This is a genomic window from Caballeronia sp. SEWSISQ10-4 2, from assembly GCF_030464885.1.
Taxonomy (GTDB): domain Bacteria; phylum Pseudomonadota; class Gammaproteobacteria; order Burkholderiales; family Burkholderiaceae; genus Caballeronia.
In genome coordinates, this window is sequence record NZ_JALPRJ010000039.1 from 1 (window position 1) to 56,903 (window position 56,903).

Annotated in this window: 53 protein-coding genes (1 of these 53 running past the window's edge); 32 read left to right on the forward strand and 21 right to left on the reverse strand. The window is 60.6% G+C overall.

What is annotated here, in order from left to right; translation table 11 throughout:
* On the reverse strand, positions 1-184 hold a 184-nt coding region (locus M0D69_RS24825), incomplete at its 3' end, for a hypothetical protein (RefSeq protein ID WP_301784517.1).
* Between the two features lie 34 nt (positions 185-218).
* On the opposite strand from M0D69_RS24825, the gene M0D69_RS24830 reads away from it, so the two are divergent.
* The 4 genes from M0D69_RS24830 (at position 219) to M0D69_RS24845 (ending at position 3,769) form a co-directional block, all read left to right on the forward strand.
* Positions 219-731 (forward strand): DUF6622 family protein, encoded by a 513-nt coding sequence (locus M0D69_RS24830; RefSeq protein ID WP_301784518.1) that lies wholly within the window; start codon positions 219-221, stop codon positions 729-731.
* Positions 732-793: 62 nt separating this feature from the next.
* Positions 794-1,678, forward strand: a complete 885-nt coding sequence (locus tag M0D69_RS24835; RefSeq protein ID WP_301784519.1) for a sterol desaturase family protein — start codon at positions 794-796, stop codon at positions 1,676-1,678.
* Between the two features lie 64 nt (positions 1,679-1,742).
* Entirely contained in the window at positions 1,743-2,846 is a 1,104-nt protein-coding gene (locus M0D69_RS24840) for a sensor histidine kinase (RefSeq protein ID WP_301784520.1), read from the forward strand.
* A gap of 101 nt (positions 2,847-2,947) precedes the next feature.
* The gene (locus M0D69_RS24845; protein ID WP_301784521.1) at positions 2,948-3,769 is read left to right on the forward strand and encodes a LytTR family DNA-binding domain-containing protein; all 822 of its coding nucleotides are present in this window, start codon (positions 2,948-2,950) and stop codon (positions 3,767-3,769) included.
* Between the two features lie 96 nt (positions 3,770-3,865).
* Here the strand turns inward: M0D69_RS24845 and serC are convergent, their stop codons facing one another.
* The 3 genes from serC to M0D69_RS24860 form a co-directional block, all read right to left on the reverse strand.
* Positions 3,866-4,957: a 3-phosphoserine/phosphohydroxythreonine transaminase gene (serC, locus tag M0D69_RS24850; RefSeq protein WP_301784522.1), complete on the reverse strand. Its 1,092-nt coding sequence runs from the start codon at positions 4,955-4,957 to the stop codon at positions 3,866-3,868.
* Entirely contained in the window at positions 4,957-6,303 is a 1,347-nt protein-coding gene (locus tag M0D69_RS24855; protein ID WP_301784523.1) for a hypothetical protein, read from the reverse strand. The genes serC and M0D69_RS24855 overlap by 1 nt, the downstream gene beginning before the upstream one ends.
* 132 nt (positions 6,304-6,435) lie before the next feature.
* Positions 6,436-8,244: a DUF3857 and transglutaminase domain-containing protein gene (locus M0D69_RS24860; protein WP_301784580.1), complete on the reverse strand. Its 1,809-nt coding sequence runs from the start codon at positions 8,242-8,244 to the stop codon at positions 6,436-6,438.
* Between the two features lie 267 nt (positions 8,245-8,511).
* On the opposite strand from M0D69_RS24860, the gene M0D69_RS24865 reads away from it, so the two are divergent.
* Together M0D69_RS24865 and M0D69_RS24870 are read left to right on the forward strand one after the other, a co-directional pair.
* Positions 8,512-10,020 (forward strand): ATPase domain-containing protein, encoded by a 1,509-nt coding sequence (locus M0D69_RS24865; RefSeq protein WP_301784524.1) that lies wholly within the window; start codon positions 8,512-8,514, stop codon positions 10,018-10,020.
* 2 nt (positions 10,021-10,022) lie between these two features.
* Positions 10,023-12,080 (forward strand): PAS domain-containing hybrid sensor histidine kinase/response regulator, encoded by a 2,058-nt coding sequence (locus M0D69_RS24870; RefSeq protein ID WP_301784525.1) that lies wholly within the window; start codon positions 10,023-10,025, stop codon positions 12,078-12,080.
* A 13-nt stretch (positions 12,081-12,093) separates the two neighbouring features.
* Here M0D69_RS24870 and M0D69_RS24875 read toward each other — a convergent pair whose 3' ends face one another.
* Together M0D69_RS24875 and mdtD are read right to left on the reverse strand one after the other, a co-directional pair.
* Positions 12,094-13,368 (reverse strand): EAL domain-containing protein, encoded by a 1,275-nt coding sequence (locus M0D69_RS24875; protein ID WP_301784526.1) that lies wholly within the window; start codon positions 13,366-13,368, stop codon positions 12,094-12,096.
* Positions 13,369-13,640: 272 nt separating this feature from the next.
* Positions 13,641-15,089 (reverse strand): multidrug transporter subunit MdtD, encoded by a 1,449-nt coding sequence (gene mdtD / locus M0D69_RS24880; RefSeq protein WP_301784527.1) that lies wholly within the window; start codon positions 15,087-15,089, stop codon positions 13,641-13,643.
* Between the two features lie 176 nt (positions 15,090-15,265).
* On the opposite strand from mdtD, the gene M0D69_RS24885 reads away from it, so the two are divergent.
* Positions 15,266-16,648, forward strand: coding sequence for a CoA transferase (locus M0D69_RS24885; protein ID WP_301784528.1), 1,383 nt, complete (start codon positions 15,266-15,268; stop codon positions 16,646-16,648).
* 13 nt (positions 16,649-16,661) lie between these two features.
* Here M0D69_RS24885 and M0D69_RS24890 read toward each other — a convergent pair whose 3' ends face one another.
* From M0D69_RS24890 to M0D69_RS24915, 6 genes are all read right to left on the reverse strand, one after another.
* Entirely contained in the window at positions 16,662-17,408 is a 747-nt protein-coding gene (locus tag M0D69_RS24890; RefSeq protein WP_047845087.1) for a GntR family transcriptional regulator, read from the reverse strand.
* A gap of 139 nt (positions 17,409-17,547) precedes the next feature.
* Positions 17,548-18,129: a DinB family protein gene (locus tag M0D69_RS24895; RefSeq protein WP_301784529.1), complete on the reverse strand. Its 582-nt coding sequence runs from the start codon at positions 18,127-18,129 to the stop codon at positions 17,548-17,550.
* A 180-nt stretch (positions 18,130-18,309) separates the two neighbouring features.
* Positions 18,310-19,524: an MFS transporter gene (locus M0D69_RS24900; protein ID WP_301784530.1), complete on the reverse strand. Its 1,215-nt coding sequence runs from the start codon at positions 19,522-19,524 to the stop codon at positions 18,310-18,312.
* Between the two features lie 193 nt (positions 19,525-19,717).
* Positions 19,718-20,704 carry a LysR family transcriptional regulator gene (locus M0D69_RS24905; protein ID WP_301784531.1) on the reverse strand — a complete coding sequence of 329 codons (987 nt, stop codon included), beginning with the start codon at positions 20,702-20,704 and terminating at the stop codon, positions 19,718-19,720.
* A gap of 210 nt (positions 20,705-20,914) precedes the next feature.
* Positions 20,915-21,565 carry a 2-hydroxychromene-2-carboxylate isomerase gene (locus M0D69_RS24910; RefSeq protein WP_301784532.1) on the reverse strand — a complete coding sequence of 217 codons (651 nt, stop codon included), beginning with the start codon at positions 21,563-21,565 and terminating at the stop codon, positions 20,915-20,917.
* 70 nt (positions 21,566-21,635) lie between these two features.
* On the reverse strand, positions 21,636-22,991 hold the full coding sequence (locus tag M0D69_RS24915) for a TAXI family TRAP transporter solute-binding subunit (protein ID WP_301784581.1): 1,356 nt from the start codon (positions 22,989-22,991) through the stop codon (positions 21,636-21,638).
* Positions 22,992-23,835: 844 nt separating this feature from the next.
* Between M0D69_RS24915 and M0D69_RS24920 the strand changes: the two genes are divergently transcribed.
* Together M0D69_RS24920 and M0D69_RS24925 are read left to right on the forward strand one after the other, a co-directional pair.
* A complete protein-coding gene (locus tag M0D69_RS24920; RefSeq protein WP_301784533.1) occupies positions 23,836-24,201 on the forward strand; it encodes a BON domain-containing protein in 366 nt (121 codons plus the stop codon).
* A gap of 195 nt (positions 24,202-24,396) precedes the next feature.
* Positions 24,397-26,493: a D-(-)-3-hydroxybutyrate oligomer hydrolase gene (locus M0D69_RS24925; RefSeq protein WP_301784534.1), complete on the forward strand. Its 2,097-nt coding sequence runs from the start codon at positions 24,397-24,399 to the stop codon at positions 26,491-26,493.
* A gap of 58 nt (positions 26,494-26,551) precedes the next feature.
* Here the strand turns inward: M0D69_RS24925 and M0D69_RS24930 are convergent, their stop codons facing one another.
* Both M0D69_RS24930 and M0D69_RS24935 read right to left on the reverse strand, forming a co-directional pair.
* Positions 26,552-27,400, reverse strand: a complete 849-nt coding sequence (locus tag M0D69_RS24930) for a DUF2242 domain-containing protein (protein WP_301784535.1) — start codon at positions 27,398-27,400, stop codon at positions 26,552-26,554.
* A 111-nt stretch (positions 27,401-27,511) separates the two neighbouring features.
* The gene (locus M0D69_RS24935; protein ID WP_301784536.1) at positions 27,512-27,754 is read right to left on the reverse strand and encodes a hypothetical protein; all 243 of its coding nucleotides are present in this window, start codon (positions 27,752-27,754) and stop codon (positions 27,512-27,514) included.
* A 22-nt stretch (positions 27,755-27,776) separates the two neighbouring features.
* On the opposite strand from M0D69_RS24935, the gene vapB reads away from it, so the two are divergent.
* Positions 27,777-28,040 (forward strand): type II toxin-antitoxin system VapB family antitoxin, encoded by a 264-nt coding sequence (gene vapB / locus M0D69_RS24940; RefSeq protein WP_301784537.1) that lies wholly within the window; start codon positions 27,777-27,779, stop codon positions 28,038-28,040.
* Positions 28,037-28,462 carry a type II toxin-antitoxin system VapC family toxin gene (locus M0D69_RS24945; protein WP_301784538.1) on the forward strand — a complete coding sequence of 142 codons (426 nt, stop codon included), beginning with the start codon at positions 28,037-28,039 and terminating at the stop codon, positions 28,460-28,462. Before vapB ends, M0D69_RS24945 begins: the two co-directional genes overlap by 4 nt.
* 366 nt (positions 28,463-28,828) lie before the next feature.
* Here the strand turns inward: M0D69_RS24945 and M0D69_RS24950 are convergent, their stop codons facing one another.
* Positions 28,829-29,467, reverse strand: a complete 639-nt coding sequence (locus tag M0D69_RS24950) for a helix-turn-helix domain-containing protein (RefSeq protein WP_367619760.1) — start codon at positions 29,465-29,467, stop codon at positions 28,829-28,831.
* Between the two features lie 681 nt (positions 29,468-30,148).
* Between M0D69_RS24950 and M0D69_RS24955 the strand changes: the two genes are divergently transcribed.
* Both M0D69_RS24955 and M0D69_RS24960 read left to right on the forward strand, forming a co-directional pair.
* A complete protein-coding gene (locus M0D69_RS24955) occupies positions 30,149-30,421 on the forward strand; it encodes a hypothetical protein (protein WP_301784539.1) in 273 nt (90 codons plus the stop codon).
* Positions 30,422-30,836: 415 nt separating this feature from the next.
* Complete coding sequence (locus M0D69_RS24960; RefSeq protein ID WP_301784584.1) at positions 30,837-31,142, forward strand: hypothetical protein; 306 nt, start codon at positions 30,837-30,839, stop codon at positions 31,140-31,142.
* Here the strand turns inward: M0D69_RS24960 and M0D69_RS24965 are convergent.
* Positions 31,059-31,292, reverse strand: a complete 234-nt coding sequence (locus M0D69_RS24965) for an antitoxin MazE family protein (protein ID WP_367619758.1) — start codon at positions 31,290-31,292, stop codon at positions 31,059-31,061. The genes M0D69_RS24960 and M0D69_RS24965 overlap by 84 nt on opposite strands.
* Positions 31,293-32,463: 1,171 nt before the next feature.
* Here M0D69_RS24965 and M0D69_RS24970 point away from each other — a divergent pair.
* From M0D69_RS24970 to groL, 3 genes are all read left to right on the forward strand, one after another.
* Positions 32,464-33,891: a protein kinase gene (locus M0D69_RS24970; RefSeq protein ID WP_301784540.1), complete on the forward strand. Its 1,428-nt coding sequence runs from the start codon at positions 32,464-32,466 to the stop codon at positions 33,889-33,891.
* A gap of 829 nt (positions 33,892-34,720) precedes the next feature.
* Positions 34,721-35,011 (forward strand): co-chaperone GroES, encoded by a 291-nt coding sequence (locus M0D69_RS24975; protein WP_031362728.1) that lies wholly within the window; start codon positions 34,721-34,723, stop codon positions 35,009-35,011.
* Between the two features lie 124 nt (positions 35,012-35,135).
* Complete coding sequence (gene groL / locus M0D69_RS24980) at positions 35,136-36,776, forward strand: chaperonin GroEL (RefSeq protein ID WP_301784541.1); 1,641 nt, start codon at positions 35,136-35,138, stop codon at positions 36,774-36,776.
* A gap of 115 nt (positions 36,777-36,891) precedes the next feature.
* Here the strand turns inward: groL and M0D69_RS24985 are convergent, their stop codons facing one another.
* The 3 genes from M0D69_RS24985 to M0D69_RS24995 are packed head-to-tail and all read right to left on the reverse strand — an operon-like array spanning position 36,892 to position 39,032.
* The gene (locus tag M0D69_RS24985; protein WP_301784542.1) at positions 36,892-37,329 is read right to left on the reverse strand and encodes a hypothetical protein; all 438 of its coding nucleotides are present in this window, start codon (positions 37,327-37,329) and stop codon (positions 36,892-36,894) included.
* Complete coding sequence (locus tag M0D69_RS24990; protein ID WP_301784543.1) at positions 37,322-38,137, reverse strand: DUF72 domain-containing protein; 816 nt, start codon at positions 38,135-38,137, stop codon at positions 37,322-37,324. The genes M0D69_RS24985 and M0D69_RS24990 overlap by 8 nt, the downstream gene beginning before the upstream one ends.
* A gap of 25 nt (positions 38,138-38,162) precedes the next feature.
* The gene (locus M0D69_RS24995; protein ID WP_047845055.1) at positions 38,163-39,032 is read right to left on the reverse strand and encodes a hydroxymethylpyrimidine/phosphomethylpyrimidine kinase; all 870 of its coding nucleotides are present in this window, start codon (positions 39,030-39,032) and stop codon (positions 38,163-38,165) included.
* A gap of 377 nt (positions 39,033-39,409) precedes the next feature.
* On the opposite strand from M0D69_RS24995, the gene M0D69_RS25000 reads away from it, so the two are divergent.
* Positions 39,410-39,580, forward strand: a complete 171-nt coding sequence (locus M0D69_RS25000) for a rubredoxin (protein WP_025527884.1) — start codon at positions 39,410-39,412, stop codon at positions 39,578-39,580.
* Positions 39,581-39,886: 306 nt separating this feature from the next.
* A complete protein-coding gene (locus M0D69_RS25005; protein ID WP_301784544.1) occupies positions 39,887-41,245 on the forward strand; it encodes a hypothetical protein in 1,359 nt (452 codons plus the stop codon).
* 38 nt (positions 41,246-41,283) lie between these two features.
* Here the strand turns inward: M0D69_RS25005 and M0D69_RS25010 are convergent, their stop codons facing one another.
* Positions 41,284-42,735, reverse strand: coding sequence for a deoxyribodipyrimidine photo-lyase (locus M0D69_RS25010; RefSeq protein WP_301784545.1), 1,452 nt, complete (start codon positions 42,733-42,735; stop codon positions 41,284-41,286).
* 30 nt (positions 42,736-42,765) lie between these two features.
* Between M0D69_RS25010 and M0D69_RS25015 the strand changes: the two genes are divergently transcribed.
* The 10 genes from M0D69_RS25015 (at position 42,766) to rfbD (ending at position 51,205) form a co-directional block, all read left to right on the forward strand.
* Positions 42,766-43,344 carry a YqgE/AlgH family protein gene (locus M0D69_RS25015; RefSeq protein ID WP_047845053.1) on the forward strand — a complete coding sequence of 193 codons (579 nt, stop codon included), beginning with the start codon at positions 42,766-42,768 and terminating at the stop codon, positions 43,342-43,344.
* Positions 43,341-43,799: a Holliday junction resolvase RuvX gene (gene ruvX / locus M0D69_RS25020; protein ID WP_301784546.1), complete on the forward strand. Its 459-nt coding sequence runs from the start codon at positions 43,341-43,343 to the stop codon at positions 43,797-43,799. The genes M0D69_RS25015 and ruvX overlap by 4 nt, the downstream gene beginning before the upstream one ends.
* Positions 43,786-44,301 (forward strand): bifunctional pyr operon transcriptional regulator/uracil phosphoribosyltransferase PyrR, encoded by a 516-nt coding sequence (gene pyrR, locus M0D69_RS25025; RefSeq protein ID WP_301784547.1) that lies wholly within the window; start codon positions 43,786-43,788, stop codon positions 44,299-44,301. The genes ruvX and pyrR overlap by 14 nt, the downstream gene beginning before the upstream one ends.
* A gap of 61 nt (positions 44,302-44,362) precedes the next feature.
* Entirely contained in the window at positions 44,363-45,394 is a 1,032-nt protein-coding gene (locus M0D69_RS25030; protein ID WP_301784548.1) for an aspartate carbamoyltransferase catalytic subunit, read from the forward strand.
* Positions 45,395-45,409: 15 nt separating this feature from the next.
* Positions 45,410-46,687 (forward strand): dihydroorotase, encoded by a 1,278-nt coding sequence (locus M0D69_RS25035; RefSeq protein ID WP_301784549.1) that lies wholly within the window; start codon positions 45,410-45,412, stop codon positions 46,685-46,687.
* Positions 46,688-46,699: 12 nt separating this feature from the next.
* On the forward strand, positions 46,700-47,509 hold the full coding sequence (locus M0D69_RS25040; RefSeq protein WP_301784550.1) for a 1-acyl-sn-glycerol-3-phosphate acyltransferase: 810 nt from the start codon (positions 46,700-46,702) through the stop codon (positions 47,507-47,509).
* Between the two features lie 252 nt (positions 47,510-47,761).
* A complete protein-coding gene (rfbB, locus tag M0D69_RS25045; RefSeq protein WP_301784551.1) occupies positions 47,762-48,841 on the forward strand; it encodes a dTDP-glucose 4,6-dehydratase in 1,080 nt (359 codons plus the stop codon).
* An 18-nt stretch (positions 48,842-48,859) separates the two neighbouring features.
* Positions 48,860-49,753 (forward strand): glucose-1-phosphate thymidylyltransferase RfbA, encoded by an 894-nt coding sequence (rfbA, locus tag M0D69_RS25050; protein ID WP_301784552.1) that lies wholly within the window; start codon positions 48,860-48,862, stop codon positions 49,751-49,753.
* A complete protein-coding gene (rfbC, locus tag M0D69_RS25055) occupies positions 49,738-50,289 on the forward strand; it encodes a dTDP-4-dehydrorhamnose 3,5-epimerase (RefSeq protein WP_301784553.1) in 552 nt (183 codons plus the stop codon). The genes rfbA and rfbC overlap by 16 nt, the downstream gene beginning before the upstream one ends.
* Before the next feature lie 13 nt (positions 50,290-50,302).
* Positions 50,303-51,205: a dTDP-4-dehydrorhamnose reductase gene (gene rfbD / locus M0D69_RS25060; protein WP_301784554.1), complete on the forward strand. Its 903-nt coding sequence runs from the start codon at positions 50,303-50,305 to the stop codon at positions 51,203-51,205.
* 38 nt (positions 51,206-51,243) lie between these two features.
* Here rfbD and M0D69_RS25065 read toward each other — a convergent pair whose 3' ends face one another.
* Complete coding sequence (locus M0D69_RS25065) at positions 51,244-52,098, reverse strand: symmetrical bis(5'-nucleosyl)-tetraphosphatase (RefSeq protein WP_301784555.1); 855 nt, start codon at positions 52,096-52,098, stop codon at positions 51,244-51,246.
* 591 nt (positions 52,099-52,689) lie between these two features.
* Between M0D69_RS25065 and M0D69_RS25070 the strand changes: the two genes are divergently transcribed.
* From M0D69_RS25070 to M0D69_RS25085, 4 genes are all read left to right on the forward strand, one after another.
* Positions 52,690-53,484 carry an ABC transporter permease gene (locus M0D69_RS25070; protein WP_301784556.1) on the forward strand — a complete coding sequence of 265 codons (795 nt, stop codon included), beginning with the start codon at positions 52,690-52,692 and terminating at the stop codon, positions 53,482-53,484.
* A 196-nt stretch (positions 53,485-53,680) separates the two neighbouring features.
* Entirely contained in the window at positions 53,681-54,721 is a 1,041-nt protein-coding gene (gmd, locus tag M0D69_RS25075) for a GDP-mannose 4,6-dehydratase (protein ID WP_301784557.1), read from the forward strand.
* 281 nt (positions 54,722-55,002) lie between these two features.
* Positions 55,003-56,226: an ABC transporter ATP-binding protein gene (locus M0D69_RS25080; RefSeq protein WP_301784558.1), complete on the forward strand. Its 1,224-nt coding sequence runs from the start codon at positions 55,003-55,005 to the stop codon at positions 56,224-56,226.
* Between the two features lie 82 nt (positions 56,227-56,308).
* Positions 56,309-56,903: the 5' portion of a bifunctional 2-polyprenyl-6-hydroxyphenol methylase/3-demethylubiquinol 3-O-methyltransferase UbiG gene (locus M0D69_RS25085; RefSeq protein WP_301784559.1), read on the forward strand. 779 nt of this gene lie beyond the right edge of the window; the window shows 595 of its 1,374 coding nt (coding positions 1-595); its start codon is at positions 56,309-56,311; the stop codon falls past the right edge of the window.

The window sequence follows — 56,903 nt, forward strand, 5'->3', positions numbered from 1 at the left end:
ACCCATGCTGCGGCCGGACGTGGCCGTCTTGCAGAAGGAATCCCGGTCCTTTAGGGCCGCGAGGACGTCGAGCTGTCTGCACACCGACCACTCGCGCCGCACCAAGCGCGTTTCGCGGCGCAATGTGTCGTCCCGTCGCAAACCGCTCGCGACGCGTGAGGCTGACGCCGACCATGAGCATCATCGAAATCTCCTCCCTACGGATAAGGACGATCATCATGCTCATTGGCATTGTTCAGCACACACCGCACTGGGTCTGGTGGCTGCTCGCAGCCTTGGTTTCCCTCGGCGTCTCGCAAACGCAACCACGGCAAAGGACGCTGCGCGCCGCCACGGCGATGCCCATCGGGATGGCTGCACTCTCCTTTTATGGCGTCGTGTCCATCTTCACCCAGGAGTCCATCGCGCTGGTCGCGTGGGCAGCGGCGATGCTCGCGGCGCTTGCGATATTCCATGCTGTCGGCATTGGCAGCAAGGCCCGCTGGCTTGCCGCCGAGCAGCGTCTGCTCGTGCCCGGAAGCTGGCTTCCGCTCGTGCTGATCCTTGGCCTGTTCATCATCAAATTCGGCGCCAACGTCATGCTGGCGATGCATCCCGATCTGAGAGTCGACGGGCTGTTCGCGGTATCGGTGAGTTTTGCGTATGGCGCTTTCAGCGGCATCTTCCTCGCACGCGGCCTCGCGATGTGGCGCGTCGCCCGCCAAGCCGAGCCGTCCAGCATGGCTTATTGAGCGGCTTAAGCGCACGATATTCCCTACGCCAGCTTCTTCGCACAATCCACGAACATGCGACCATGATCTCGCTCGACAAATTCATGCTGTTCATTGCGCCGCCCGCGGTGGCGGCGTTTGCGCTGATCGAGGCAGCAGTTCTGTCGCGTCGTCAGCGCTACGACTGGAAGGCTTTTGGTGTCTCGGTGATCGACATGATTGCGCGTATCGCGATCGGCATTGGATTCCCGCTCTCCATCGCCACGCCGTTTCTGCAGCTTGCACACCACTATCGCCTGATGACCCTCCAGCCCTCCGGCTGGATCGCGTTGCTCGTGTTGTTCGTGGGGCAGGAGTTTTGTTACTACTGGTATCACCGGGCAGCGCACGAGATGCGCTGGTTTTGGGTCAATCACGCGGTGCATCACTCGCCGAACGAGCTGAATCTCTCGGCCGCGTTTCGCATTGGTGTGTTCGGCAAGCTCACCGGCACTATGCTGTTCTTCGTGCCCATGGTCTGGCTCGGCTTCGATCCGGGTATTGTGTACGCCGTCCTGTCGCTGAATCTCCTGTATCAGTTCTGGCTTCATGCGACCTGGATTCCGCGCCTCGGCTGGCTCGAAGGGATTCTCAACACGCCGTCGTCGCACCGCGTGCATCATGCTGCGAATATCGAGTATCTGGATGCGAATTACGGCGGTGTGCTGATCATCTTCGACCGGCTCTTTGGCACCTATGTCAGGGAGTGCGGCGATCTGCCTTGCCGCTACGGCCTCGTGCATCCGATCACCAGCTACAACCCGCTACGCGTAGAATCCGCGCAATGGGTCGATCTGCTGCGTGATCTGGCGGGCGCACGCAGCGTGTCCGCGATCCTCGGATACCTGTTCAAGCCTCCCGGCTGGGCGCCACACGGCGAAGGCAATACGACCGCCGACTTGCGCGCGCGGACGCGGGCCGCCGAATAAGCAGCCGAACAACCGGACGGCTCCAGCCGCGCCAGAATCACTGCATACCACCCACGTCGACTGCATGCGTCACGCTCATGACATCCTGAACCGGCTATGGCTCGAACTGCGGATATTTGTCCCGGTATCGGCGGCGAGCACCTTGTTCTACTACGCGATGTATCGCGATTCGTTCGCGAGCAACCTGATCTATTCGCTTTGCAGCACGCTGTTCATCCAGGGTTTGATCGAGGTGGGCCGCTATGGCCTCGCCTACCGGATTCGCAAGCGTTCCCCCGATAACTTCGACGCGCAGCGCAACTGGCCCGGCTGGGGGCTGATGGCCCCCTGGATCGTTGTGTCGGGCGTAGTGGGTTACGCCGCCGGGCACATGCTCGGCGATGCGCTGACGGGGGTGCCGCGCGCACCGGCCACGCTGACTGACAACCCCCGGGCGATATTGCTGAGCATGACCGGTGTGTTCGTATTGTCGCTGGGCATCACGTATTTCTTTTATGCCCGAGGCCGCATGGCTGCGATGGAAACGCGCACCGAGGCCGCGCTGCGAAGCGCCGCGGAGAGTCAGCTCAAGCTGCTGGAGTCGCAGCTCGAACCGCACATGCTGTTCAACACGCTGGCCAATCTGCGGGTGCTGATCGCGCAAGACCCGCCGCGTGCCCAGGCCATGCTCGACCGGCTGATTGCGTTTCTGCGCGCAACGCTTGACGCCTCTCGCTCGGGATTGGGATCACATTCGCTGTCGGCGGAGTTTGCGCGTATCGGCGATTATCTCGAGTTGATGCAGACCCGGATGGGAAACCGCTTGAGCCGGCGGCTCGATTTGCCCGACGACCTTGGCGGGTTGTCCGTGCCGCCGCTGCTGCTGCAACCCCTGGTCGAAAATGCCATCAAGCATGGACTCGAACCCACGGTTGCCGGCGGCTGGATCAGGGTGAGTGCGCAGCGTGAAGGCGGCACGCTCGTGCTCAGCGTGCGCGATACGGGGGCGGGGATTGGCGGTGGCGGTGCGGGTCTTGGTGGTTTGCCGCCCGGTGGCAGCCGCTTTGGCATCCAGCAGGTTCGTGAACGGCTTGCTGCGCTGTACGGTAAAACCGCGTCGCTTGAACTCATTGCCGCAAGCGACGACGAGGGCGGTACCCTCGCTATCGTGCGCCTTCCTGTATCTTGATTCCGTCCGCTGAGTTGATTCCGTCCGCTGAGTTAATTGCGACCGCTGAGTTAATTGCGACCGCTGAGTTAATTGCGACCGCCGAACATTCTGTGCCGATCATGAAAGCCACCGTACTGATTGCCGAAGACGAAGCTTTGCTGGCCGCGGACCTGCAGGCCCAGTTGACCCGGTTATGGCCAGAGCTGCATTGCGTCGCGAGTGTGGCCGATGGTGAGACCGCAGTCGAGCAAGCCCTGGCACTGCAACCCGACGTGCTTTTCCTCGACATTCGCATGCCCGGCATGACGGGCCTCGAGGTCGCGCAGGCGCTGGCCGAAGACTGGCCGGAGCTTGCCAAACCGTTCCCGTTGCTGGTGTTTGTGACCGCCTACGATCAATACGCACTGCACGCATTCGAGCACGCGGCGGTCGACTATGTGCTGAAACCCGTGCAGCCCGACCGGCTTGAAAAAACCTGCGCGCGTCTGCAAGCCGCGTTACGGCAGAGGGCGCAATCGCAGGCGGCGGAGCCATCGTGGGAAGCTGCCATTCATACGTTGCGCGAGCTCTTGCATGTCGATGCCGCAAGGCCGCAAGGCAGACCGCCGGTCGCAAGCCCGCTGCGGATGATCCAGGCGAGTGTCGGCAATACGATAACCATGGTGCCCATAGCGGACGTGCTGTACTTCGAGGCCGCCGACAAATACGTGCGGCTGGTCACGGTCGAGCGCGAGCACCTGATCAGGATCTCGCTGCGTGAACTGCAACTGCAGCTTGATCCGGAGTGTTTCTGGCAGGTTCATCGCAGCACGATCGTACGTTGCGATGCCATTGCCAGCGCGTTGCGCGACGACACCGGCAAACTCACGCTGGCGTTGCGCGGCCACCCCGACAAGCTGAGCGTGAGCCGCCTCTACGCCGACCGGTTCAGGGGCCTTTAGCCGAGCGGGCCCTCGCTGTCTTTCCCGAGGGGCTGTTCGCCGCCGCATGATGAGGGCGAACGCCGTGAGCAACCCGCGCAATCCAACCTGCGCCGCTTAACCCCGCAGCCGACGAAACTCCCCCAGCCAGTCCGACAACACCGCCACCGCTTCGGGCGTTACCGCGTTGTATAGCGAAGCCCGCAGACCACCAATCGATCGATGTCCTTCCAGGCCATGCAAGCCTTCGCGACGGGCGTCATCGATGAACTGTGCTTCCATGGCTGGATCGGGCAGACGGAAGGCGACGTTCATGGTCGAGCGGCAAGCGCGCTCGCCATGCACGCGATAGAAATCCGGCTCGGCATCCAGCGCGCGATACAGCCGTTCCGATTTGGCCCGGTTGATCGCCGCCATGTTTTCGACGCCGCCTATTTCATCGCGCAGCCAGCGTGTCACCAGCATCAATACATAGATGGCGAACACCGGCGGCGTGTTGTAAAGCGAACGCGATCGAATGTGCGTCCGATAATCAAGCAGGGTCGGCAACGCATGCGTCGCCCGTTGAGCGAATTCATCGCGCAGGATTACCACGGTGACACCGGCCGGCCCGAGGTTCTTCTGCGCGTGCGCATAGATCATCGCGTAACGGTTGATGTCGAGCGGAGCCGCCAGCAGATTGGATGACATGTCGCAGACCAGCGGCACCTCATGCAGTCCCGGAATGTCCGTAAATTCCAGCCCTTCGACCGTCTCGTTGGACACGTAATGCAGGTAGGCCGCATCTGGCGCGAGGTGCAGTTCATTCGGCGCAGGCAAATGGCGATACCCCTCGGCGCTGCCATCCCACACCACACTCGTTATCCCTTCATGCCGCGCTTCGACCGGCGCCTTGGCGCTCCAGTAACCCGACACAATGTATTCGGCATGCTTGCCGCTGGCGCGCAGGAAGTTCATCGGCAGCATGGAGAACTGCAGGCTGCTGCCGCCTTGCATGAACAGCACGTGGTAGTTGCCGGGAATATCGAGCAGAACACGCAGGTTGCGCTCGGCTTCGTCGAGTACGCCGCGAAACCAGTCCGATCGATGGCTCATTCCCAGCACCGACAGACCCGTCTCGGGCAACGCATCGATGGCAAGGCTCGTTTCTCGCAGCACCGACGCCGGTAACGCACCCGGTCCGCCCGAGAAGTTCATGGTCTTGCTCATCAGCCCGCCGTCCGGTGCGCCAGCATGCGCTCGAACGCATCGACGATATGTTGCACATGTTGATTCTTATGAGCCAGCACGCCGTTACCGCGCTCGTAATGCACCAGCATGGTCGCGTTCGCTTCGAACACGAAGACCTGACCGTCAGGCAGAAGGGTGAAGTCGATTCCACCGTAGTCCAGATCAAGCCGTCGGCCGATAGTCGTAACGGCATTCATCGCACGCTCGCCGAGCGCGGTGCGTGGGTCTTGCAGGAAGCGCAACTCCTCGTCGAGTTTCCATGCGTGGCTTTCCATATCGGCGGAAAAATAATGCGCGATCCAGTGCGGCGAGATCACCAGATGATAGGGAAACGGCTCACGGTCCACATAGATCACGCGGTACTTGCGGTAGAAACCATCGGCTGAACGGCAATCGCGAAACGCCGTCAGGTACTGCGCGCCTTCTTGCGTCGATAACCGGCTTTCGAGCGTATCCATGTTGTCGCATAGAACCAGGCCGTCGCCACCGTGGGCGGCGACGGGCCGGGCCAACAGCGGAAATGTGACGGCGTTATCGGTAAGTAGCGCGTGAAGCGAGGCAGGCGGCGCTTCGTACCGCACGCACGGCGCGGTCGACACATCGTCGAGGCCGTCAAGCAGGACGGGCAGCAGATGCCGCGAAGTCCTGGCAATGGCGGCGGACGAGTTGAGCAAAGGCCGCGAGCAGCGCGACTCGAAACGCGCGAGCCTCGCCCCAAGCGGCGCTGCAATATCCGGATCGCCGATCGCGTTGAAGACGACATCGAAGGCGGGAAGCTGCGTGTCTTCGTCGTCAGTGGCGTAGTCGATCGCATACTTGATACGGCGGTTTCTCGTGCCTGGCAACAAGGCCTCGAAGGGCACGTTGCCCGTGCTTCGGGCCGCGCACAAGATTAAGACAGAGCGCGTCCAGCCCGCTGTTTCCTCAACAAAAACCCGCTGGATCCGATACGCGCGTTCGCGATAAACATCGGCGAGTGCTGCGCGTCCTTCGCTCGCATGGATCGCGGCCAGGTTCTGGCATGCAACGGCAACGTCCGGATCGAGCGTCAGCACGAGCTCGTACCAGCGTGCGGCGGCCTCGTGATCGCCCTTCATGAAATAACCGGTGGCGACGTCGCACAAGCCAGCGACGCGGGCGTCCGGTGAGCCCGAGGCGTACGCGTCGAGCGTGTGGGCGGCGATCAGATGGGCCAGCGCGCCGAGTTCATCGCCGGCGTTGCGGCTGGCATCGGCGAGCGTGCGATGAACCGATGGATCCGGTGAGGCGCTCGCCTCCACTCGATCATTCAGCGCAGCGGGGTTGTTGCCGGATTCTCGAGTCATGGGCTGGCCGTGCGCATCGGGGCGCTCCGTCAATGCGAATTCGCAGCTTAGCGGCCGCGCCCGACATTCCGGTTACAGCCGGGGGATGTAGACGTTACGAAAACTTACGCGCTGTGGATTAAACGGAGCCCGTCACGGCTCCATCGCCTTGACGACGATCTGTGCCTGCGCGTCCCGTTCGATGCGCTTCAACACCGGCTGCATGACGGCAAAGTCCGCGGGCGAACATACCTGCTTGCCGAAGGTTGCCTTCAGGTGGCGCTCTGCCTGAAGCAGGTTCGTGGCGGGATCGAAGACATAACGCGATGAATAATCGAAAAACGCATTCGTGAAGCTCGCGTCGGCCGGCACATCGGTCACTCGAATCGTTTTTGGCAACGCGATTTGCGCGACTTCATCGAAAGTGCCGCTGGTGCACATGAACGGTTGGGTCCGCACGCGTTCAGACAGCAGGTTTTCAACCTGTGAAGCGATCCCGCCGGACAAGCTCGTGAGCGCGGGCAGGGCGGTCGTGCCCGTTGGCCAGACGACATCGTCCAGGGTTCCGGTGATCGTGGTGCTCAGGGGGCCGCTGGTAGCGTCCAGATCGCTGGCGGTGAGCGTCGCGATACCGCGCAGGCCTGTTGCCCGAAGGCGGTTATCGGCGATCTGCTTGCGGCGCTCTGCGGTTGCGTGCTGCAGATTCGCACGCTCGGGGCCGACGCTCCACCCGCCGTCTTCCACTTGATCGGCGAAAGCGGCCGAGCCATCGGGCGCAACATCGATCTGCAAGCGCGACGCCCGCGACCGCGGTTCGGTGGCGGGCGTTCGTGCAAGCGTGCCGTCGCCGACGAGCAGCGTCGGACGATCCATGTCCGCGAGCGGCAGATAGCCGAACTCGATACTCAATGCCGTCGAGTCGGCATACATGCCCAGGCCCGGCAGCCACGTGATGACGTGATTGATCGCACTGCCGCCATAGCCGGGCACCGATGGCAGCGTGTAGACCGCTCCAAGGCCGATCAACGCCGGCTCGTTCTCGATGCCGAGCGCCGCAAGCAGCGCCCCGTAGAGCGCGACATAGTCCTTGCAGTCGCCGTAGCGGTTGGCGAGGATATCTGTCGCCCGGTGGGGAATCGCGGGACTCTGGCCGAGGAACAGCGACACATAGCGGATGTTGTGCCGGACCCAGTCGTACAGCGTGGCCGCTTTCGCGCGTGCATCGGTCTCGTCGCGCGTGAGCGACTGCGCGAGGGTGCGCACGGCCGGATCATTTGCGCTTGGATCGACGGTTCCGTCCCGATAGCTCGCGGCAAAGCTGCGGTAGTCCGGAAACGTCGACACCATCAGCCGGTCGCCGTACTGCGCATAACCCACCGCGCCAGCTTCCACACGATCGTAATGGGTACGGCTGTAGTCGAATTCGTAGCGCGTGCGGCCGTCTTGCGTCACCGGCGACACGGCCACATAACCGCGTGCATCGGCGTAGAGCGGTTTGTCGGCGGGCAAGTCGAAGATCAGCCGCTGGTTTTCCACCGGGCCACGGCTGGGCTCGACAAAATAATCGAACTGCCCGGCGATAACCGGCTTCGACTGAGTCTTGTGAAACCGCAGATGCACGATCGATCCCACGCCCACGCCCGGAAACACCACCGCTTTCAGGCGTGAGTCCGAGAAGGTGGGCGCACCGGCCGAACGCGGCTCCTGGATCTCGCGAATCTGATCGGGCGCGACGATGTGCTTGATGCCATCGGGGCCGAGCGAGTAGGCATCGATTATGTCGATGATTGAGGTGGATTTATCGAACCAGATATAACGCTGCGCAATGTCGCCGACACCTGCGGGCGTGTTCGCGCGCAAGGTCGTTTCATCGTCCTCCGTCTGCGAGCCGTCTTCCGCCACCACGAAGGTATGGACATCGCTCACGAGCGTTGATGGCTGCGCGGTTTCGATGTTGTCCATGGCAAATGCAGGCGATCCGATCCACGCCAGCAGCGCAGCGAGCAGCAAACAACGTTTTACATCCAGCGATCTCGAACTCATGGAAAGCGGTTTTTACCTGCTGGGTCAACGGCCTATCGTATCGCACGGACGCCGGTCGCAGCGGCTTGCGCCGCACAGGCCTGCTCTTTGCTTTTGCCTAACAATACGACGGCGGTTCGGGAATCAGAGCTGACCTTAGCCGCGCTTTCCGCGAGATCGCTACGCCTATTGAATGCTATTACTACCATGAGCACTAAACGCCAACCATCCCTTCCCGCACCGCGCATGTCCACGGGTGTTACCGGGCTCGACAACATCCTCGGCGGCGGCCTGACGCCCAATCGCGTGTACCTCATCGAAGGTTCGCCGGGGGCTGGAAAAACAACTCTTGCCCTGCAATTTTTACTGAAAGGCGCGGAGCTGGGCGAAGCGGGTTTGTACATCACCTTGTCGGAAACGCGCTCCGAACTGCTTGCGGTCGCCGACTCCCACGGCTGGGATGTCGATGCGTTGTCCATCATCGAGTTGCTCTCCGACGAAGGGCTGGACCCCGAGTACGAGCAGTCCATCCTGCACCCGGCGGAAGTGGAGCTTGGCGAGACAGTCGAAAACGTGATGCGCCAGGTCGAGACGCTCAGGCCCGTGCGCATCGTACTGGACAGCTTGTCCGAACTGCGGTTGCTATCGCAGAACCCGTTGCGTTACCGGCGCCAGATCCTTGCGCTGAAGCGCTATTTCGCTACACGCGAATGCACGGTGTACCTGCTCGATGACAACACCTCCGACCCCGGCGACTTGCAGCTTCACAGCATCGCGCATGGCGTGATCAGCCTCGACCAGCTGGTCCACGATTACGGCGGCGCGCGCCGGCGCGTGCGCGTGGCAAAAATGCGCGGCATCAAGTTTCGCGAAGGATTCCACGATTTCACGCTGGAGACGGGCGGTATCGATGTCTATCCGCGCCTGGTTGCCGCCGAACATCACGCGACGTTTTCAAGCGAGCCGGTGTCGACCGGAGCGCATGGCCTTGACGCCATGCTCGGCGGAGGCCTGATTCCCGGCACGAACGCGCTGTTGATCGGACCGTCCGGCGTCGGCAAGACCACGACAGTGGTGTGTTGCCTGATAGCGGCGCTCAAGCGTGGTGAGCGCTGCGTCTACTATCTCTTCGATGAAACGATGGGCACGCTGATGATGCGTTCGAAGTCGCTCGGCATGGATCTCTCGATCTATCTCGACAACGGTTTGCTGACCTTGCACCAGATCGATCCCGCCGAAATGTCGCCCGGCCAGTTTACGAGCGATGTGCGTCAGGCAGTGGAAGACGAAGGCGCGACCTATGTGGCTATCGACAGCCTGAACGCTTATCTCCAGGCCATGCCGGGCGAGCGTTACCTGCTGTTGCAAATGCATGAACTACTCGGATATCTCAACCAGCGCGGCATCGTGACGATGCTCGTACTCGGGCAGCACGGCATTGTGGGTGAGGTGGAGACGGACATCGACATCAGCTATCTCAGCGACGTGATGATCCTGTTCCGCTACTTCGAACATCAGGGCGAAGTGCTCACGGCGCTCGCGGCGGTCAAGAGCCGCGGCAGCGCGCACGAGCGCACTATCCGCCAGTTCCGGCTGGCGCAGGGCGGGCTGGAAGTAAGCGAAGCGCTGCGTGACTTCGACGGTGTTCTCGCCGGCTTGCCGGCGTATCGCGGCGGCTCGACCATGCTGGGAACCCTCGACGCAAGGGATGGTTAAACGTGGAGAACCGCGTCCTGATCCTCGCCCCGCGCGGCCGCGACGCGGACGTGGTCGGTGAAGTGCTGAGCAAGGACGGGCGCAACTGTCTCGCCTGCCTCAACGCCGCGATGCTGAACGCCGAGTTGCGCGGCGGCGCGGGCACGGCGCTGATCGCGGAAGAAGCGCTCTTAGACGACGATATGCCGCAGCTCTTCCAGTGGCTCGAGCAGCAGCCGACATGGTCCGATTTTCCGCTGATCCTGCTCGCGACAAAACGCACTGAACGACGCCCGAAACACGCGCTCGATCTGCTCGAGCGGCTGGGTAATGTCGTCGTGCTGGAGCGGCCGCTGAATGCCGAGACGTTGCGGCGCGCGGCGTCGTCGGCATTGCGCGCGAGGTTGCGGCAGTACGAGGCGCGGCGCCAGCTTGCCGAGCGCGTGGAAGCGCAGGAGCGGCTGCATCTGGCGCTTGCGGCGGGCCGCCTGGGATCGTGGGAGCTAGATGTCGAGACCCGTGAGCTGCGCTCCACCGAGGCGTTTCGCAAGATCTATGGGCACAAGGGGTCGACGCTGGATTATGCGCAGATCGAGCAGCTGGTGCATCCCGATGACCGCGAGCTGCGCCAGCAGACGCTGGAGCGTTGCATCGATAACAACACGAACCTGACGATCGAATATCGCGTGATCTGGCCGGACGGCACGACCCGCTGGGTGGAGTCGCGCGGCCACCCGATGCGCGCATCCGGCAGCGTTGCCGGGACAACGACCACGCGCATCATCGGCGTGTCGCTGGATGTCACCGATCGTCATGAAGTCAACGAGAAGATCCTCGCGAGCCAGCTGGTGGTCGAGCGGTTGAACGACACGCTGGAAAGCCGCATCGCCGAACGGACGCAGGAACTGGCGTCGGCGAACGACCGGCTGATGAAGGAGATCCACGAGCGCGCAAAAGTCCAGGCTGTGCTCGTGCAGGCGCAAAAGATGGAAGCGCTCGGGCAACTGACCGGCGGTATCGCGCATGACTTTAACAATCTGCTGAACGTGATCATGGGCAATGCCGAGCTGATCACGCGCGTGAGCAGCGATGAACGCGTGCAAACCATGGCCCAGACCGTCAAGCGGGCAACCGAACGCGGCGCGAAGCTCACGGGTCAGTTACTAACGTTTTCACGCAGCAGCAATCTGGACCTGAAGGCCATCGACGTTATTTCGATGCTGCATGGCATGCGCGACATGCTGACGTTATCGCTGGGAACGGGCATTCATTTCGGCACCCGCTTCGACGTGCAGGAAGCGTGGACCGACGCCGATGCCAATCAGCTCGAACTGGCCGTGCTGAACCTTGCCATTAACGCTCGCGACGCGATGCCCGAGGGCGGTCTGCTCTCCATTCGCGTGAGCCAGCGTACTGCACCGGACGAAGCCGTGCCGTCGGGCCAGTACGTGGTGATCGGCGTGAGCGATACGGGCACGGGCATCGCGCCGGAGTTGCTGTCGCGGGTCTTCGATCCGTTCTTTACGACCAAGCCGGTCGGCAAGGGCACGGGTCTTGGCTTGAGCCAGGTCTACGGCATTGTGCGCCAGGCCGGCGGCACGGCGCGGATTCACAGCGAACCGGGCAAGGGCACGACCGTCGAGTTGTGGCTGCCGTTACGCGAACGCGTGGCGCCCGAGGCGAAGGTTGTGGAGCCGGGCGAAGAGCGCTCGGACGGGCACCAGCGCATTCTTGTGATCGAAGACGACGTGGACGTGCGGACCTTTCTCGTCGATTGCCTGAAGATGCTGGGTTATACCGTCACCGAAGCGTCGCACGGCCGCGCCGGGGTGGAGCGGCTGGACGCCGACAATCCCGACTTGCTGATGGTCGACTTCGCGATGCCCGGCATGAACGGGCTGGAGGTCATTGCCGAAGTGAAACGCACGCACCCGCGACTGCCTGTGATTCTCGCTACGGGATACGCGGAGGTGGATGTATCGAAGGACCGCGTGGACGGATACGCGGTCCTCAGGAAGCCGTTTCAGATCGGCGATCTCGCGCGCACCGTGAAGGCTGCCTTGATGCGCTCGCATGCTTGAAGCAGTGCGGCTCTCAGCGCCGTTGCGAGGTCACGTCCCAGTTGATGTCGACGCATAGCACTTGCAGGCCGCGCGGCGTGTGCGCGGCTATCGACGCCGTCACGCACAAGTGCGCCTCGTTGATCGACAGATACGGCGCGGTCAGATGCACGCGGTCCGGCGTGCGCAACGCTTCGATGAAATATGGCCGCCGTTCCCAGCTCGCGCCTTCCGAATGCAACAGCGGACGGAAACGCTTGGCGCGCTGCGATGCACGCACGACGGGCAACACGTTGTCGCCGATCTGCCGGCCGGATGCATCGAGCAGAAAGCAGCGCGCCGTTTCGTGAAGCTGCAACAGCGTGCGGGTGGCATCGGCGAGCGTCTCGCCTTCGATCAGACGCGCCGCTGCCGTTTCCAGTGCGCCGACATAGGGCGCGAGCCGTGCCGACTGCGTGCGTTCACGCGCGGCCACACGTTCGCGCGATGCCGCGGACAGCGCGTCCAGCACGCCTTGCGCGGCTTGCGGTTTCACGGCTTCCACGCTCGGCCCCGCGAAATACGCGCCCTGCACGAAATCGACGTTGCATTCGAGCGCGATCAGCGCGTCGCGCTCCGTGCTCAGGCCGCCCATCAATACCAGCTGACCGGACTCGTGCAGCAGCGAAACGAGCCCCGGCAACACCCGTTCGATATGCGAATGTTCGCTCGCCTGTTGCAGGATGCAGCGATCGAGCGTCACGATATCCGGGCGCAGATGCCACACACGGTCGATGTTCGAATGCTTCACGCCAAAGCCGTCCAGCGCGATGAGAAAGCCCGACTTGCGCAATGAATCGATGATTTCGGCAAAGCGCGTTGTCTCGCCGCCGGCTTGCTCGGGCACTTCGAGCACCACGCGCTGCGGCGGCAGACCGATATTTTTCAGCGATGCCAGCAGGGCGTCGCCGTAGCTTGTGTCCATCAATGCGGCTGGATGGAGGCTGAGGAACAGCCATTCGTCGTCGCTATCGAAGGAGAAGAAGTTGCCCAGATGCAGCGATTCAGCCAGCCGGCCGAGTTCGAGCAGATCGCCGCGCCGCGCTGCCTGCGTGAAGACTTCATGCGATGGAACCTGGCGGCCAGAATCGTCGCGCGCGCGCAGCGAGGCGTGATAACCAATTGCGCGACGGTGAGACACCGAGAACACCGGCTGGAACACGCTGAACACCGTGTATTCGCCATACAGGACAGTGCGCCGCGAGCCGTCATCGCCCGCGACGGGACGGGGGGGCTGAAAGCGGGGAGGGTCGAGATCAACCATGCTCATGGTCATATTGGCAGGCGTTCGAACGCGGCTCGAGTGGGAGTAAACATCGGGAAAGAACTAGTTTACAGGATAGGGCCACTCCGGGAGGAGCAAGAAATATGCGCATTTGTCAGTATTTCGAGATATTCCCGCCGGAACCGCGCCCGACTGGGGCGGGGCTGCGGGCCCGGCTTTCATCGTCACGAAGCCGCAGCGCCACGTGCACTTCCGTAGTGCAGCGCGCACGGCGTTGAGACTCGTCACGGGCTGACGTGGACGTTAATGGCGAACCTTCAATGCGCTTCCGACGGATCGGTTTTCGTGCTCTTCACGGCTCGAATCTCAGGCGCGAGTTGCGCGAAGATCCACGCTGATGCAGCCGTAATGATGCCGACACAGAGGAAAGTCGCGTGAAAGGCGGGCAGCGAATTCGTCTCGGTGACACGAGGCAGGATGCCGGTGAAAGTCGCGAGTACCGCGCCGGCGATCGTGACGCCCAGACTCATCGAGAGCATCTGCACGAGCGAGAACAAGCTGTTGCCGCTGCTGGCGCCGCCGGTTCCGAGGTCTTTCAGCGTGAGCGTGTTCATGGCGGTGAACTGGATGGAGTTGACGCCGCCGAAGAATGCCAGTTGCACGAGCCGCAGCCAGAGGGGCTGATCGGCGCTGGTCAGCGAGAAACTTGCCATCGTGAGCCCGACAAGCACGGTGTTGACCATCAGTACCCTTCGATACCCGCGCTTCATGATCAGGCTCGTCACGATGCGCTTCGACACCATCCCCGCGGCGGCCACGGGCAGCATCATGAGACCGGCTTCAAACGCCGAATAACCGAGACTGATCTGCAGCAGCAGCGGCAGCAGATACGGCATCGCGCCGCTGCCGATGCGCGCGAACAGGTTCCCGAGCAAGCCGACGCTGAACGTATGAATCTTGAAGAGATCGAGCGAAAAGATGGGTTGGGGCACGCGCACGGCGTGCAGCCCGTAGGCGACGAAACACCCGAAGCTCAGCACGAGCAACACCAGCACGATGGCGTGTTGAAGGCCGAGATCGGCGAGGCCGTCCAGTGAGATGGTGAGCGCGACCATGCCGACCGCGAGCAGCAGATAACCGGCGAGATCGAAGGGAGCGGTAGCGGGGTTGCGGCTATCGGTCATGAAAAGCCGCGTGGCAATACACCCGATCACTCCCACCGGCACGTTGATCAAAAAGATCCAGTGCCACGAGGCGATCTGCACGATCCAGCCGCCAAGCGTCGGTCCGATAAGCGGCCCGATCAGCCCCGGAATGGCGACAAACGACATGGCGCTGAGATAACGCTCGGCGGGCACCACGCGCAGCAACGAGAGGCGCCCGACAGGCAGCAGCATGGCGCCCCCCACGCCTTGCACCACGCGATAAATCACGAGCTGCATGAGCGAGTGGGCATTCGCGCAAAGCAACGAGCCGATGGTGAAGATCAGGATCGCGCTGAAGAAGACATGGCGCGTGCCGAGTTTGTCGGCGAGCCATCCGGAGAACGGGATGACCGTTGCCATGGTCAGCGAATACGCGATCACAACGCCTTGCATGCGCAGCGGCGCTTCGCCGAGGCTTCGGGCCATGGCGGGCAGGGCGGTGTTGACGATGGTCGAATCGAGCGTCTGCATGAAGAAGCCGGTGGCGACAAGCCACAGCATGATCGTGAGCGCTTGCGGGGAGGGAGTGGGTGTAACGTTTGAGCGGATTGTGTCGGGCATGAAGGTCGCCGGCGGGAGGAGTGGGGTGATTTTACGTGGATGTGCCGGCGGCTTGCGCGTCGATATTGGCGGCGGAAACTGATCGCAGCGGCGGCGGTCCATACAATCGGTGGTGAACCTGCGGATAACGATTGATTCAAGCAGAGCCCGAACAAGCATCGAGAAGGAGCATCGCCGTGAAACCTGTCGAAGAACTTTGGCGCCTGGCGCAAGGAAGCCCTGAGGCGCTTAATCACCTCACGATGACCGGTGATGAACGGCAACTGCCGTCGGTATATCGGGTGAGTGCGTTAGCGGTGGCGAGCGTGGGGGCGTCGGCGCTGGCGGCGGCCGAGTGTTTCAGGCATCGCACCGGCCGGATGCAGCAAGTCGATCTCGACACCCGGCGCGCCACGATCGCATTTCGCAGCGAGCGCTATTTGCGCATCGATGCCGACAAGGCGCCCGAGCTGCGCGATCCGCTGATGGGTTTCTACGAGACCCGCGACGGCCGGTGGATCCAGCTTCATACGAACTTCAAGCATCATCGCGATGGCGTGATCAAGCTGCTTGGCTGCGCGAACGATCACGCCGGCGTCACCCAGGCCATCCGCAGCTGGAACGGCGCAACGCTCGACGAGGCGCTCGCCGATGCCGGCCTGTGCGCTGCGCTGATCCGCACGCCGCAGCAATGGGCGCTCTTGCCTCAGGCCCAGGCAATCGCGGAAACGCCGCTGCTGGAAATCGTAAAACTCGACGATGCCCCGCTGGAACCGATCGGCCAAGGCGACACGCCGCGGCCTTTGTCAAACGTGCGCGTGCTCGAGCTGAGCCGCATCATCGCCGGTCCGGTGGCCGGGCGCACGCTTGCCCAGCACGGCGCCGATGTCCTCTTGATCAACGGCGCGCACCTGCCGAACATTCCGCCGCTGGTCATCGACAACGGCCGCGGCAAACGCTCGGCCACGCTCGATCTTCGCGAGGAAAACGGCCGCGACTCACTGCGCGCGCTGTTAAAAGACGCCGATGTATTCCTGCAGGGCTATCGCCCCGGCGCACTGGCAGCGCGCGGATTCGGCCCCGAAGAAGTGGCACGCCTGAGCCCGGGTATCGTGTATGTGTCGATATCGGCCTATGGCCACAAAGGTCCCTGGTCGCAGCGGCGGGGCTTCGACAGCCTGGTGCAATCGGCGAGTGGTATCGCGTGGACCGAGGCGCAGGCGGCGGGAACCAAGCAACCGCGCCACTTACCTTGCCAGGCACTCGACCACGCCACGGGTTACCTCGCCGCATTCGGCGCGATGATCGCGTTGCAACGCCGCGCCACAGAAGGCGGAAGCTGGCATGTGCGCGTCGCGCTGGCGCGCACGGGGCACTGGCTGCAATCGATGGGTCTGATCGAGGACGGTCAGCAAGTGCGCGATCCGCAACTCGACGATGTGCGCGACATGCTGCAAACCATCGACTCGCCGTTCGGTTCGCTGACCTGCACGCAGCCGCCTGAGCAGATGTCGCTTACGCCGCCGTTCTGGGGCTCGCCGCCGGTGCCTATCGGGGCGGATCAGCCGGTGTGGCGGTGACTTCTTGCCCGATTCACTTGCGCAATTCCGCCACGAAATCGTAGTAGTCGTTGCGGCAATAGGTATCGGTGAGTTCGATCGGGCGCTGGTCGGCCGTATAACCCACACGCGTGATCAGCAGCAGCGCGTCGTGCGGCGCGATGCCCATTTGCGCCGCGATCTCATCGCTCGCGTTCACTGCGCGGAAATGCTGCAGGGCTCGCACGATGGACAGATTGCGCTGTTCCAGGAAGCTATAAAGCGAATCACCGACCGCTTGCGGGTCCGGAATCAGCGCTGCCGGAAAGGTCGAGTTCTCAACGGCCATCACGATGCCATCGGCCGTGCGCAGGCGCCGCAAGCGTGTCACGGCAGCCGCGGGCGACAACCCGAGTTGAATCACTTCATCGCGATTCGCGGGCTCGATCACGCGGGAGAGCCACTTCGATCCGGGGGTAAAACCGCGTCGACGCAGCATTTCGCTGAAGCTCGACAGCCGCGAGAGCGGATCTTCATAGCGTGGTGTGATGAATGAACCGGCGCCTTGTGTGCGGCGAATGAGCCCTTGTTCGACGAGCAACGCGATTGCTTTGCGCGACGTGATCCGCGATACCCCGAGCGCCTCCGACAACACCCGTTCCGAGGGCAGCGCTTCGCCTGCGGCCCACCGGTTGTCGTGGATCGCGTTGCCGAGCTTGCGGGCGAGCTGAAGATAAAGCGGGGTGTCACTGTCCGGGTCCGGGCGCAAGTCGCGCCAGCGGTCTTCCGATGTGGAGTTCATAGAGCGCAGGAAGTTAGGACCAAGCGCCGATTCTAAGACAAGCAGCGCGACGACGGTTTGGATTCGTTCGCGACGACGGTTTGGATTCGTTCGCGGCGGGGTTTGGATTCGTTCGCGCAGGGATATGGCGGCGCGTTGTTCAGCCCCGGACAGCCGCTTCGCTCAGGCCCATTTCGGCGAGGTCTGCCGCGCGCAGTTCTGCATCGATATCACAGAAAAATTCGTCGAGCTGGGGCGGTGCGACCGGTGTTCCGGCAAGCATGGCATGCACTTGCCCACGATGATGGATCTGATGCTGGAACACATGTTCGAGCAGCCGCGTACGGGTTTCCTGCTGTTTTGCGCGCGCACGCAGAATAGTCACCTGGCGCGCGAGCGTGTCGTCGGTGAGCTGAGCGCAGTAATCGATGAGCCGCTGATCCGCGAGCCTTTGCTCGCGCTGCAGCTCGGCGCAGGTCTCGAAGGGTTCTTCCGGATCGAAGAAAGACATGATCTCGGGATGGGGCGGCTCGTTGCGCTGCTCGCGTTCGAGCGCATCGATATAAAACCAGTCGACGGTCAGATTGTGATTGAGCGTTGCTTTGATCGAAGGAAAGAAGCTCGTCCGATGTGCGGCGAAATCCGGCTGGCTCAGCAATGCGCAAGCCTTCAGCAAGCGATGATTCGACCACGCGCTGTTATAGGCCATGCTGAGAAAATGGCGGGAGAGCAGATTGGACATGGTCGACGGGCTTATGAACGGGACGATTTCAATCGCGGGACGCGATGCAAAATTATGGCATGGGCTGAGTGCCCGCTAACGCCTCGCCGTTCCTCGTCTCGTTTCTCATCTATCAGCGCGCACAAAGCAAAACGCCCGATGAATTCATCGGGCATTTTGCATCGACTTGGCGCAAAAGCCTCAAGCCGTAGCCGCACCACCCAGCCCGCGCCCGGTGCGCATGTACAGGGCGACAGTCAGCGCCACGCCCGCCGCCGAGGCGATCGCCGCGAACAGATACACCGAGCTGAATCCAAACTCGCCCGCGACATAGCCGGCGAGCGGCCCCGTCACGCCAAGCGACAAATCGAGGAACACCGAATACGCCGACAACGCCGCGCCGCGGCTGGCCGGCGGCACGAGCCCGACCGCTTCCACGCCAAGCGCCGGGAAGATCAGCGCAAAGCCAAACCCGGTCAGCGCCGCACCGGCGAGCGCAAACGCGGGATCGGCGGCAAGCCAGAGCATCAGCAAGCCCACGCACTCGAACGCAAACGACACAATCGCCACGCGAAAGCCGCCGAACACCTTGATGGTGTTCGCAAACAAGAGCCGCGAGCCGACGAACATCGTGCCGAACACGGTCAGCGAAAGCGCTGCGTCGGGCCAGTTATGCGCGGCATAGAAAAGCGTGATGAACGTGGCGATCGACCCAAATCCCGCCGATCCGAGCGCCAGGCCCATGCCGTGCGGCAGCACGCGAAAGAACACGCTGCGATAGGACATGCGCTCGCCATGCACAATCGGAACCGCCGCCATGCGCGTAGCGAGCCAGTACCCAAGGCCGCCGAGCGCAATCACGAACGCCCCGAGCGAGGCAAATCCCAGCGAGCGTTCCATCGCCACGCCAAGCGGTGCGCCGATCGCGAGCGCGCCATACGTGGCAATGCCATTCCACGAGATCACGCGGCCGCTGCTGCTGGGTCCGACCCGGCCGATACCCCAGGTGATCGCGCCGGTTCCGACCCAGCTTTCGCCGAAGCCGAGCACAAGACGGCCGACGATCAGCAGCCCAAGACTCACCGAATGCCATTGCGACGCGAGCGCCGCGCTAAGCAGCAGCACGCCGCTGATCGCGCAGGCGGTGAGGCCATACAGCACGGTCTGTTTCGGTCCGAGGCTGTCCGCGGTACGCCCGGCGAGCGGCCGCGAGACAAGTGTCGCGAAGTACTGGACGCTGATTGCGACGCCCGCCATCACCGATCCGTAGGCGAGATCCGTATGCACAAAACCAGGCAGCACCGCGAGCGGAATGCCGATGGTCAGGTAGCAAATGAACGTGAACGCGACGACCGCGACAATCCGCCCGGTGATGGCTAGATCGGCACGTCGGGACAACGGGGCTTCGGTGGACATTGGGGTTAGTGCGGGGTTGATATCTCGGAAGAAGCGTGATTCTCCCATAGGTTGAGGCCAGCTGCGGCCAGCCGGACACGTTTTCAGGACATGCAGAATAGCGCCGAGGCTTATCGGGGAAGGGTTGGCGGGATTTTGCAGTGCGGCGAAGAATATGTGGCTTGTCCGCGTCAGGTTGTCCGGCGAGAAGTTCTTACCGGTTTTTCTCGGCCGCTGGCTGCCCGGTCAATTCCCTGGAGACATCGGCCATCAGTGTTTGCAGCCACGCCAGATCGGTGGGGCGGCTGACGTCCGGCAAGGACATCAGGTAGCTCTCGATGGGCGGAAACTCGATCGGCGACTCCATCACGACGAGCGGCAGCAACTCGGCGTAATGCAGCGCGAAGCGCCGCGTGGCGGTGAAGATCAGGTCCGATTGCAGCAGCACTTGCGGCACGAGCCCGAAGTACGGAATGGTCGCGACAATACGCCGCCGGATGCCCGCGCCCGCCAGGCCGACATCGATGGGATGACGCTTCGCGCCGCTATACGTGGTGGGCGCGAGATGCGCGGCGAGCGCATAGCGTGCCGGCGTCAGCGGTTCGCGGGCAAGCGGATGGCCGCGGCGCATGAGGCACACGAAGCTGTCGACGAAGAGATCGCGGCGCGCAAAACGCGGCTCGGGATTCTCCCAGTTGCCGATGACCAGATCGAGATCGCCTTCATCGAGCGCGCGTTCGTGGTCGAGCGTCGGCGTCAGCGACTCGATCTCCAGCCGAGCGTTCGGCGCGGCGACGCGAAACGCGCGAATCAGCGTCGGCATGAAAAAGTCGTTCAGATAATCGGGTGCGGCGACCCGGAACGTGCGCCGCGACGTAGCGGGATCGAAGGCGCCGTGCGGCGTGGAGACGAATTCGACTTCGCGCAACGCTCGCTGCACGGCCGGCAGCAGCGACGCGCCGTACTCGGTGGGCACCATGCCTTGCTTGCCGCGCACGAGAATGGGGTCGCGCAGCAGCTCGCGCAGCCGCCGCAGCGCAGTGCTGATGGCGGGCTGGGTCTGGCCGAGGCGCAGCGCGGCTTGCGTGACGCTGCGCTCGGTGAGCAGCGTTTGCAGCACGCGGATCAGCCAGATGTCGAGAGAATCGGTGGCGGAGCCCGTGGAGTCGGCGGAATCGGCTGAATCGGCTGAATCGGTCATTGAGCGAGGCCTTCGGACGGGCCCTGGGCGTGGTGTTGCATAGCAATTCGCGGCGCGACGCAGATGCGTTGTGCACGCCGGATCGAAGATGCACTACGTTAAGCCCGGCCGCATCCGTGCGCCATAGCGTGTGGGCTATGCATGGGATAGGAGCCCGGCCGCCAGCCGGCGCGGGCGAGCACCCCGGTCACCCCGATCGCCCGGGCGGCTTTACATTTCCGACACGGTTCTCGGTAGGTTGCTGATTCGCTGCACTTCCTTGCCCTCCAGCCAGTTCGGCGAACGGGCGACGTACAACACCATCGGCAGCGTGTCTTCGCCCCAGAACAACTGCTCGTTCACCACGAAGGTCGGCACGCCGAACACGCCGAGTTCGATCGCACGCTCGACATTTGCCCGCAGCGTCGCCTTGACGTCTTCGCTTTCGATCATTTTCGCGCCGTCGGGCAGACCCACGTGCCGGCAGAGATCGTCAAAACCCTGTTCGCTCGACGGATCGCGGCCTTCCTTCCAGATGAACCGGAAAATCTCGCGGATACAGCCAATCTCCCCGCCCGCCGCCACGGCCAGACGCAGCGCCTTGCTGGAATCGAAGGGATGCGACGGCGGCATTTTGAACGGGATGCCCAGCTGTTCGGAGCGAAAGAGCGCGTATCGGTACAAAAACACGCGCTTTGACGGAATGTTGCCCGGTATCGGCTGGCCCCAGTGCTTCAGGAGCTTCAGATAGTCGATGGGCAGCACTTCGAACGGCATGTTCGGCCACTTATCATGCTGTTCGAGCAGCAGATACGAAAAGGGAGAATTGAAGTCGAAGAAAAAGTACGGCTGATGCGGATCGATGGAAGGCGAGGCGCTCATACGAATCTCCCTGGTGCGTTGCTCGTCGCGGCATCCGTAATTCGGGCTACCGTCGTTTCTTCTTTCGATATTACGTGGTGTGCTGAACGCTGTCTGCCTGAGCATCGAGTGCGGCGGCCTGCGCGATGGTCAGCCGCTGCCGCACAAAGCCGATATGTTCGCGCAGCACATAGAACTGGTCGGCATAGGCGAGCGGCATCTTCATCTGATTGACCGCGTTCTCGATGTTGTCCACGCGCTCGATGAGCGCCTCGCGCTGGGCCGGCTCGGGATCGGACATCGCTTCGCGTTCAACACCGATGAGCGAGCCGTAGATCTTGTAGATTCGTGATTTCACGCGCCACCGGTACAGGCTCGGCACGAGCCGCAAGCCCGGAATCAGCACCACGATGATCGGCACCAGCAGCACGATCACGCGATCGGCGAGGCTCGCGATCCAGAACGGCAGCGTCCGGTACAGGAAGCCTTTGCCCGATTTGTAATAGCGCTCGGCATCCGCGCTGATGGGAAACTCATGCTGCAGCGGCGCGGGAAATTCGTTGGCCGACTGCATCAGGTTCGCGCGGCCATGGACCTCCTTCGCCGCTTCGATCAACAGGTCGGAGAGCGCCGGATGCAGCCCGTCGCGCGCGATCAGCTCGGCCGTCGGCGCGATTAGCCGGATGGTATGGGGCGGCACGTTCTTCGCGAGATCGAAGGCGCCCATCGGGAATTCGATCACTTTCAGATACGGAAAGCGGCGCGCGTAGGCGTCGGCCTGGGTGAAATCGAAGAAACGAATGCCGGGCGTGCGAAACAGCTTGCCCATGGTCGGCGGCTGTGCGGAGTCCCCGGTGAGAAACGCCGCGTCAATACTGCCGCTCGTCAGCGCCTCGGCCGCGGCGTCGCCTCCCAGCGGCAGCAATTCGGTGTCTCCTCCCGGCTCGATGCCATTCGCCTTCAGCACAGCCAGCGCGAGCGCGCGCGTGCCGCTGCCTTCGCTGCTGATGGCGAGCCGCTTGCCCTTCATTTCCGAGAGCCGGGTGAGCGCCGGTCCACGATAAAACACCGCCAGCGGCACGTACGCGACGCTACCGAGCGAGATTAGGTCTTCATGCTTGTCGGCCGCGCCTGGCGCCGTCATTCCGCCCTGCACGAAACCGACATCGACGTTCACATTCGGGTTCTCGAGCTTTTGCAGGTTGTCGAGCGAACCTTGCGACTCCTGCACGTTGAGCGTCACGCCGTTGCGCGCAAGAATCTTCTTGTACTGTTGCGCGTTGTTCCAGAATGAACTGCCCCTGGTTCCCGCCGACATCGTCAGCGTATTGGGCGGCGCGGGCTGGATCAGGCGCACGGCGAGATAGATCGCAGCCGCGCTGATCAGCAGGATCGGCCCGAAGGAGACGGCGAGGTCACGCCACGAAATCGCGACGAAACGCGCCATTGACGGAGCGATGCGCCGGGTGCGGGGTTTCTTCGGAGTGTCTGGAGCGGGAGGCTGTTCGCCGGGAGGCTGGGTCATTGTCGGGTTCGATGGAGCGGGACCTGCGTTGACGCAAACCCATTAAATCGGTAGATTTTCTTAACAGGAAACTGCAAAGGGAAAACCCTCATAGCTGCTAAATCACTAAACAAAATCACGATACGTGAAAACGCGCCGGGTTCTACGCCCGGGTTCTACGCATTAAGCCTGTTGCCACGCGTTAAGCCTTTTATTCAGTACCGGCGGTAAAAATAACTCTGCGCTTCTACGCCGAAACGTTCACCATTACAAACGCTGCCCACGCCGTGTTTCATTTTTCGCCGATGGTACATGATCGCCAACGCCGTTGGATCATGGGCAGGCCTTAATCCCGTATGACAATACGGAGAAGTACGGGCAAGTGCGCGCTTCATCGTGTTAAATGCTTTGCGCTTCTCGCGAGGCTGGATTAAATTGACGTTCGCCGCTGTAGAACCAGCATCCGCGCCGCCTAACTGGCATTCGGAGAAATGCTCCGAGCAGAACCGGCCGCGTCGCGCGATGTGCAGCAGCTTATGTCGTGAGCCAACGGAATGACACCCGTACTAAAACGGCCGGACATTCGTTTTTTTCGCCAGTCTCTCGCAACACCGTGTCGCCAGCATCGTCGGTCTGTTTATGTGTGTCGTGCATGTGTCGATCGTCAGATCTTCGTTTGTCCGCCAGATCGCAAGATGTCGTAGCCAAGCCGCTGGGTTGATGCGGTCCAAAAGAAGCACAAGAAGTAACACTTTGCGAAGTCCAAAGCGAAACAAAAGGAGAAGTCATGAAAGTAGTCGATATGTTGAAGGCGCTGAGCGTTGTGGTGTGCGTCGCAGTGGCGTCGAGCGCCTATGCTCAATCAAGTGATGCCATGGCCACGACGGACGCAGCGTCGGCGAAGGCCACGGCCAAGACCACCAAGCAGGTCAACCGCAAGCTCGGCCTCGATGTGCGGCGTGCATTGAGTAAGGCACAGGGCATCGACGTGTCGAACATCTTCGTGCGCGCACGCGGCGGTGCAGTCACGCTGACGGGCTCGGTGCCGGACGGCGCGCAGATTCCGAAGGCCGAAGAAGTGGCGAAGGGCGTGCCCGGTGTGACGTCGGTGACGAACAAGATTGGTCTGGCTGCACCGAACGGTGGAGGCTGATGCGTTTTTGAGCCTTGGGCTGCGGCGCGTCGTTGCAGCGTTTGAGCAGCGTACGACGCGGTTTGGTCCAGTGGTTTAAATAACGGGTTCCGGTGCTTCGCACCGGAACCCGTTTTAGCTTGTGGTCCTGGCCCGGGCTTTGCCACGTGCATCGGATGAAACACATCGAATAAAAACAAAGGGTGGAGACCGACGATGAAACGACTCTCAGGAGGCGTGGCGCTTGGCCTGGCCGCGGCGGCGTTCGGCCTCGCGGCCTGTCACGGCAACGGTGACAACAACGGTTCGCAGACCAACTCGCTGCCAAGCTTCGTCTCGGGCAGCGTACGCACGCAAAGCTATGACGGTTCGAGCGACGACCTGCTGACAGCGGGGCTGGGCAAGACCGGGCTGGCATTGGCGACTCCGCCCGGCATTGCCAACGCAGCCGCGCCAAGCGCCGCTGAATTGAGGCGCCTCGCGATCTATTCGAACTATCGGGCGCTCGTCGATATGTCCGCCAATGGCGGCTACGGGCGCTTCTGGGGGCCGAATGTCGACCTGAACGGCAACGACACGCTCGGCGAGGGGAAGATCGCCGGCAAGGAATATCTCGCATTCGCTGACGACGGCAGCGGCAAGCTCAACGTGAGTTTGCTCGTGCAGATTCCAACGAGCTTCAACCCTGACCAGCCGTGCATCGTCACGGCGACTTCGTCGGGGTCGCGCGGCGTGTACGGGGCGATATCGGCAGCGGGTGAATGGGGCTTGAAACGCGGCTGCGCGGTCGCTTACACCGACAAAGGCAGCGGCAACGGCGCACACGAATTGTCGACAAACACGGCGACGCTCATCGACGGCACGTTGCTCAACGCAGCTGCTGCGGGCAAGACCAGCGTGTTCACGGCGAACCTCGGCACAACCGATCTCGCCACGTTCAACACGCAGTTCCCGAATCGCTACGCGTTCAAGCACGCGCACTCGCAGCAGAATCCTGAGAAAAACTGGGGCACAAATACGCTGCAGGCGATCCAGTTCGCGTACTGGGCGCTCAACGACACCTACGGCCCGCTCGACGGCACCACGCGCAAGACGCGCTATAACCGCGGCGATGTGACGACCATCGCGGCGTCGGTGAGCAACGGCGGCGGCGCGTCGCTCGCGGCGGCCGAGCAGGACACGCAAGGGTGGATCACGGCGGTGGTGGTCGGTGAGCCGCAGATCAACCTGCGCGTGCCGTCGCAGGTTTCAGTGAGCCAGGGCGGCGTGCCGGTGGCGTCGTTCGGCCGGCCGCTTGCCGACTACATGACGCTCGCGAACGTGTTGCAGCCTTGCGCGGCGCTGGCGCCGGCCGCGGCGGGCGCGCCGTATCTCACGGCGTTGCCCGTGGCCACGACGGCGGCGATCCGGGCAGCGCGTTGCGCGTCGCTGGCGGCGAACGGCACGATTGCCGGAGGCGATGTGAACAGTCAGGCCACCGATGCGCTCGCCAAGCTGCATCAGGCCGGTTATCAGACGGACTCCGACCTTCTGCAAGCGCCGATGTGGGATTCGCAGGCCGTGCCCGCGGTCGCCGTGACGTACGCGAACGCGTACACGCAGTCGAGCGTCGCCGATAACCTCTGCAATTTCAGTTTCGGTACGACCAATGCCGCGACGGGGGCGGCGGGGGTGACGCCGCTGGTTTCTCCGATGCTGACCGTGTTCGGTAACGGCAACGGTGTGCCGCCGACCAACGGCATCAATCTCGTCTACAACGCCGGGACGTCGGGCGCGGCGGATCATCGCTTTGCTACTGCCGATGCCAGTTTCGCGGGTGCGTTTTGTCTGCGCGGTTTGTGGACGAACGCCGACGCGCGGATGACGGCGAGTGTCGATGCGATCCGCGTGAGCGCGAATCTGCACGGCAAGCCCGCGATCATCGTGCAGGGGCGCTCGGACACGCTCGTGCCGATCAACCACGCGTCGCGCCCCTACGCCGCGATGAACAAGTTCGCCGAGGGCAATTCAAGCAATTTGTCGTTTTATGAGGTGACGAACGGCCAGCATTTCGATGCGTTCCTGGGCGTCGCGGGCTTCGATACACGCTTCGTGCCGCTGCATTACTACAACCTGCAGGCGCTGAACCTGATGTGGGCGCATTTGAAGAATGGCGCGCCGTTGCCACCTTCGCAGGTCGTGCACACGGTGCCGCGAGGCGGCACGGCCGGGGCGGCGCCGGCGTTGACGGTGGCCAATTTGCCGGCGATTTCCGCTTCGCCGGGCTCGAACGCGATCACGTTCGGCGGTGGCGGGGTGAATGTGCCTAACTGAGGGGTGACTCCGAGCGTCTAGAGGCTGACCGTATCGGATGCCGGCTATTTTCGAGCGCTTAAGGCGTGGTCGCCGACGCTGCTGCCGGCGCGGAAGCCGGCGCTGCTGCAGTCACCGCCGCTGTCACCGCCGTGGCGCTGGCGGCTGAGACGGCACTCGCTGCTGTCGCGGCGCTGGCCGCTGAGACGGCACTCGCTGCTGTCGCGGCGCTGGCCGCTGAAGCCACTACGGCCCGGGCGGCTGAACTTGCAGCCGGCGTCTGCACCACGATCGGAATCGGCGTGAGCTCCGGCGAGTTCAGAATCAGCGATGGCGCCAGCGCCTGGCTGCTGACGTTCTCGCCGGGGATAGGAGAGCTGCGCGGCACGGTGTGCAAGTAATGTCCGACGAGGCTAAAAAAGCGGTCATAGAACTTGCCTGCCGGCACGGTTTCGCTGGAAATTTTCACCATCGAGTCGCTGTTCGAGCGGATCGGCAGCGAGAGCGAGCCGAGCACGCTCAATCCCACACTCGCCGATGTATCGCTTTTCTTCAGCGTGTACCCATCCTGCACGGCGTTCACATACGCGATGCTCGTGTTGCTGGCGTTCTCGCCAGCCGTGCAGACCACATGAAACGACACCACCACGTGTGTATCCGGCGTTGGCTGGAAGTTCTTCGTGGCGTCGACGGTATCGGGCTGCGTCATGGTCGTCATGTAACCCTGGCTCAGCAACGCGCGGCGCGAGGCTTCGCAGGTTTCCTGGCTCGTGGCGTCGTAGTTGTGCGCGAACGGGCTCGTGCCGGTGGAGAACATTTCGGCCTGGTAGCTGGGCGTGGGCGCGGCCTTACCGCCACACGCGGCGAGGATCAGCAGCGGCAGGGCGAGCGAGAGACGGGAAAGCGGGCGGACAAACGGGATATACATGACAGTCGGCAGGATGAAACAAAGGACATCGGCGGGCTAGATTGTAGTGTGCCGCGCGGGTGGACGTAAAAACAAGAAATTATCGGGAGCCTTGAGTGGTCGGTTCGGACCTCAAAACAGCTTCTGCGGCGGCTTCTCCGCAACGTCCAGCGCGTTCCTAAACGCCTGACGCTGATTACAATTACCTTTAGCGTCGGTTTCAGTCACTCCTCCAAACTGTCGCGCAAGAGCGGCCTCGGTGTCGTTGCAGCCGTGTTTTAAAACGCCAAGTCCGTTTTCTGGCGCGCTGCCGCTGGCTGACGTTTGCGCGAAGTACTTGACATATGTTGGCATATGCATAAAATTGATGTGCACTTTTCGCTTTCAGGGGGCTCTCGTGCGCACCGTATCCATTTTCAAGAACAACGCAAACCAGGCGGTCCGAATTCCGAAGGATATGCAGTTCGAGGGGGTGACTGAACTCGAGATCCAGCGCGAAGGGGACACCATCCTGTTGCGCCCGGTGCGGCCCAACTGGACTTCGTTCGCGGGTGAGCCGATCGCCGATACAGATTTTCTTGCGGAGCGTCCTGACGTTGTTCAGACCGGTCGCTTTGATCTTTCCGGCCCGGATGACGACGCAGGAGAGCCGGGCCAGTGACGCAACTCTACATGCTCGACACGAACATCTGTTCCTTCATCATGCGTGAGCGCCCGGCTGAGGTTCTGGCGAGACTGCAGGCCTGTGTCGACGCCCAGCAGCGAATTGTCATCTCAGCGATCACCTATGCGGAAATGCGTTTTGGCTCGATCGGCAAAAAAGCGTCACCGAAACATGCGGCACTGGTGTCGACCTTTGTCGCGCGGCTTGACGGTATCTTGCCGTGGGACGCCGCGGCGGTTGATGAGACGACGCGCGTACGGATCGAACTGGCGAGCTACGGAACACCGATCGGTGATAACGATTCCGCTATAGCCGGCCACGCCCTGGCTGCTGGCACGGTGCTGGTGACCAACAACGTGCGTGAATTCAAACGTGTGCACGGGTTGCGCATCGAAGACTGGGCCGCCCCGGCGAGCTGATAAAGAAACCTGACGCCCCACTTCCGTGATCATCGAATTAGTTGCGGTGTCCAGTCGGCTCACTCGCCACGAACGAGCCCACGGCTAAAAGCGCAAAACTCAGCGTTAGATCAGCTTTGCCACCTATGTCTCTGTGGGGAAGCACCCAAAGCGAGGAGCATTGATACGCAAGGGACGAAATTCGCTTGAACCCCTGCTGGACAGCCTTTGCTAGCGTTTGCTGATACCCAGATGAAAATGGCAAAACGAATGAACACGCCGGCACTTTATGCAAAAAAAAACCGAGCGGGCCTGAAGCGAGCAACTGATCGATATCGGTGTGCCGAAGGCGGCGCAAAAAGGAAATGGTTGTAGACGCAAATGCCGTCAGTGGGCCAACTTTGCTCGATGTTCTTCGATGACATCGTCGGCGATCAAGCGGATCTTATCGCGCGCGCGCGTGTTTGCCGGAAAGACGGCGATGTCGTGCCGCTGTAGCGTCTCCAACATCAGGTTGGCAAGGTCGCTTGCCGAAACACTCGCGAGTCGTCCCGCATATCTGCAAACCGCATCGAACGCCTCTTCAAACAACTCGCTTTTCTCCACTGCCATGCGAACCAGCGCTTCCGCCTGCGCCTTGCTGATGGAGCGCGCATCAGATTGGGAGACACTCTGTACCTCATCCAGCCCGAATAGATAGAACAGATTCTCCAGAGCGTGCACGCTGGCTCCCGCGGGGCTGACGTCCCCGCCAAAAAGCCTCCCGGCAACTTTCGCCGCTAATGCGGGCAGTGTTTCGATTCTCTCGCCTTCTAGGACGTAGGTGAGATCGATCCCTAAAGAAGCCGCCGCTTCGTAATAGGCTGCGTCGGGCTCACGCTCACCTGCCTCGTAATTAACTTGCGTTCGGCGATGGACGCCTACCTTTTCTGCGAACACCTGCTGCGAAAGCTTGAGGCGCATTCGTTCTTCGCGAAGCCGAGCGCCCGACTCCTTACGGAGTTTCGTCCATATCGATTCTCGGATGCCTTTGGACGAATTCTTATCCACGCTGCTTGACATGTGTACGAATTGTATCCTATATTTGTGTACGTAATGAGCACGTTGTCGGATGTAGTTCAATGTCGAACGATTTTACCGCCGCTCGTCGTGGGTACGTCGAGGAAAGCTATCCCATGCGTACTTTTGCGTCAGCTCGGGAGGCGGCTTTATACGGTTTTCACACGTTAATGGTCCATACGGTAATCGGCCGACGCGTGGCGTGCCACTTTGGCAAGTCGCATCAAATTGGGCGCTATGCGGGTTGAGGAGAGGGGAGTTGAGCGGTCGCGCGTGCAACAGCTGCCAGAGCTCGAAGGTGTTGCGCAAATAGCAACTCGAAATTCGCCTGCAACACGGGCGACAGCGGTTAGCGTCGGTGCATGGAGGATTCAATAGTGGCGAGGGGAGGCGAGGCCGGCTCGGCACATCCTGCCTCTCCGATCTGACTGATGACAATCAAGTCGCTCGTTCGCGTTGCGAGGATTTCTGATCTGGATGATCCGCGCTTTACATAACTGCTGCGCCAGATCCTGAAACTTGATTACCTGTCGCTCTCGTCGCGGCCGAATGTGGAACAAGGTGATCGTACTCGCGCGTGTTGGCATAGATGGCGGTAGGAATAAAAACGAACCTGCAAGGAAACACTTGAAAACGGTGGGGTACGGCATGGACGATAGACGTGAGCAGGTGATCGGTGACGTGGCATCAGTTCTCGGCGAGGCATCTGGACGCGTCGACGATGAACTGGTCCGGCAGTGTGACCAGGAATGGGACGTGTACCAGGCTATAGCGGCGCTCAAGGCGATTTCCGGACTCTGTACCACCTGCAGTAGAGCGGCGCAGGATGAGACGCTGGACTGTGTTGAGCGCCACGACATGGCGGCACTTCTTGCCTTGATATCGGACCGGCTTGAGCGTTCGATGTCCCCTGCGCGCTAAGCCGTTGTCGTTGTGCGTGGATGAAACGTATCCGCCCGTCAACGCAATTCATATTGGGGTGACGCGCGTGTAGTGCGCAGCTGTAGCTTTGTGGCGGTGAGCAACGCGATGTCAGGCGTTTGCGGAGAATCGCAGCAACGACAACGCCGGCGATACTATCGGCACGGCTCGCCTGAACTGCATCGAGCGCTACGCGTGGCTCGAGCGAACGCTCGAGAAGCCGCTGTCGTATCCGGCTAACCGCGCGCATGAAATTTCGCCGCTGATCAAACAAGTTTCCCTGAACGATAGACCTCTCTCTTGATGCACTCGGGCTGGCTCCCAGCGCCGAGCTATACAGGCTATCTCTCATCATCGGCAAGATGCTTGAGGACCCGAAGCGAACGTCGAAGTGCACCAGCGTCTGCATCTCGGCATGGCGGTCAACTATGTCGGCGATGATAACTGCGCCGGTCGTGCCGCTGAAAACTTCACCGCGCTGGCAATTCGGAAGTCCAATGCTGGGCTGGCAAAGGACAGGAAAATCAGTAGCAAGGCCACGCTTGGATGTTCGGTGAACAGGTCGGATTGCACGGCAAGCGCCGGCCGAGCCTTGCCGAAGTCGCCCTGGATAGCGACGGCGACGATGTTGCCCCCTTTATCGCAGGTCGTCGAGATCGGCGATCTGTTCGATGAAGTCGAGCAGATCCCCTTCAGCGTGACTTTCGCGGATCACGCGTGACTGGCGCGCGCACTCCTCGGCAAAACCGGGACGACGCGTGTCAGGTACCCAAATCTGGATCGGCCGCAGACCGGCTGCGCGAAGGTTCTGGCGGTGGGCGCGAACGCGCTCAGACAATGTGGCTGCCATCATGTCATGCATTTGGAGCATTAATCTAAATCACAACTTTACCTCAGCTATTGCTGGCGCGGGGCTAAATGCCGACGTGTTGCAGTACGGATCGCGCCTACCACGGCTGCAATCCGGCGTCACATAACGCCATGGAGGCTATATAAAGAAATCAATATTTGAGTTCTGCAGCGGCACACCGCTAAAACAGCAAGCGCTAGTCGGCAAACTAGCCTATGCGGACGATCGCTCGGAACTAAGTGCGCGAAGCAAGTCATAGATCAGTTCGGTCGTGCGGTGGGCGCGCAATCGAATCTTGATTCCTCGAACAACCGTTAATGAAGAAGCTGTGCGGCGGCAACGGGTCGCGGTGGGTCTCTCGAATCCAAGGAGCCTCCTGCACGACAACCATTCCTAGCGGGCAGTAGGAAGCTTGAATCTCCACCTAACGGCGTTCCATGCCTCGGCTCTGTCGGCCCACCATCTAAAGCTTTGTGTGGATCTGCCGATATTCAGAAGGCGCGACACGCAGGTAAATCGACTATTTTGCGCCAGGCACTCCCTGTTTCACCCCGCAAGTTAGGGAGACGTTATTGAGTTAGATAATAAGGAATGAAACATGAGCAACCTTACTTGTCCTCACTGCCACAACAGCGTCCCGATGGGTGCGAGTGTTTGTCGAGGGTGTCACGCCGAATTAAAGTATGGCCCGTCGAGAGCCATCGTGTTCGGCTCGGTCATTCTGGCCGTGGTCGCAGGTAGCATAGTCGGATCGATACTCCCTCACTCAATGTCGATAGTAGGTTGGATCGTAGGCATTGGTACTCTCGGTTTCCTATACACGCGGGTGCGCAGCATCTATAAAGACCGCGTTGTATTCAAGCGAATTTATCGAACGCGTTGATTTGGGCTACACGCCTGCCGGCACGCGCCGCGGCGTGTTCACAGTTATGGCGACCACGGCTGGCATCTAACAACCCTGAGGCGGTCACGCACGGGCAATCTGCGCGTGTCGGCCAGTCGACTCTTGGGGTGATGCTGGGAGGTTTGCAGAAAGTCGGCGCAAACCAGACGCTTTCAACGCGACACGGTGGCGCCGTTTTGCTCGGACTCTCAGTAGCGACTGGACTGATGGCATAATTCCAAAAGTGAATCTCATCCTAAAAAAGAAACCTATCTTATTTTTTGACGCCTAAATACAAAGAGTTTTGCCATGAATAAAGAGTTTTCGGGGGAGGGGCTATGGATAAGCGAAAACGCCGAGGAATTTAAGCGCGGCGGAAACAGTAAAGTATTTCTCGTAAAAAATGTGATAAAAGGTGAAAGCGACAACTTGCATGCACTAAAGCTCTTTACCAGCGACAAGCCAGGTCGAGAACGACATGCCCGATTCTTGGCGGAAATAGAGATCGTGAAAAACTTGTCCGGAATAGCTGGTTGCGTTAAGTGCGTGGATCATGGGCTTCATGAGGGGCGACCTTTTTATGTGATGCCGTATTATGCCGGAGGGACATTTCGAGATCGATATTTGGTCAACGAAGCAGGATCGATAGGCATCATCGAAAAACTCGAGCATTTCCAGGGCGTCTTGCAAATTGTAAAAAGGTTGCATGATGTCGGATTAGCAATCAGGGATATTAAGCCGCAAAACATACTTATAGACGAGCAGAACGATCCCGCGCTATCTGATTTCGGATTATCGTTATGGTGCACAACTGCCGATGACGAGAGGTTAACATCGATCAATGGTCAAATAGGTTCTCAAGGATATCGAGCGCCGGAATGGCTAAGTTTTTATCCTGACGTAAATCATCGCCCAGGTGACATCTGGGGCCTGGGACGGACACTGTGGGCAGTACTTGCCGCAAGTAATCCCCCGAACGATTGCGAAACGTTAGGCGCTGCGGGGAATCATCTCAAAGGCTATTTACCGAAAGAGTATGCGAATCTCACCCAAAGTATCGTGACCGCGTGTACCGCCCAGATCCCCGACGAACGTCCGACTATCGCGGAATTAATTTCTCAAGTTGAGACGGTAAAGCAGCATATTCTTGATGCTGAAAAATCCGATGCAGGTGTGCGACGCGGATTGGTTTTGGCAATGAAAACATTTTCGTTACAGGTGGCCAATAGCGACACATTTATCGATGCAACGCGACTTAATTCTGAAGTAAATATAAAATTGCGCGAAGTTAAGTCATGCATCGAACGCACTCGTGAACATCTGTCTAGCATGATGTCGCTCCATCAGCACGATCTGGATAGCAGTCTTGGTAAGTTTTCGGTATTCAAGAGGGAAAGTGAAATGGTTTTCCCGCTAAGAAATTATGGGCTGACCTTGAATCTCTCCGACAATGACGTGTGGAACAAAAGCGTCACACTACGATTTGATCCATCCCAAAAAATCCAAGAACACCGAAGATTGGCCTATATTTACTTAGCGTGCTATATGGGCCTCACGAATGATAAGAGGTTTTATTGGCTGGTTTCTTCTCGTGATCAGACTACGCAAAAGGAATACATAGTAGATCAACTGGAAACAAAAACCTTAGAAAATTTGGTCGCTAATAAGTTATCCCAGTTGGAAACGTTCGTGGTGAGTCATTTTTTTGATCGAATCGAGGCGCACTTCAAAGCGTAGCTAGCCGAAGCCGGTTATTCGCGAGGGAGCAACCTAAAGTTCGCTTCGTCAGAGCAGATGTTGCCTCGGTCTGGGCAGATATACTTTCGACTTCGGCAGCGGCCATTGAGGTTGCGCGCGCGATCGACCTCGTTGGGTTAAAAGTTTCCCGGTCAGTGACGCGGTGTCGAACGGCCGGAGTGGGGTCGGCGACAGCCGCGGACGGGCCGAGTCCTCGCAAGAAGGGCGGACGCTCCGGATTTTTTCACCAACTGTGCCAGTAGTTTTTCACTTACCTGGCACAGATTTCACTTTGTGTGGCACCCGACAGGAGTGAAGCGAACGCTCGAAGTGCGCCAACGTCGGCATCTCGGCATGGCGGTCAACTATGTCGGCGATGATCCGATGGGATCTCTGCAACGAGGCGGACGATCGAACTCAGGCATACCCGGGCCGTGATCGAGGACAGCTCGACACGACGGCGCTGGGCCGTCGAGCATGCCGCAATTGTTTGTGACAAGCAACGGCGCACCTTCGCAGCCAGAGCCAGAACGAGCACCGCCGTCCCGAGTCATGCGCGACGAGTTCTTCGTCGGCGACACCGTCCCAGCCGTATTCCGATGCCGCGAAGCCTTCTGCCAGCTTCTGCTGCTTCAGATCGCTCAGTTTTTCTGCGTGCCGACATATTTCTCGTCCCCTGCCGATATCCCTTCTTGAAATTACCGATGGGTGTGCCATATACTTGGCACTCGTCGCACGAGAGTGCTAACAGTTTTCCGCCCGGTGGCCTTTTGGCTTGCCGGACGGGTGTCCCCGCGTTTTTATAGTCTCAGTTAAGAGAGGAGTGTGTATGAACCTTCGTCCTTTGCACGATCGCGTCATCGTCAAACGTCTGGATCAGGAAACCAAGACTGCCTCGGGTCTCATCATCCCCGACGCTGCAGCTGAAAAGCCGGATCAAGGCGAAATCCTGGCCGTCGGCCCGGGCAAGCGCGATGACAAGGGTACGCAAAACGCCCTCGACGTCAAAGTGGGCGACCGCGTGCTGTTCGGTAAATACGCTGGTCAGACCGTCAAGGTCGACGGCAATGAACTGCTCGTGATGCGCGAAGAAGACATCATGGCCGTCCTGGTCAAGTAAATCACCTTCAAGTCCACTCGGCTTTCCTGGCCGGCGCGATCGAACCGTTGATTGATACGTCACAGCGAATCTCGCACGACCTGATTGAAAGTCAGAAAACTGAAACGAATCAAGGAGTTTGAATATGGCAGCTAAAGAAGTCGTATTTGGCGATATCGCCCGTGCAAAGATGGTCGAAGGCGTGAACATCCTGGCCAACGCGGTCAAGGTCACGCTGGGCCCGAAGGGTCGTAACGTGGTCCTGGAACGCAGCTTCGGCGGCCCGACGGTCACGAAGGACGGCGTGTCGGTCGCTAAAGAAATCGAACTGAAAGACAAGCTCCAGAACATGGGCGCGCAAATGGTGAAGGAAGTTGCTTCCCGCACCAGCGATAACGCCGGCGACGGCACGACGACAGCTACGGTTCTGGCCCAGTCGATCGTTCGCGAAGGCATGAAGTACGTTGCATCGGGCATGAACCCGATGGACCTGAAGCGCGGCATCGACAAGGCAGTTACGGCTGCTATCGAAGAACTGCGCAAGATCAGCAAGCCTTGCACGACGAACAAGGAAATCGCTCAGGTTGGCGCGATTTCGGCTAACAGCGATTCGTCGATTGGTGACCGTATTGCTGAAGCAATGGACAAGGTCGGCAAGGAAGGCGTGATCACCGTTGAAGACGGCAAGTCGCTGGAAGACGAGCTGGACGTGGTTGAAGGTATGCAATTCGACCGCGGCTACCTGTCGCCGTATTTCATCAACACGCCGGAAAAGCAAACCGCGATCCTCGAAAACCCGTTCGTGCTGCTGCACGACAAGAAGGTGTCGAACATCCGTGACCTGCTCCCGATCCTGGAACAAGTCGCCAAGGCTGGCCGTCCGCTGCTGATCATCGCTGAAGATGTGGAAGGCGAAGCACTGGCAACGCTGGTTGTGAACAACATCCGCGGCATCCTGAAGACTGTTGCTGTCAAGGCTCCGGGCTTTGGCGACCGTCGTAAGGCCATGCTGGAAGACATCGCGATCCTGACCGGTGGTCAAGTGATTGCGGAAGAAACCGGCCTGACGCTGGAAAAGGCTACGCTGGCTGAGCTGGGTTCGGCTAAGCGCATCGAAGTGGCGAAAGAAAACACCACGATCATCGACGGCGCTGGCGAAGCTTCGGCAATCGAAAACCGTGTGAAGCAAGTTCGCACGCAAATCGACGAAGCAACGTCGGACTACGACCGTGAAAAGCTGCAGGAACGTGTCGCCAAGCTGGCTGGCGGCGTGGCAGTGATTAAGGTTGGCGCTGCTACCGAAATGGAAATGAAGGAAAAGAAGGCACGTGTTGAAGACGCACTGCACGCAACGCGCGCAGCTGTGGAAGAAGGCATCGTGGCTGGTGGCGGCGTTGCGCTGATCCGCGCTCGTCTGGCACTGAAGGACTTGAAGGGCGCCAACGCTGATCAGGACGCCGGCATCAAGATCGTGCTGCGCGCGATGGAAGAGCCGCTTCGCCAGATCGTCACGAACGGCGGCGAAGAAGCCAGCGTCGTGGTGGCAGCCGTTGCAGCCGGTACGGGCAACTTCGGCTACAACGCGCAAACCGGCGAGTACGGCGACCTGGTGGAAGCCGGTGTTGTGGACCCGACCAAGGTGACGCGTACGGCACTGCAAAACGCGGCATCGGTGGCAGGTCTGCTGCTGACGACCGACTGCGCTGTGTCGGAACTGCCGAAGGACGATGCTCCGATGGGCGGCGGTATGGGCGGCGGCATGGGCGGTATGGGCATGGACATGTAATTTCGGTTTCAACCGAATTTACATGGCGGCACGGGCTTCTCCGGAAGCTCGGCGCATGCCAAAAGAAAAACCCGCATTGGCAACAATGCGGGTTTTTTTATGGGTTGTCGAAACGCTATTTATTCTGTTCGCGCATCTGTTCGGCGGCCGCTTTGTAGTCGTAGGTCGGGTAGAACTCGGTGCGATAGCCGCCCCACGCGGTATTTTCGATCGCGCGATTCACTTCGCGCAGTTTGTCGGCGGGCACTCGCAGCGTGACTACCTGCCCGATGCCCATCATCACGTACCACGAGACGACCTGAACGCCCGGCGGCGGAAACGCCTTGTAGAAGCCTTGCTCCTTCAGTTGTTCGTTGATCTTCGGCAGCGTCTTCGACTCATCGTGCTTCAGAAAGATAGTCAGCAAAAACGTGCCGTCGCCGACAGGCGTTGGATTAGCGTTCGCGCCCGCAGTGGGCGCCGTCTGGGTCTGGGCGAACGACGCAGCGCAACTGACAGCCAGCACCACGCCCGTAATAACCCGCGCACCTAACCATTTCCTGCACTCAAGCATCGGCTTTCTCCCTCACGGCAGCGCGCTTTGGACGCACGCTCAATGCCTTCCGGCTTTTCACGCGCAGCGCGTTGAACTGGGCGTGACCGGCGGCGGTGTTGTCGAAGATGCACCATACGTCTTGCGCTTTTTTCGCCCGGTCATGCAGCGTAAGCGCGAGGGCATCGAGATAGGGGTATTCGTACGACGACTGATACATCTCCGGCGAACCATGCAGCCGGAAATACGCCAGCGACGTATCCGCCCGATGCGCGATGAAACAATCATCGGGTTGCGGATCGGCATCAACGTAGGCGATCTTGTTCGACTTCAGCAACGAAGCCGCGCCCTTCGTGAACCAGCTTTCGTGGCGGGCTTCCAGCGCGACGGGAATGCTTGTGCGCTCGCGCATCGATGTAAAAAACGCTTCAACCGTGTCCGGATCGAACGCGAGGCTGGGCGGCAGTTGCACGAGCCAGCAGCCGAGCGTACTGCCCAGTTGAGTCGCGGATTCGAAGAAGGCGTCGAGCAGCGGTTCGCAGCCTGCGAGACGCGCGTCGTGCGTTACGGCTTTCGGGATTTTCACCGAAAAGCGAAACGTGCTGGGCACACTATCGCGCCAGCGCGCATACGTCTCTGCCCGATGCGGCCGATAAAAACTGGAGTTGATTTCGACGCAGGTCAGCACCTGCGAATAACGAGCGAGGTGAGTGCCTTCGCCGGGGAAGTGTTCCGCGACCGCGTCTGACAGACCCCAGCCAGCGCAGCCGACACGTACAGTGCCGGGGCTGTGCGTGAGTGAGTGGAGCGATGTTTTGCGCAACGGCATGTGTCAGTCTCGCTCCAGAAAAGTCTCAATGGCGGGCTTCGCCCGGTGTAACGGGTGGCGCGTCGACCACCACGGGCGGGGTTTCGTCGTCATCGTTTGAACGCGCCCAGAAAAAACGATCCGGCAAATATGCGCCCATGCCGGGCCTGAAGGCGGCTCGCGTCGCCTGGAATACATACTCTTGCGCCTCGCGCGCGGCTTCCGCCGGTTCCTGCCCGTTCGCGAGCAACGCGGCGATGGCGGAGCCGAGCGTGTCGGTAATGCCCATCATGCGGTGCTCGGTACGGTCCCACGTGTCCTGCCTGATCTGGCCTTCCTCGCCGTAAAGCGTATTCACATGCCGGTGCGTGCCCGTTTCCGTCGCGAGGATGTACTCGCAACCCTGCGACAGCAGATGCGAGATCGCGGCGTCAAGCGTGGGCGCTTCGGCATCGCCGTCCGGCTGCGCGAGCTGCAGGAGTGTGGCGTGGTCGGCCACGAGCATGGTGGTTTGCGGCACCAGCAAATCTGCCATCGATTCGCGCAATTCGTCCGCTGCCAGCACGTGTTCGTCGTCGAGCGTGAAGTCGGGCGCGAGGATCAGAGGAATATCGTCGTAGTCGGCGACGACTTCCGCAATCGCACTGACCACTTCCGCGCGCGTCGCCGCACCGATCTTGAAGGCCGCTACCGGCATATCTTCCAGCAACATGCGGGCCTGAGTGCCGACAGTGTCGGGGTCGAGCCCGGTGACTTCGTCGCAGGTCGCCGAGTCGCGCACGGTGTAGCCCGTCAGGACGGTCAGCCCGTGGCAGCCCATGCTGGCAAGGGTCAGCAGGTCAGCCTGCAGGCCGGAGCCGCCGGTGGGGTCGGACAGGCCAAAGGTTAGAACAATAGGAGGGGTGTCGCTGGGCATCGGATTATTCGTTGGTTCAATCTATGGCTATTTATCGGCTACTGATGGGGCGTTCAGGCACACGGACAATGAGTCGGCGCAAACGGCACGATTATGCGGCCTAAAGTCACGCCGGCACATGAGATGGCCTTTTTTTCGCACCGGAACCGGCTGAACGCCCGGGTGAAACCGCTGCGACGAGGATCGATACTTGGACCGATACTTGCTGCGAGGGCGTCGCGCGCCGTGTAACGGTTCCGGGCAGGAAAGCGGGAAACCCGCCCGAATCCCGTCCGAATCCCGGCCGATCGGCCATCGGCGCTGCATTGCTAGGCATCGCGTCGCCAAACCGGTACCATCATGCACTCATTTAACCGATTGCCCGACGCGACATAAGTATGGAATACAGAAGCTGGATGTGCCTGATTTGTGGCTGGATCTACGACGAAGAAGCGGGACTGCCCGAGGAAGGCATTGCGCCGGGCACTCGCTGGGAAGACGTCCCAATCAACTGGACGTGTCCCGAATGCGGCGCACGCAAGGAAGACTTCGAAATGGTCCAGATCTGAGCAAAGGCTCGGACGTCGTGCAGGAAAAACCGCGCCGCATGGATGGGATGCCTTCATGCGGCGCGCCTTGTTTACGTGGAGATAAGAGGCGCGCATGTGGGCGGCTTGCGTGGTGCGTCGTGACCAGTTAAACCAGTGAGCAGGAACGCTTGGCAAGAATCGACCCAATTCGACTCGTCCAGCGTGTGTCCGGGTTTTATCGCCAGATGAGGGTTGCCGCGGCATGCATCGGCGAAATGCGCCCGGGTTCGATCAAGATCTATCCGATACATGGCGGGGCGCCGCGCATCGGTTCGTGAGCGTTCCATGACAACTCAATCCGGCTTGACCAACACGTTCCAGGCATTGCCCAATCCACGCGGGGGCGCCGTGCGGATTGCGGAGATGGCGCTCACCGACGCCCTGCATGCGTTCATGCGCGAAGGCGACACGCTTGGCGTGCTGCGCCGTGGCATTGGCGCGTTGCATTCGGCGGGCTGGCTGCCGGCTCAGCGCTTCGGCGAGACGTTGGTGCTGGTGTCGCCGCTGGCCGGATTGAGCGAAAGGACCCGCAACCAGTTCGCCGAGGCGTTGCGCGATTTCAGCGCGGCCGTCGAGCGTCGGAATCTGCGTGAGCTCGCGTGCTCCACGCTGCTGTTTGAGCATTATCGCGGGCTGCACGCGCTGATGGCCGCGCATACTCGCGCCGCACCCGTTTCCTTCGACGACCTCGCGCTCGTCGGGCGCGCGATTCCGCCGGCCACGCTGCGCTCCATATCCCCCGAGCGCCTCGCGCGTGTCCGGGCGCACTACGAACGTGCGTTGCTGATGCTGTTACGTTCGAAAGCGGGCGAGGGGAAAGGGGAGGCGGAAATTGTCTCCATCCTCGACGCCTGTCTCGCCGACTTGGCCGGTCCCGATCCCTACGATTTCTGGCGTCTTGCGGGCGCGGTGGTCGAGGCATTGCGTTTGCAGCCCGATCCCGACACCGCCGCTGACGCGCGTCGTCTTTACGCGCGCTTCAATCTGGTTCTTGCTGACCAGGCGCATGGTTTGTCGCATGCACCCAAGTCGCTGGTGCGCGCCGCGCTGGCGCTGCTGTGGCGCGATTACGCGTTATACGGTGCGTCGGCGGAGGATTCCGTTCAGGTCGATGTGTTGCGCGATTATGGTTTGACGGTCGACTGGCACGTCGCGGCGTCGCAGGCATCCGAAATTGCGTGGGAGCGCAACGCCGAGCAAGCGCGTGATGCTTCAACGCGGGATCTGGGTGTGTTGCGTGTGAACGCCGTGGCGTACGAAGATTTTCTGACGAGCGCAGAGCCGGCGATCGGCGCATTGATCGAGCATGGGATATCGGCTCGGGAAGCCGGCCGCATCGATGTGCCGGCGGCGCTCAAAGCGGCCGATGCGGCTTACAGGCTGGGCGCGGCCGCATGTGCGTTAGGGTTGGGTCATGTTGCGCTGCTCGCCGATACGCTTGGCCTCGCGTGGCGGCGAATTGCGTATGAGGCGCAGATCACGCCAGATGGCTCGCCGCTCGACGCCGCCATTCCCGAGCGCGCCGCTCAGGCGCTTGGCGCGATGCTGCATCAGGCTGCAGCGGGAATTGCACCGTCGGAGGGCGGGGGGGCGGTGGCGGCGTTGACCGCGATGATCGAGCGGGGCATGGCCGTGGCGCGATAGGTTTCGCTCGCGGCCGAGAGCAAGGGCACGAGCGAAACCTACTTGACCACCGCATACCGCGCCAGCGTAAGCTTGCGCGCGGCGTCGTGATCCACAACCGGCATCGGATATTCAGCGCCTAGCGAAATCTTCGCCTCCTTCAACGCATCCGGTTTCGCCTTCCACGGCGCGTGGATATCCTTATCGGAAAGAGCGGCGAGTTCCGGCACGTAATGGCGGATGAACTTGCCCCGGGCATCGAATTTCTCCGACTGCGTGACCGGATTGAAAATGCGGAAATACGGCTGCGCGTCGCAACCGCTCGACGCCGCCCACTGCCAGCCGCCACTATTCGATGACAACTCGAAGTCGTTGAGCAGCGACTCGAAATACCGCTCCCCACGCCGCCAATCAAGCCCGAGATCCTTCGTGAGAAAACTTGCGACGACCATCCGCAAGCGGTTGTGCATATAACCTGACTGGTTGATCTGGCGCATCGCGGCATCGACTAGCGGATAACCCGTCCGGCCTTCGCACCACGCAGCGAAATTGGCATCGGCGAGATCACCCGTTTCCCACTGAATACGGTCGTACTCGGGCTTGAACGCCTTGTGATCGCCCGGCACGCCCACATGCGGAAAATGGTGCAGCACCGAAAAATAAAAGTCGCGCCAGATCAATTCGGACAGCCACGTTTCAGCGCCGCGATTTCCGTGGCGCTGAGCATCGTGGGCGGTGCGGGCCAGCGCACGAATCGATATGGTGCCGTGCCGCAGATGCACGCTGAGATAGCTCGGACCTTTGACGGACGGAAAATCGCGCGTCCTGTCGTAATCGGCCATGCGGTCGCGGAAATCATCGAAGAGCTGGTACGCGCCGCTCGTTCCCGCCGGCAACGCGGGCGCGTGTGCGGCGCTGAATCCAAGCGATTCCAGTGAGGGAATGCCGTGCTTCACGCCAGCCGGTGGCCGGGCCAAAGCAGAAAGATTGTCCTCCGACGCATACGGCTTCAACGCATCGGGCGTGAGCGAGGCAAGCCAGTTGCGCTTATAGGGCGTGAACACGGTGTACGGCCTGCCCGCGCCCGTCAGCACGTCGTCCTGATGAAAAATGGTCTGATCCTTGAACGTAAAAAACGCCACGCTCGCGCTGGCCAGTTTTTTCTCGATATTCGCGTCGCGCGCCTTCGCCGACGGCTCGTAATCGCGATTCGTGAACACCGCGTCAACGCCGCATTCGCGGGCGAGTGCGGGAATCTCGTGCGACGGCACACCATGCCGCACCATCAGGCCGCCGCCCGCGTCGCGCAGGGTTTTATCGAGTTCGATCAGGCTGGCATGAATAAACGGCACGCGCCGATCGTTTTGAGGCAGAGGCGAGAGAATTTCGCTGTCGAAAACGAAGGCGCACAGCACCCGGCGACAGCGTGTTACAGCGTGATAGAGTGCAGCATGGTCTGCTACGCGCAGGTCTCGTCGAAACCAGACTAGCCCCAGATCAAAGTCGGCCATCAAGCAGCGCCTTTGTTAAAATTCCGAATTATGTCCAAGACTTCCGATCGCATCAATTTGACCAACCAGTTCCTGATCGCCATGCCCAGCATGGCCGATCCCACGTTCTCGGGGACTGTAGTCTACCTTTGCGATCACAGCGAGCGCGGTGCGCTCGGCCTGGTGATCAACCGGCCGACCGACATCGACCTCCAATCGCTTTTCAATCGTATCGACCTGAAACTCGAGATCGAGCCGCTCGTGCACCTGCCCGTCTATTTCGGCGGCCCGGTGCAGACGGAGCGCGGCTTCGTGCTGCACGATCCGGCCGACGGCGACGTCTATACATCGTCCATGAGCGTCCCGGGCGGACTTGCCATGACCACGTCGAAGGACGTGCTCGAAGCGGTTGCCAGCGGCAAGGGGCCCGCACGTTTCCTGCTCACGCTCGGCCACGCCGGCTGGGGCGCGGGGCAACTGGAAGAAGAAATCGCCAAGAACGGCTGGCTGACTGTGGAAGCCGATCCGCGCATCGTTTTCGACGTCCCCGCCGAAGACAAGCTGCAAGCGGCGTTGTCGCTGCTCGGCGTGTCGCTCTCCATGCTGTCGGGCGAAGCGGGCCACGCATGACGGGTGACGCCCGGATCGAAGCCACGCTGCTCGCCTTCGACTACGGCGAGAAACGCATTGGCGTCGCGGTTGGCAACACGCTGACCCGGCACGCCCGGGCGTTGACCGTGCTTGAAAATCGCAGCCGTGAATACCGCTTCGAGATGGTGGGTCAGCTGATCGCCGAATGGAACCCGACCACCGTGATAGTCGGCCTGCCGATGCACCCCGACGGCACGCCGCACGAAATGACGCAACTGGCCACGCGCTTCGGCAATCAATTGAACGGTCGTTTCAGCGTGCCGGTGAGCTGGGTGGACGAGCGGTATTCATCAGTGGAAGCGAAGGCCGAATTAAAGCGCAACGGCGTGAAGATGAATGCAAAAGGCCGTTACGACGATATCGACGCCGAAGCCGCCCGGGTCATCCTCCAACAGTATCTAGACGGACTTGACGACAATCATGAGTTCCATTGACGCCGAGGCGCTGTATCGCGAGTTGCTGGGTCAGATCCGCGCGGCTTATGGCGAGTCGCTGACGCAAGCCGGCGCTCCGGTGCTCGCCGGTATTTATAGCGGCGGCGTGTGGCTGGCCGAACGGCTCGCGAAAGACCTCAACGTGACCGGGTTCGGCGTGGTGAACGTGTCGCTGCATCGCGACGATTACGCCAAGAAGGGCCTGCACAGCCAGGCCAGCCCGACCTCGCTGCCGTTCGATGTGGACAATCGGAAAATCCTGCTGATCGACGACGTGCTCTCCACGGGCCGAACCGTGCGCGCAGCCGTCAATGAGCTTTATGATTATGGCCGCCCGGCATCGGTGGAATTAGCGGTGCTCGCCGATCGCGGCGGCCGCGAGTTACCCGTGGCGGCGCGTTTCACCGGCGGCGTAGTCGATGTCTCCGGGGACGCCACGCTCGTGCTCACGCAGCGCGACGACGGCACGTTGACGTTCACGACCGAAGCTCGCACGGACTAAAAACCGCCGCGCCGTTTTCCACCGACACCCCGACAAAAAACAACGCACCACCAGGATCGACATGAACACGGCCACTCAGGGTTCTGCCGAAAGCAGCGTGCCGGACAGAAAACCGGTGCCTTCGAGCTTTGGTTTTCTCAAAGGCAATCCGCAGCTCACGAAGAACGGCGAACTGAAGCATCTGCTCACCATAGAAGGACTACCGCGCGCGATCGTCACGCATATTCTCGATACCGCCGAACAGTTCGTCAGCGTGACGGATCGCGAGATCAAGAAAGTGCCGCTGCTGCGCGGCAAGTCTGTCTTCAACCTGTTCTTCGAGAACTCCACGCGCACCCGGACCACGTTCGAGATTGCCGCGAAGCGGCTCTCAGCGGACGTCATCAACCTGAACATCAATGCGTCGTCCACGAGCAAGGGCGAATCGTTGCTCGACACCATCAACAACCTCTCGGCGATGCACGCCGACATGTTCGTCGTGCGTCATGCGTCGAGCGGTGCGCCGTATCTGATCGCCGAGCATTGCGCGCCGCACGTGCATGTGATCAATGCCGGCGACGGGCGTCATGCGCACCCGACGCAGGGTTTGCTCGACATGTACACCATCCGCCATTACAAGCGCGATTTCACGAATCTGCGCGTGGCGATTGTGGGTGACATCCTGCATTCGCGCGTCGCCCGTTCCGATATCCACGCACTGACCACGCTCGGCGTGCCCGAAGTACGTGCGATTGGTCCGCGCACCTTACTGCCGGGCAATCTCAACGAGATGGGCGTGCACGTGTATCACAACCTCGACGAAGGGCTGAAAGGCGTCGATGTGATCATCATGCTGCGCTTGCAGAACGAACGCATGAGCGGTGCGTTGCTGCCGTCGGCGCAAGAGTATTTCAAGTCCTGGGGACTCACGCCCGAGCGTCTTGCACTGGCGGCACCCGACGCTATCGTGATGCATCCGGGACCGATGAATCGCGGCGTGGAAATCGATTCGCAAGTGGCCGACGGCCCGCAATCGGTGATCCTCAACCAGGTCACATTCGGAATTGCCGTGCGGATGGCGGTAATGGGCATCGTTGCCGGAAATAGTGATTAAACCCGCGATTAATACATGAAGATCCATATCAAGGGCGGCACGCTCATCGACCCGGCTGCGGGCACCGAAACACTCACCGATGTGTTCATTGCGGCGGGGAAGATCGTGAGCATTGGCGATGCCCCGGCCGATTTCCACGCGGCCCGCGTGATCGATGCGAAGGGTCTCGCGGTCGCGCCCGGTTTCGTCGATTTAAGCGCGCGGCTGCGCGAGCCGGGTTTTGAACATAAGGCCACGCTCGAGTCCGAAATGGCGGCGGCCGCTGCCGGCGGCGTGACAAGCCTTGTCTGTCCGCCCGATACCGATCCCGTTCTCGATGAACCGGGTCTCGTCGAAATGCTCAAGTTCCGCGCGCAGAAGCTGCATCAGGCGCACGTGTATCCGCTCGGCGCGCTGACCATGGGGCTCAAGGGCCTCGCGATCACCGAAATGGTCGAGTTGACGGAGGCGGGTTGCATCGGCTTCTCGCAGGCGGATACGCCGATTATCGATACGCGTACGCTCTTGCGCGCGCTGCAATATGCGACGACCTACGGTTATGCCGTCTGGCTGCGTCCGCAAGACTCTTATATGGCGAGCGGCGGTGTGGCGGCGAGTGGGGCGGTAGCTTCACGGCTGGGGTTGTCGGGCGTGCCGGTGTCGGCGGAAACCATCGCGTTGCACACCATTTTCGAATTGGTTCGCGTGTCGGGCGCGCGTGTGCATTTGTCGCATTTGTCATCGGCGGCGGGCGTTGCGCTGATGCGCCAGGCGAAGGCCGAAGGCTTGCCGGTCACCTGCGACGTGACCATCAACCACGTGCATCTGACTGACGTGGACATCGGTTATTTCAACTCGCAATTCCGCCTCGATCCGCCGTTGCGTTCGCAGCGCGATCGCGATGCGATTCGCGCGGGGCTGGCGGATGGCACCATCGATGCAATCTGCTCCGATCACACCCCGCTCGACGATGACGAAAAACTGCTGCCTTTCGCCGAAGCCACGCCGGGCGCAACGGGACTTGAACTGCTGCTGTCGCTGACGGTGAAGTGGGCGCGGGAGGCGGGGGTGCCGTTATCGAAGGCGCTTACGCGCATCACGAGCGCGCCGGCCGCCGTGCTCAAGGTGAACGCCGGGCGCATTGCGGCTGGAGAAACGGCCGATCTCTGTCTCTTCAATCCCTCGGCCGAATGGCTCGTCGAACCCGCGAAGCTTAAGAGCCAGGGGCACAACTCACCGTTCCTCGGTTACGAATTGCCGGCGCGCGTACTCATGACGATCGTGTCGGGACATATTGCGTATGAAGCGCGTTGACGGATCCTGACCATGCTCGCCTTCCGTAAGGCCCGGATTTTTGCGCATCTGCTGCACGGTATGTGGACGGTGGCCAGGCGTTTCCCCAAGGCCACGCCGCAGGTGCGCATGGAGCTGAACCGCGCGTGGTCGGTCGAAATGTTGCGTCGATGCGGCATGAAGCTCGTCGTGCACAACGATCAGGCGCGGCTCGATAGCGGCGCGCTGGTGGTCGGCAATCACGTGTCGTGGATCGATATCTACGTGGTGAACGCATGGCGGCCGACGCCTTTCGTCTCGAAGGCGGAGGTCCGGAGTTGGCCTGTTGTCGGCTGGCTCGCGCAGCAACTCGACACGATATTTCTCCAACGCGAAAAGCGTAGCGACGCCAAACGCATCATGCATGAGCTCGCGCAGCGGTTGGTGCGCGGCGAATTGATGTGCGTGTTCCCGGAAGGGACGACGTCGCTTGGCCGCGACTTGCTGCCGTTCCACTCCAATTTGTTCCAGGCGGCTGTATCGGCGGCTTGTCCGGTGCAGCCGATCTGCCTGATGTACGAAGACGCGAACGGGCGGCAGTCGGAGGCACCGGCTTATATCGATGACCTGACGCTCGCCTTCACGCTGAACGCCATGCTTCGCGATACGCCGCTGACAGCGCATCTTTACGTCTGCGATGCGATTGCACCCGGCGCCGACCGGCGCGTGCTGGCGAGGCAAGCGCAGGCGGCGGTGGAGGCGGCATTGCGGCGGATGCAGGAGGGGCTGAATGTATCGAGTGCGGCCGTTCTTGAAGATGCGGGCGCGATCGGCGAGTTCGAAGCGGTGACGCCGCGGCACTGAGCGTTTTCAGTCGACGATTGCGCGGTGCTTTGTGCGACCTGCGTGGGCGTTGATCCCGGGCCGAACACAACGCACGCCACGCGGAACCTCGAAGCCGCTGAAATAAAACCCGCCTCGCCGCTAACGTACGACGCAGACCTATACTTGATCGACCGGCCCAGACGCGCGTTTATTTGTGCACCGTGAACAGGGCGAGAACGCGCGACATCAAGCGTGTGTCATGCGCTGACCCTAACGGCTTAGAGGGCTTTTATGATTCTGGTAACGGGCGGTGCTGGATTTATCGGCGCTAATTTCGTGCTTGATTGGCTGAGCGCCTCCAGCGAAGCCGTGCTCAACGTAGACAAGCTGACCTACGCCGGCAATCTGGGGACGCTCAAGTCGTTGCGAAGCAACCCTAAGCACATTTTTGCGCGAGCAGACGTGTGCGATCGCACAGCCATGGATGCGCTGCTCAGCCAACATAAGCCCCGCGCAATCCTGCATTTCGCCGCCGAAAGTCACGTCGACCGGTCCATTCACGGACCCGCCGAGTTTGTGCAGACCAATGTGGTCGGCACGTTCACATTGCTCGAAGCGGCGCTTGCTTATTGGAAAGTCTTGCCCGCCGCGGATCAAGCGGCGTTTCGGTTTTTGCATGTATCGACGGATGAAGTATTCGGCTCGCTTTCCACCGACGATGCCCCGTTCTCCGAAACCACGCCCTATGCGCCGAACAGTCCGTATTCCGCGACCAAAGCAGCGTCCGATCATCTGGTGCGCGCTTATCTGCATACCTATGGACTGCCTGTCGTGACGACGAATTGTTCGAACAATTATGGGCCGTACCAGTTTCCCGAGAAGCTGATTCCGCTCGTCATAGGGAACGCGTTGAGTGGCAAACCATTGCCTGTTTACGGCGATGGCCAGAACATCCGTGACTGGTTATACGTCGGTGACCATTGCGCGGCGATTCGCGAAGTGCTGGCGCATGGCCGGCTGGGTGAAACGTATAACATCGGCGGCTGGAACGAGAAGACGAACCTTGATGTCGTGCATGCCGTATGCGACTTGCTCGACCGGATGAAGGCGAAGCCGACCGGTTCATACCGCGACCAGATCACCTATGTGGCGGATCGCCCGGGCCATGACCGCCGCTACGCCGTCGATGCCCGCAAGCTCGAGCGTGAACTCGGCTGGAAGCCGGCGGAAACGTTCGAGACCGGCATCGAGAAAACGCTCCAGTGGTATCTCGACAATCAGGAGTGGGTCGACGAAGTGGCTTCCGGTGACTATAGAAAGTGGGTCGAGGCCAACTATGCGCAACGCGCGTCAACACTATCAACCCAATAAGCCGAACAAGGACTGACGATGGCGCGCAAAGGCATCATTCTCGCCGGTGGCTCGGGTACGCGGCTCTATCCGATTACCCACGTTGTCTCGAAGCAGTTGCTGCCCGTGTACGACAAACCGATGATCTACTACCCGCTCTCCACGCTGATGACCGCGGGGATTCGCGATGTGTTGATCATCTCCACGCGGGAGGACGCGCCGCGTTTCGAATCGATGTTCGGCGACGGCAGCCAGTGGGGCATGAACGTCCAGTACGCCGTGCAGCCGTCGCCGGACGGACTGGCACAGGCGTTCATCATTGGCGAGCAGTTTATTGGCGACGATCCGTGCGCGTTGATTCTCGGCGACAACATTTTCCACGGTCATGATCTCGGCAGGCAACTCGAGCACGCCAGTGCAAAAGCCGACGGCGCGACGGTTTTTGCGTACCACGTGCAGGATCCCGAGCGTTACGGCGTGGTCGAATTCGATGCGAATTTTCGCGCGCTGTCGATAGAAGAAAAGCCGGCGGTGCCGCGCTCGCATTACGCGATCACCGGCCTCTATTTCTACGATAACAACGTCTGCGAGATAGCCGGGGACATCGAGCCATCGTTGCGTGGCGAGCTCGAAATCACCGACGTGAATTCGTTTTATCTCGCGCAGGGCAAACTCGATGTGGAGATCATGGGCCGAGGTTTTGCATGGCTAGACACCGGCACGCCCGATTCGCTGATGGACGCCGCGAAGTTCATCGCCACATTGCAGAAACGCCAGGGCCTGATGGTTGCGTGTCCTGAGGAAATTGCCTTCCGGCGCGGATGGATTGACGGCGAGCAATTGCAGAAGCTCGCACACCCGCTCGCGAAAACTGCCTACGGGCAATACTTGTTCAACCTGCTGACGGACCAGGTCGCATGGCCGTCCAAATAACCGCTACGGCGTTGCCGGAAGTCGTGGTCATCGAGCCGGAAATTTTCGGCGATGCCCGCGGCTTTTTCTACGAAAGCTTCAACGGCCGCGACTTCAGCGAGCACGTGAGGGCGGGCGTTGAATTCGTGCAGGACAATCATTCGCACTCGGTTCGCGGTGTACTGCGCGGGCTGCATTATCAGATCGGGCACGCGCAGGGCAAGCTCGTTCGCGTGCTGGAAGGCGAGGTGTTCGATGTTGCCGTCGATATCCGCAAGAGCTCGCCCCGATTCGGCCAGTGGAGCGGCGTGAAACTATCGGCGCAGAACCGTCGGCAGGTGTGGGTGCCGCCGGGGTTCGCGCATGGTTTTGTCGTGTTGTCGGAGTCGGCGCAGTGCCTGTATAAGACGACCGATTACTGGTACCCGGAGCATCAGCGAAGCATCATCTGGAATGATCCGGCAATCGGGATTCAATGGCCGATCGACTTCGAACCGCTGCTTTCTGCGAAGGACGCTGCGGGCGTGCGCCTGGCCGACGCCGAGCATTTCGCATGAGAACCCATAGATCATGACCGCACCCGAGCGGAAGCTTATTTTGCTGACGGGCGCCAACGGCCAGGTCGGTTTCGAACTCGCGCGTTGTCTGCAGGGTTTGGGGCACGTGGTGGCGCTGGATCGCAGCGGTCTGGATCTTGTGGACTCCGATCAGATCCGGCGGGTCGTGCGTGAACTGGCGCCGGCGTTGATCGTCAATGCAGCGGCTTATACGGCCGTGGATTCAGCCGAAAGCGATGCGGCTGCCGCGATGCATCTCAATGCCGACGCGCCGGCCTTGCTGGCGCAGGAAGCGCAGCGGCTCGGCGCGTTGCTGGTTCATTACTCCACCGATTACGTCTTCGATGGCACAAAGGACGGTCCGTACGAAGAAGACGATGCCGCGAATCCGTTGAACGTCTATGGCAAAAGCAAGCTTGCCGGGGAGCAGGCGATTGCGGCGGCGGGTTGTGCGCACCTGATTTTCCGGACGAGTTGGGTGTATGGCGCGCGCGGCAAGAACTTCCTTCGAACGATGCTGCGACTCGGCGCCGAGCGCGACGCGTTGAGCGTGGTGGCCGACCAGATTGGCGCGCCGACGTGGTCGAGGACCATCGCGACGTTGACGGCCGATGCGTTGTCGCAGCTTCTTATTCACGATCAGGACGAGTGGATGCGAAGCTCGGGCATTTACCACCTGACGGCTTCCGGTGCGACCTCGTGGTGCGGTTTCGCGCAAGCCATCTTCGACAACTCGACGCTTGAGTACAAGCCGATGATCAAAGCGATCCCCACGGCTGCTTATTCAGCATATCCAACCCCCGCAGCGCGGCCGAGGAATTCCCGGCTATCGAATCAAAAGTTGTTCACCACCTTTGGCCTGACAGCGCCTGACTGGCGCGAGGCGCTGCGGCTCTGCATGGCAGAGTTACCTTAAATCCGCGCTGAAGATTCTTCAGTCAGTTTCAGTCGATCTCAGTCGATAACCGCGCGGCAATTCGGGCAATCCACCTGCGTCACCGTGCGTTCGACCGGATCGCTTGCGAGGCGTATCGCTGTCAACTCTTCGCCCCAGACACAACCTGAGTCGAGGCCGATGACGTTATCGCGGATGATGAGACCCAGCGCTGCCCAGTGGCCGAACACGACCGTGATGTCCGATGTCCCGCGCGACGGCACGTCGAACCACGGCATGAAACCCGAGGGCGCCGAATCCACGCCGCCACTGGATGAGAAGTCCATGTCGCCTTCAGCCGAACAAAAGCGCAGGCGCGTCAACGCGTTGCACACCACGCGCAGCCGGTCGCTGCCCTTGAGCTTGGGTTTCCAGCGGGTCGGCTCGTTACCGTAGAGGCTCGCGAGCGTTTCTTTCCAGCTCGGTGCACGCAGCGCGCGCTGGAATTCATCGGCGAGTTCTAGCGTTGTTGCCACGTCCCATTGCGGCAACACGCCCGCATGAACCATCAGCATGCCGTGATCGAAATGCGCGATCGGGCGATGCCGGACCCAGTCGAGGAGATCGGCGGCGTCGGGCGCGGCCAGGATTTCATCGATGGTGTCGCCTTTCTTCGACTTCCGGATACCCGCCGATACGGACAGCAGGTGCAGGTCATGATTACCGAGGACGGCGACGGCGCGGTCGCCGAGCGCGATCAGGTCGCGCAGCGTGGCGAGCGATTCGGGGCCGCGATTGATGACGTCTCCGGCGAACCAGAGCGGCGTGGCGTCGCTCGGCGCGGCTTTGGTCAAAAGGCGCTGGTACGCTTCGCGGCAACCCTGGATATCGCCGAATGCGAGGGGAACGGGGCGTTGCGGGAATAAAGATGCCATGTAGGAACGATGCGAAGAATGAATCTGTTGCCGGCACGGGCGCGGCGCGTGAACGGACCGTATGGGCACGGAATTTATGTAGCGGGTGTCTGCCGGGGCCGTTCTGGAGATGCTCTGCCGGGCTTCGGCGGGCTTGCATGGCTCGGGCATCGACCGCGTTAAACCGGTCAGGTCAACATAGCATGATAACCGAGGCGGTCCGAGGCTTGCTGGGGTTTGACGCGGTACGTCGCGCTATTGAGCAACAGAAAAATATAGCCCGATAGCGTTAAATTTTTATGTACGTGAACATCGGCTTGGTGCGATGTTGGATTCGTGGCACACCAGAATATTTTACTTTCTCATTTTTGTATCAGGTTGTCAGCGCGCTTTGGGCATGCGTTTTGCGCATTTATAATCACGCGCCAAGCCGGGCTTTTATCAACGTCCAGTGCCGAACCTTTCAGTGCCTGTCGGCGCCAAACCTAGGCGGCGATTGCCTTTTGTTAGAAACATGGCTGACAATGGCGGGTTGTGGGCGATTCGCAGAATCCCCGCGATAGGGGCGAGCGGCCTTGCGGCTCGTCAAATATTCAACGCTGAGGACATGATTTGAGCGCATTGTTGGGTGCCCTGATCCGGTACCGCGGTTTTATTTTTAGTAGTGTCAAGCGCGAATTTCAGGTGCGCTACCGCACCAGCATGCTTGGCGCGCTGTGGCTGGTTCTGCAGCCGCTGGCCATGATCCTGGTCTACACCGTGATTTTCGCGGAGGTCATGAAATCGAGGCTGCCGGGTGTGACTAGCACCTTCGGGTTCAGCATCTATCTTTGCGCTGGCGTTCTGACGTGGGGTCTTTTTCAGGAGATCGTCTCGCGTGCTCAGAACGTTTTCATCGAAAACGCGAACGTGCTTAAAAAGCTGAGCTTTCCGCGCATTGCGCTGCCAGTCATCGTCGCACTATCGGCGATGATGAATTTTTTGATCATATTTTCTCTGTTTACAATCTTCCTCGTAGTGAGCGGCAATTTTCCGGGCGTGACTTTTCTCGGTCTGATTCCGCTGCTGCTCGTGCAGATTGTTTTTAGCGTCGGCCTCGGGATAACGGTAGGTGTTCTCAACGTCTTTTTTCGCGACGTCGGCCAGTTCATGACAATTCTTCTGCAATTCTGGTTCTGGTTCACGCCAATTGTCTACCCGTGGCACGTATTACCGGACAGCGTCAAGCCTTACATCAAATTCAATCCAATGGCCGATCTGATACTCGGCTATCAGGCGATTCTCGTGAACGGTCAATGGCCTGACTGGACGCTGGTCTGGCCGGTGTTGATCGTGGGCTTGCTGCTATGTGTACTAGGGCTTTATTTATTTCGCCGTCACGCGGCGGATATGGTCGACGAGCTGTGATGTCCTGCTCCAGAAGGCGTTCGGACCTCGAGCCTGGCGGGAGCATCCCAGCTTAAATCCCAAGCTGGCAATGGCTTTGGAAGCAGTGTTTTGGCGGATGGCCGATTTCGTCCCTCGGATATAATTGGGGCCATTCTGTAGATTATTTTTCATCTTTCGCGGCACTTTTCGCGATGGATGGGTCTTCCCAAAGGAGATGGAATTGACGAGCGCAGTAGTTACTGGCATCACGGGGCAGGACGGGGCATATCTGACGCAATTGCTGCTGGACCGTGGCTACGAAGTTCATGGCACCTATCGGCGTACGAGTTCCGTCAATTTCTGGCGCATGGAGGAGCTGGGTGTTCTCAACCACCCAAATCTGCACCTGCACGAACATGATCTGACGGATCTCGGTGCAACGATCCGCCTGCTGGAAACTGCGCAGCCGCGTGAGGTCTATAACCTCGCGGCGCAAAGTTTTGTCGGCGTGTCGTTCAATCAGCCGGCGACTACGGCCGAAATTACCGGCGTGGGCGCATTGAACGTTCTGGAAGCCATCCGGATCGTGGATCGTTCGATCCGGTTCTATCAGGCGTCGACCTCCGAAATGTTCGGCAAGGTCCAGGCTATTCCGCAAAAGGAAGACACGCCTTTCTACCCGCGCAGCCCGTACGGCGTGGCGAAGCTCTACGCGCACTGGATTACGATCAACTATCGTGAGTCGTACGATATTTTTGGTTCGAGCGGAATTCTGTTCAACCACGAATCGCCGTTGCGCGGCCGTGAATTCGTTACGCGCAAGATTACGGATTCGGTCGCGAAGATTTCGCTCGGCAAGCTCGACGTCCTCGAACTCGGCAACATGGATGCGAAGCGCGACTGGGGTTTTGCGAAAGAATATGTGGAAGGGATGTTCCGCATGCTTCAAGCGGACGAGCCTGACACTTTCGTGCTTGCGACCAACCGTACGGAAACCGTGCGCGACTTCGTGGCAATGGCGTTCAAGGCCACCGGTGTTGAAGTGGCGTGGCGCGGCGAAGGCGAGAAGGAAGAGGGCGTGGATGCGTCAAACGGCAAGCTGCTGGTCAAGGTGAACCCCAAGTTCCATCGCCCGGCGGAAGTCGAGTTGCTGATCGGCGATGCGGCGAAGGCCAAGTCGGTGCTCGGCTGGGAACCCAAGACCACGCTCGAACAACTTTGCAAGATGATGGTCGAGGAAGATCTGCGGCGTAACAAGACCGGGTTTTCGTTTTGAGCGAAGGCTGCAAGCCGGTACATTGCCGGCTTTGCGTGGTCTTTTGGGAAGCGCGCACGGCTGTCAAGCCTTGCGCGCTATTGGCTGTGGTGCTGCACGCGGGTTCCGTTTCCGGCGAAGCGCCGCTGTAAAGCGTCCCGGCGCGAGTCGAGTAGCCAGATGCCGCGGTTTCATGCGAATGCATTGGTTTTGTGAGGCCGTTGCGCATCCGGTACCTGCGACAGTCTATGGCTGTCGGTCAGCGTACCCTCACGGTTCAAACCGTAAAAGTGGATCGGAACATGGGCAGTATCTCGGTACAGAATGTCGGCAAAGCATATAAGCAATATCCGTCCCGCTTCGGACGATTACTAGAATGGCTGTCGCCGGTACGGATCGTCCGACATGACCTTAAGTGGGTGCTGAAGGACATCGATTTCGTCATCAAGCAGGGCGAATCGCTGGGTATTGTCGGCATTAACGGCGCGGGCAAAAGCACGCTGCTGAAGATGATCACCGGCACGACGCAGCCCACCAACGGCCGCATCACAATAACAGGGCGTGTGGCCGCCATGCTTGAGCTCGGCATGGGTTTTCATCCTGACTTCACCGGCCGTCAGAACGTCATCATGGCGGGGCAACTGCTCGGCTATTCAGCCGACGAAGTTGCGCAGAACATGAGCAGGATCGAGGATTTCGCCGAAATCGGCGATGCAATCGATCAACCCGTGCGCGTCTATTCGAGTGGCATGCAAATGCGCCTCGCCTTTAGCGTCGCCACTTTTCACCGGCCGGATATCCTGATCATCGACGAAGCGCTTTCGGTCGGCGATGCATACTTCCAGCACAAGAGTTTCGATCGGATCCGCACGTTCCGCGAGCAGGGCACGACGCTGTTGATCGTGTCGCACGACAAGACAGCCATCCAGGCGATTTGTGATCGGGCGATCCTGCTTAATGCCGGGCGACTTGAGCTGGAAGGCTCGCCGGAAGCCATTTTCGACTACTACAACGCGCTGCTTGCCGACAAGGAAGCAGCCAATGTTGTTCAGACGAAAAGCGAAGATGGCACGACGCAGACCAAATCGGGCTCGGGCGAAGCGGTTATCGATAATATCCGGCTGCTCAGTGCAAACGGTAAGGTGAGCGAACTCATCGACGTAGGGAGCGAAGTGACGTTGGAGGTGGACGTCGCGGTGAAAGCGGATATTGCCGAGTTGGTTCTGGGCTACATGATCAAGGACCGTGTCGGGCAGCCGATATTCGGCACCAACACGTATCACCTGGAGCGCTCGACCAAGGCGCTGAAGGCGGGTGACCGGATGACTTATGGCTTTACGTTCCCGGCGAACCTCGGCGAAGGCAGCTATTCGATCGCGCTGGCGCTGCATGCCGGTGACACGCACGTGGTGAAGAATTATGAGTGGCGCGATTTCGCTGTGGTGTTTCAGGTGCTGAACATGTCGAAGAAGAAGTTTGTGGGGTGCGCGTGGATCGAGCCGGAACTGAGCGTCGAGAATCACTAACGTATAACGAGGCGCAGCGCTGTATATGGTATCGGACGATTTTTATCGAGCCCTTGAGGATCGCTTTCGAGGCAGTCGAGAGTTGATCAAGTCTCGGCAGAGCGTGTATTTGCCGCTCGTCGAAGCGCTTGCTAACCGGGTTCAGAAGAAGGTGCTGGACGTGGGATGCGGGCGTGCGGAATGGCTCGAGTTGCTCGGCGAGCGCGGTGTTCCTGCGGAAGGTCTTGATCTCAACGATGACTTCGTAGCGGACGGCAAGCGAGCTGGACTCAACGTATTCAGCGCCGACGCGATGCAATACCTCGGTGCGCAACCGGATCAGTCGTACGGGTTGATCAGCGCGTTCCATGTGGTCGAGCATCTTGGCTTCGAGAACTTGCTGTTGTTCTTGCGGGAAGCGTATCGAGTTGTCGACGACGGCGGAGCGATTTTGCTTGAGACACCGAATCCGGCGAACCTGTTGGTCGGGGCTTGCAACTTCTATCTCGACCCGACCCATGAACGACCCATTCCCTCAATTCTCCTTAGTTTTGCGGCGGAGTTTTCGGGGTTCGAGCAGGTCGTTATCGTGCCGGTCAATCGCGGCTTTCTGCAGAACAATCTCGAGCTAATGCCGACCGAGTTGTCGGGCGCGAGCGTCATCAACAGGGTAGTGTCGTCGCTCGATCAGAACTTCA

Bases quoted from the DNA above. Each gene is read 5' to 3' on its own strand.
- M0D69_RS24905 (WP_301784531.1), bottom strand. From the start codon at position 20,704: ATGACCGATTCAGCCGATTCAGCCGATTCCGCCGACTCCACGGGCTCC.
- rfbA (WP_301784552.1), top strand. From the start codon at position 48,860: ATGGCGCGCAAAGGCATCATTCTCGCCGGTGGCTCGGGTACGCGGCTC.
- M0D69_RS24845 (WP_301784521.1), top strand. From the start codon at position 2,948: ATGAAAGCCACCGTACTGATTGCCGAAGACGAAGCTTTGCTGGCCGCG.
- M0D69_RS24990 (WP_301784543.1), bottom strand. From the start codon at position 38,137: ATGCCGTTGCGCAAAACATCGCTCCACTCACTCACGCACAGCCCCGGC.
- M0D69_RS24830 (WP_301784518.1), top strand. From the start codon at position 219: ATGCTCATTGGCATTGTTCAGCACACACCGCACTGGGTCTGGTGGCTG.
- M0D69_RS24895 (WP_301784529.1), bottom strand. From the start codon at position 18,129: ATGTCCAATCTGCTCTCCCGCCATTTTCTCAGCATGGCCTATAACAGC.
- M0D69_RS25030 (WP_301784548.1), top strand. From the start codon at position 44,363: ATGAACACGGCCACTCAGGGTTCTGCCGAAAGCAGCGTGCCGGACAGA.
- M0D69_RS25015 (WP_047845053.1), top strand. From the start codon at position 42,766: ATGTCCAAGACTTCCGATCGCATCAATTTGACCAACCAGTTCCTGATC.
- M0D69_RS24960 (WP_301784584.1), top strand. From the start codon at position 30,837: ATGGCGGTCAACTATGTCGGCGATGATAACTGCGCCGGTCGTGCCGCT.
- M0D69_RS24925 (WP_301784534.1), top strand. From the start codon at position 24,397: ATGAAACGACTCTCAGGAGGCGTGGCGCTTGGCCTGGCCGCGGCGGCG.
- M0D69_RS24975 (WP_031362728.1), top strand. From the start codon at position 34,721: ATGAACCTTCGTCCTTTGCACGATCGCGTCATCGTCAAACGTCTGGAT.
- M0D69_RS25040 (WP_301784550.1), top strand. From the start codon at position 46,700: ATGCTCGCCTTCCGTAAGGCCCGGATTTTTGCGCATCTGCTGCACGGT.
- M0D69_RS24910 (WP_301784532.1), bottom strand. From the start codon at position 21,565: ATGAGCGCCTCGCCTTCCATCGATCCGCATCAGCCGTACTTTTTCTTC.
- M0D69_RS24930 (WP_301784535.1), bottom strand. From the start codon at position 27,400: ATGTATATCCCGTTTGTCCGCCCGCTTTCCCGTCTCTCGCTCGCCCTG.
- groL (WP_301784541.1), top strand. From the start codon at position 35,136: ATGGCAGCTAAAGAAGTCGTATTTGGCGATATCGCCCGTGCAAAGATG.
- M0D69_RS25065 (WP_301784555.1), bottom strand. From the start codon at position 52,098: ATGGCATCTTTATTCCCGCAACGCCCCGTTCCCCTCGCATTCGGCGAT.
- mdtD (WP_301784527.1), bottom strand. From the start codon at position 15,089: ATGCCCGACACAATCCGCTCAAACGTTACACCCACTCCCTCCCCGCAA.
- rfbD (WP_301784554.1), top strand. From the start codon at position 50,303: ATGACCGCACCCGAGCGGAAGCTTATTTTGCTGACGGGCGCCAACGGC.
- M0D69_RS24915 (WP_301784581.1), bottom strand. From the start codon at position 22,991: ATGGCGCGTTTCGTCGCGATTTCGTGGCGTGACCTCGCCGTCTCCTTC.
- M0D69_RS25035 (WP_301784549.1), top strand. From the start codon at position 45,410: ATGAAGATCCATATCAAGGGCGGCACGCTCATCGACCCGGCTGCGGGC.
- rfbB (WP_301784551.1), top strand. From the start codon at position 47,762: ATGATTCTGGTAACGGGCGGTGCTGGATTTATCGGCGCTAATTTCGTG.
- M0D69_RS25010 (WP_301784545.1), bottom strand. From the start codon at position 42,735: ATGGCCGACTTTGATCTGGGGCTAGTCTGGTTTCGACGAGACCTGCGC.
- M0D69_RS24955 (WP_301784539.1), top strand. From the start codon at position 30,149: ATGGACGATAGACGTGAGCAGGTGATCGGTGACGTGGCATCAGTTCTC.
- M0D69_RS24985 (WP_301784542.1), bottom strand. From the start codon at position 37,329: ATGCTTGAGTGCAGGAAATGGTTAGGTGCGCGGGTTATTACGGGCGTG.
- M0D69_RS24865 (WP_301784524.1), top strand. From the start codon at position 8,512: ATGAGCACTAAACGCCAACCATCCCTTCCCGCACCGCGCATGTCCACG.
- M0D69_RS25005 (WP_301784544.1), top strand. From the start codon at position 39,887: ATGACAACTCAATCCGGCTTGACCAACACGTTCCAGGCATTGCCCAAT.
- M0D69_RS24970 (WP_301784540.1), top strand. From the start codon at position 32,464: ATGAATAAAGAGTTTTCGGGGGAGGGGCTATGGATAAGCGAAAACGCC.
- serC (WP_301784522.1), bottom strand. From the start codon at position 4,957: ATGAGCAAGACCATGAACTTCTCGGGCGGACCGGGTGCGTTACCGGCG.
- pyrR (WP_301784547.1), top strand. From the start codon at position 43,786: ATGAGTTCCATTGACGCCGAGGCGCTGTATCGCGAGTTGCTGGGTCAG.
- M0D69_RS24835 (WP_301784519.1), top strand. From the start codon at position 794: ATGATCTCGCTCGACAAATTCATGCTGTTCATTGCGCCGCCCGCGGTG.
- M0D69_RS24965 (WP_367619758.1), bottom strand. From the start codon at position 31,292: ATGCTCCAAATGCATGACATGATGGCAGCCACATTGTCTGAGCGCGTT.
- M0D69_RS24900 (WP_301784530.1), bottom strand. From the start codon at position 19,524: ATGTCCACCGAAGCCCCGTTGTCCCGACGTGCCGATCTAGCCATCACC.
- M0D69_RS25000 (WP_025527884.1), top strand. From the start codon at position 39,410: ATGGAATACAGAAGCTGGATGTGCCTGATTTGTGGCTGGATCTACGAC.
- M0D69_RS24875 (WP_301784526.1), bottom strand. From the start codon at position 13,368: ATGAGCATGGTTGATCTCGACCCTCCCCGCTTTCAGCCCCCCCGTCCC.
- M0D69_RS24920 (WP_301784533.1), top strand. From the start codon at position 23,836: ATGAAAGTAGTCGATATGTTGAAGGCGCTGAGCGTTGTGGTGTGCGTC.
- M0D69_RS24855 (WP_301784523.1), bottom strand. From the start codon at position 6,303: ATGACTCGAGAATCCGGCAACAACCCCGCTGCGCTGAATGATCGAGTG.
- M0D69_RS24995 (WP_047845055.1), bottom strand. From the start codon at position 39,032: ATGCCCAGCGACACCCCTCCTATTGTTCTAACCTTTGGCCTGTCCGAC.
- M0D69_RS24890 (WP_047845087.1), bottom strand. From the start codon at position 17,408: ATGAACTCCACATCGGAAGACCGCTGGCGCGACTTGCGCCCGGACCCG.
- rfbC (WP_301784553.1), top strand. From the start codon at position 49,738: ATGGCCGTCCAAATAACCGCTACGGCGTTGCCGGAAGTCGTGGTCATC.
- ruvX (WP_301784546.1), top strand. From the start codon at position 43,341: ATGACGGGTGACGCCCGGATCGAAGCCACGCTGCTCGCCTTCGACTAC.
- gmd (WP_301784557.1), top strand. From the start codon at position 53,681: ATGGAATTGACGAGCGCAGTAGTTACTGGCATCACGGGGCAGGACGGG.
- M0D69_RS24860 (WP_301784580.1), bottom strand. From the start codon at position 8,244: ATGGACAACATCGAAACCGCGCAGCCATCAACGCTCGTGAGCGATGTC.
- M0D69_RS25080 (WP_301784558.1), top strand. From the start codon at position 55,003: ATGGGCAGTATCTCGGTACAGAATGTCGGCAAAGCATATAAGCAATAT.
- M0D69_RS24840 (WP_301784520.1), top strand. From the start codon at position 1,743: ATGCGTCACGCTCATGACATCCTGAACCGGCTATGGCTCGAACTGCGG.